This is a genomic window from Bacillus sp. SRB3LM (assembly GCF_015712745.1).
GTDB classification, from domain to species: Bacteria; Bacillota; Bacilli; order Bacillales; family Bacillaceae_G; genus Bacillus_A; species Bacillus_A thuringiensis_K.
Genome location: NZ_VWVQ01000008.1, coordinates 229736 through 287131, shown reverse-complemented (window position 1 = coordinate 287131; position 57396 = coordinate 229736). Strand labels below are relative to the sequence as shown.

Sequence of the window (57396 nt, the reverse complement as noted above, 5' to 3'; positions counted from 1 at the left end):
ACTTAGTATGAAATTTGAAGATGTATTAAATGAAGATGGGACTGTTAAAGAGTTTTATACTCTTCCTGTGAAAGATGAAAAATTTAAACAAGATATTTATTTAAATACAAAAGTAAAAAAAGCGCTTTTAGATTACGTACAATCTATTGGCGTTAAAAGAGAAAATTACGTATTTCAATCTAATAAAACGCCAAATTCAATTACGCGCCAACAAGCGTATCGTGTAATTCATAATGCTGCAGAAGCAGTTGGAGTTGTTGGTAAGATTGGAACAAATTCAATGCGAAAAACGTTTGGATTTCATGCGTACAAAAGAGGGATAGCGATTGCGTTATTGCAAAAACATTTCCATCACGCGACTCCATCAGAGACGCTAAAGTATTTAGGTATCTCAAAGGATGAGCCCTTTAAAACGGAGATTGATGTCGATTTATAAAAGCCGTAACTAAAAAAATTAGGAGGCGGAAAATATGAATATTAGAGAGAGTGAACTGCCGGGTATTGGATGTAAGTTTGAAGTGATTACAAAAGGTAATGAAAAGATGGTTATCGTTATTCATGATGATGGCCGAAGAGAAATGTACCATTTTGATGCTGATCATGAGGAGAGTATTTCAAGCGTCTCTCTTCGTGATTCCGAAGCGAGACAAATTGCAGCTATATTGGGCGGAATGGTATATAGACCACAAGCTTTAGATACAATTGAAATGGCTTTTGAAGGATTATCAATTGAGTGGTTTAAGGTGGAAAATAATGCACCAGTCGTACAAAAAACAATTGGTAGTTTACATGTCCGAAACACATATAACGTAACGATTATTGCCATTTTGAAAAAAAATATGAAGAAGTTCTTTAATCCAGGTCCAGATTCTATCATTGAAGCTGGTGATATGCTCGTATTATCAGGCGAGAGACATGAAGTAAAAAGAATTATTAATGAGTTGCTTTCAGTAGGAGGGGATTCATAATCGATGGATACTTTAATCTTTGAAGTTGGAACTGCGTTAGTATTAGTCGCTTTTGCAGCTATTCTCGCTGCAAAGTTAAAGTTCTCGATTATTCCGTTTCTCATAATACTCGGCATGCTAGTGGGTCCCCATGCCCCGGATTTAGGGCTTATCGATTTAAGATTTATTGAAAGTGGAGAAGTTATTTCCTTCCTCGGCCGCGTTGGCGTCATATTCCTCCTATTTTACTTAGGTTTAGAATTCTCAATTAAAAAATTAATTAAATCAGGAAAATCAATTGCTTTTGGGGGAACTGTTCATATATCGCTTAATTTTATATTAGGTTTACTTTACGGATATATAATGGGTTTCCCCTTATTAGAAACATTAATTATTGCTGGGATTATAACAATTTCATCGAGTGCGATTGTTGCGAAAGTAATTGTTGATTTAAGAAGATCTGGTAATAAAGAGACGGAGCTAATTTTAGGAATCATTATGTTTGATGATATCTTTTTAGCGGTATATTTATCAGTCGTTTCAGGATTAGTACTCGGAGGGGCAACGTCATTTGTAGGTGCTCTTACATCTATTTTAATCGCAGTAGGGTATATGCTACTATTCTTTGTAGTTGCTAGAAAAGCTACACGATTTTTAAATAAAATGTTAGATATTTCGTCCAATGAAATTTTTATTATCGTAATATTTGCTATTTTGTTCTTTGTAGCAGGATTTTCAGAAACGATTCATGTTGCCGAGGCGATTGGAGCATTATTATTGGGGCTCGTCTTTTCTGAAACAGAGCATAGTGATCGAATTGAACAGCTTGTTGTTCCGTTTCGTGATTTCTTTGGAGCTATATTCTTTTTCAGCTTCGGTTTAAGTATAGACCCATTTTCACTTGGAGGAGCAGTGTGGTTGGCATTAGGAGCAGTTTTCATTACTCTTATCGGTAATTTTACTGCTGGAATGGTTGCGGGGCGTAAAGCTGGGTTATCGCATAAGGCTTCTACGAATATCGGTTTAACACTTGTATCACGCGGAGAATTTTCTATTATCGTCGCGAATATTGGAATTGCGGGTGGCTTAATGGCAGCGATTAAACCGTTCTCAGCTTTGTATGTTTTAATATTAGCATCGTTAGGACCTTTGTTAACGAAAGAATCTGGGAGAATATATTCCTTACTAGATAAAATATTTAAATGGAGCGCTAAAGAAAGTGCGAAGCGAGAAAAAGAAGTTGGATAGTATAAATAAGGGAGACTGCATGAACTTCATGCAGTCTCCCTTATTTATATATTGTTACTGATGTCGTTTTTTGTCGGTAAGTCGATATATTCTGATAATCGCTGATATAATCCAAGAAGCAACCAATATAATTTCATTTACCGACACTCCATTATCTGAATTTCATCAACTATTAATCAGTTGCCTTCCTATTTAAAAACGACTACAATTTTACTGTTATATATATGAACGAAAAAAATAGAATAGGAGGGGAAACTATGCCAAGGAAAGTATGGCTATTAGTAGCTGGGATGATTATTAATGTCACGGGTGCTTCTTTTTTATGGCCTTTTAATACAATTTATTTGCATGATCACTTAGGAAAATCTTTATCTGTGGCCGGAATGGTATTAATGATTAACTCGCTTACTGGTGTAATCGGAAACTTGCTCGGCGGTGTTTTATTTGATAAATGGGGCGGTTATAAATCAACTTTAGTAGGGATTGTGATTACACTTGTATCAATTTTAGGTCTAGTGTTCTTCCACGGTTGGCCTTTATACGTTGTGTGGCTAGCGTTAATCGGCTTCGGTTCTGGAATGGTCTTCCCATCGATGTATGCGATGGTCGGTACAGTTTGGCCAGAGGGCGGAAGACGAGCATTTAATGCGATGTATGTTGGACAAAACGTTGGTATTGCGATTGGAACAGCGTGTGGTGGATTAGTTGCTTCGTATCGTTTTGATTATATTTTCTTAGCGAACTTTATTTTATACTTTGTTTTCTTCTTAATTGCTTTTATTGGATTCCGTGGTATGGAAGACAAGAAGGAGCCAGGAGTACAAAAAGAAGTCGAAACGAAAAAAGGTTGGTCACTTACACCTGGATTTAAAGCACTTCTTATCGTGTGTGTAGCATATGCTTTATGCTGGGTTACATACGTACAGTGGCAAGGTGCAATTGCAACACATATGCAAGAATTAAACATTAGTCTTCGTCATTATAGTTTATTATGGACGATAAACGGAGCAATGATCGTTTGTGCGCAACCACTTGTTAGTATGCTAATTCGCTGGATGAAGCGTTCTTTAAAACAGCAAATTATGATTGGGATTTTCATTTTTGCGGCGTCATTCATTGTGTTAAGCCAAGCGCAGCAATTTACGATGTTCCTCGTTGCGATGGTAACATTAACAATTGGTGAGTTATTTGTATGGCCTGCGGTTCCAACGATTGCAAATATACTTGCACCAAAAGATAAATTAGGTTTTTATCAAGGGGTTGTAAATAGTGCGGCGACTGTAGGGAAAATGTTCGGGCCGGTCGTTGGCGGAGCAATTGTGGATTTATACAATATGGAAGTATTGTTTATAGCAATCATGGTAATGCTTGTAATAGCGCTTATAGCAACGAGCATTTATGATAAACGAGTAAAAGTAGAAGAAACAGTTGAAGAAAAAATTGCAGTTTAGTTTGACGGAACATGTAACATGTTTTAGAATATATTTAAATAAAACAACCTTTAGAACAAGGGAGATAGCTCGGCTGTCTTAAGATGAATTCGTTAGTTATTAAGAGTAACGATTAACCGAGAAGTCCTCGCTTTAAGTAAGCTCTTAAGAGATACTAGGTGAAGGATAGTTCACTTAACTTATATGTGTAATAACAGTGAGAAGGAGTAGTAGTAATAGAAGCTGGTTTAGAGAGTTGACGGTCGGTGCAAGTCAATCCACGTTTCGTTATGAACTCGCCTTTGAGTTGCAGTTGTGAAACTAATAGTAGCAATTGCCGTTAATCCACGTTACGGATCTAAGCGAATGTATATTTGTACATTAATTTAGGGTGGTACCGCGGGAATCTATAACCTCTCGTCCCTTTCTAGGGATGAGAGGTTTTTTGTATTTTGGGCGGTGAAAATAAATAGAATTTCAAGGAGGGTATCTCATGAGCTTTAATCATCAAGAAATTGAGAAGAAGTGGCAAGGGTACTGGGAAGAGAATAAAACATTCCGTACGCCAGATGAGACAGAAAAACCAAAATTTTATGCACTAGATATGTTCCCATATCCATCAGGTGCAGGCCTACACGTAGGACATCCAGAAGGTTATACAGCGACAGATATTTTATCTCGTATGAAGCGTATGCAAGGATATAATGTTCTTCATCCAATGGGATGGGATGCATTCGGTCTTCCAGCAGAGCAATATGCACTTGATACTGGAAACAGCCCAGCTGAATTTACAGAGCATAATATTAATACGTTCCGTAACCAAATTAAATCATTAGGTTTCTCTTACGATTGGGACCGTGAAGTAAATACAACAGATCCAAACTATTACAAGTGGACACAATGGATTTTCCTAAAACTATTTGAAAAAGGCTTAGCTTACGTTGATGAAGTACCTGTAAACTGGTGCCCAGCACTTGGTACAGTACTTGCAAACGAAGAGATCATTGACGGTAAGAGTGAGCGCGGTGGACATCCAGTTGAGCGTCGTCCGATGAGACAGTGGATGTTAAAAATTACAGCTTACGGAGATCGTCTATTAGAAGATCTAGATGAGCTTGATTGGCCTGAAAGCTTAAAAGATATGCAACGTAACTGGATCGGTCGCTCTGAAGGTGCAGAAGTACATTTCAACATCGACGGTACAGATGAGAAGTTCACAGTTTTCACAACACGCCCTGATACACTATTTGGAGCAACATACTGTGTACTTGCTCCGGAACATGCACTTGTTGCAGAAATTACAACAGCAGAACAAAAAGAAGCGGTAGAAGCTTACATTAACGCTGTAAAAATGAAGAGTGACCTAGAGCGTACAGAACTTGCGAAAGAGAAAACTGGTGTATTCACTGGTGCTTACGCAGTTAACCCAGTAAACGGTGAGAAATTACCAATCTGGATCGCTGACTACGTTCTTGCAACTTACGGAACAGGTGCTGTAATGGCAGTTCCAGCTCATGATGAGCGTGACTATGAATTCGCATCAGTATTCAATCTTCCAATGAAGGAAGTTGTAAAAGGCGGAGACATTACGAAAGAAGTGTACACAGGTGATGGTGCACACGTAAACTCAGCATTCCTTGATGGTTTAAATAAAGAAGAAGCAATCGCAAAAATGATTGAATGGCTTGAAGTAACAAGCGCAGGAAATCAAAAAGTAACGTACCGTCTACGTGACTGGTTATTCAGTCGTCAACGTTACTGGGGTGAGCCAATTCCAGTAATTCACTGGGAAGATGGCACAATGACAGCTGTGAAAGAAGAAGAATTACCATTAGTTCTTCCAAAAACAGAAAACATCCGTCCTTCAGGTACAGGTGAATCACCACTTGCTAACATTGATGAGTGGGTAAATGTTGTTGACCCTGAGACTGGTAAAAAAGGTCGTCGTGAAACAAATACAATGCCACAATGGGCTGGTAGCTGCTGGTATTACTTACGTTACATCGATCCAAACAATAGTGAAGCACTTGTAGATCCTGAAAAAGTAAAACAATGGCTTCCAGTTGATATTTATATCGGCGGAGCAGAACACGCTGTACTTCACTTACTATATGCTCGTTTCTGGCACAAAGTATTATACGACATCGGTGTAGTTCCAACGAAAGAGCCGTTCCAACAATTATTCAACCAAGGTATGATTCTAGGTGAAAACAACGAGAAAATGAGTAAATCAAAAGGTAACGTTGTAAACCCTGATGATATCGTAGCAAGCCACGGTGCAGATACACTTCGTCTATACGAAATGTTCATGGGACCATTAGATGCTTCAATCGCTTGGTCTGAAAATGGCCTTGATGGAGCTCGTCGTTTCCTAGACCGTGTATGGCGTTTATTCGTTCAAGAGAACGGTGAATTAAGTGAGAAAATTACGGATGCACCAAATAAAGAGCTTGAAAAAGCTTACCACCAAACAGTGAAGAAAGTAACAGAAGACTATGCAGAGCTTCGCTTTAACACAGCGATTTCTCAAATGATGGTATTCATCAACGATGCATACAAAGCTGAAACACTTCCGAAAGAATATGTAGAAGGTTTCGTAAAAATGATTGCACCAGTTGCACCTCACATCGGGGAAGAGCTATGGAGCAGACTTGGATACAATGAAACAATCACATATGCAAGCTGGCCAACATTTGATGAGTCTAAACTTGTAGAAGATGAAGTTGAAATCGTTGTTCAAGTCATGGGCAAAGTTCGCGCGAAACTAACAATGAGTAAAGACGCATCAAAAGAAGAAATGGAACAACTTGCACTTGAAGCAATTCAAGACCAAATTGAAGGGAAAACAGTTCGTAAAGTAATTGTTGTTCCTGGAAAACTTGTTAACGTTGTTGCAAACTAATTAACGCTAAATAAAAGCTCAGAGCATTTAGGCTCTGAGCTTTTTTGTGTAGAAAATCATCTCTGGATTAGATTAGTCTAAGTTTTTAATTATTCCATTACGTACAAATAAAAGAGCGGAATTCCCATACAGACAAACACCTATTTTTCTATAGGAAATATGATAAAAAAGGTAGGCTAAATTGAGTAGAAGAGGTGAAAGGAATGAAAGGGATGGACAATAATGCACCACATGGCTTCTTCGGAGGTGGATCGGGTAGTTATGAACAAATGATGTTAATGGGAGGAGCTGACCAACAAGGATACGGTGGAATTCCGAGCTGGATGGGTGGAGGCTCGGGCGGATTTCCAACATCGGTAGCTGGCATGCAAACTGGAATGCCTACATCAATGGGAGGCTTTTCGACAGCAGGGGTTGGAATGCCTACAGTAACAGGAAGCTTCCCAACATCAGTAGCTGGCGTACAGACAGGATTTCCAGTAGGAGCACCAACTACATTTCCTTCTTTCGTTGGAGGAGTGCAGACAGGATTTCCGGTACCAGGAATAGGTGTTGTAGCTGGAGGAATAGGTGGGTATCCGCAAGTTGTTCACGGTCATCATGGACATCACCACCATCAAGGCCATCATGGACACCATCATCACCAAGGTCAACACGGTCATCATGGACACCATCATCACCAAGGTCAACACGGCCATCATGGACACCATCATCACCAAGATCAACACGGTCATCATGGACACCATCATCACCAAGGTCAACACGGCCATCATGGACATCATCATCAAGGCCAACACGGTCACCATGGACATCATCATCAAGGCCAACACGGTCACCATGGACACCACCATCATCAAGGTCAACACGGCCACCATGGTCATCAACAACAAGTACATCACCACGGTCACCACCACATTCATCCGCAAGCTGTTCTTTATCAAATGCACCAAGGCCAACAAGGTCAGCACGGCCACCATGGTCAGCACGGCCATCAAGGTCACCACGGTCATCAAGGTCAGCACGGCCAACACGGTCAACAGCACCAACAATACCAACAGTATCAACAACAATTTTCTCCTTGGACAGGAGGAATTGGAGCAGGAGGAGCAGGGGCAGCGGCAGGAGCGGCTAGCATTAGTGGAGCAGCAGGGCACGCTGGACACGTGGGTCATTAATGAATTCCAGAAAAAAAGACATAATAAAAAACTGCTAGGAAATTCTAGCAGTTTTTTTCAGCTTCTTGGCGCTGACGTTCGATTTCAGCACGAAGTTGTGGTTCTGGTGCTTGCCAGCCTTCTGGTTTTAGAATTTTGCCGTCGCCTTCACGGAATCGAGGTTTTCCATCAGGGAATAGTTTTGCCATGTTTGCGTTATTTACAATTTCGAATCCTTTATCAGGACGTACACCCATTTCGGCAAACGTTCCGAATGCAAAGTAAATAAGGTCAATTAGTGCATCATATTGATCTTCAACAGTCGTTGCTTCCAGAAATTCTTCTAGCTCTTCTTGCATAAAACTTGCACGGATTTTTGCACGTTCTTCTGTTAGTTTTGTTGGAGTATTTGTCACAGGGTGTCCGAACTCTTTATGCATTTTTGCAACAAGTTCGTATCCTTTATCTAGACCTTTTTCGTTTGTCATGTTGTTTCATCCTTTCTCGCTTTGTCCGAATTTCATTGTAACATAGGGTGATTATGAAATGAAAAGGGACTGTTCAAAAGTTTCATCTTTTAGTTAAGATAGGGAAAGATTATATTGACTAAACGACAAAACATAAACCAATTAATAAAAGAAAGCCATCCCGGAATACTTTTGGGACGGCCCTGCTCGTTATTTTTCTTCTTTTATTAAAATGGATAAAATAAGGTCGATGCCAAACATACCGACGAGCAACATTGGTATAACGACAAGTAAATAACGTGTGAAGGAAACATTTTTTAAATATGTATGAGCAAATAAAAAGACGGTGAGAAATAAAATACCATTTAAAATAGGCTTTACTAATTTTTTAGACATAAGCTCCCCCATAAATATCTTCTCTCTATTTGATAATAAAAAACTCCTCTCTCCGTTGTATCATGCTGGAGAGAGGAGTTCAATCATTTCTCATTCAATTACACCAGAATTTGTAATATCTACGGTGTATTTTATAGTAACTGGAACATCTTTGTACATTTGTTTCCACTTTTCTAATTTAAATGGGCGATAATGTTGCTTATATTTAGCTCCTAGCCCGAGAGGATCTACATCTAAAGATTTAAACTGCTTAATTAATTTCTTACCTTGTGTCTCCAATTGTTTTTGAACGACCTTCTCAATCTTTTTTGTGTTCTTAGCATTCTCTAAGTTAATTTGTTTCGATACTTCTTGAATACGGGCATCAAGCTTCACATGAATGGAAAAGGAGGGCTTTCCGTTTTTTATTTTTATATCGTATGTTGGAACAGAACGAATATTGTTAATCATTACGTACCCAGGATCTGCTTTAAATTCATGTGAATCTAACTTATGCTCTTCTAACAGTCCTTTAAATATAAACATATCTGTTTCCGCGATTTTACCAACGTATTTATCCTTTTTAAAAAGACCAATTCCCGTGATTTTTATTTTATCATCATGTTTCTTTAAAATTGGAATATAGTAGTCTTGCCCTACTTGATAATAACGGAATGCTCCTACATGCAGATTATCTGTTGGTAAAGGACCGGTCTCCATATTATGTTCTAGCATTTTTTTTATATAAATCGCAACGTTGGATGAAGTCGTGTACTTTCCTTTTAAAAGTTCAGTACCATTACCTTCAAGTAAAGCAACATATAAGGCATTACCAATGTTTACATCGCGAATTAATGTATCGAAGGAAGCAACCATTCCTTTCTTAGCGATTCGGGTGGTAAATAGAGCAACCCGCATTTGCCCACTAGCAAATGGTTGAGAAGACTCTAAAGATGTGTCAGCTTTTACTTGTTTTACCGCATTTGCTGTTCCTTCAAAAACTTGAACTTTGTTCCCTTTTTGCTGAATAGGACAAACAAATGTTACCTTTATTTTATTATCTTTTGCTACATCGAAGACAGTTCCTTGGATAAGGTGTACGTCATCAATAATATTTTTTTGTAAACATCCAGTTAGACTAAAGAGTGTTATACAAGAGATAAGTATTAATTTATTTTTGATTTTTTCCATTTTCTTTTCACCCACACAATAATAAATAGAATTGGGATGTATACATAAATGAGCCAAAAGCTTCCTTTTGATGCATTACTAATAAAATTATTAATATCGTGTCTGTTTATTAAAAGTTGTGAAACAATGAGGGTGATAATGATAAAAGCGATTAAAACACCTCTTTGTTTTACACGGAATATTTCGTGAGTTGCTCTCATTGACGCCCATAAAGGGAGGATAAAACTTGAAATAATAACGAGTGCATAGCCTGAAATTGCAATATATTCTAATCTTTCTATAAATGGTAATTGAATAACTTGGGTCATAGAAAGTTGGGCCCATATCGTTTTTAATAATTGTTTTTCACTAAAAAACGAAAAGGCTAAAAGGGTGCTAAATAAATATAGAAGGTTTGAGAATAGTGCCCCATATTGAGCAAATTTATGAGATTGTTTAGGGTTTTTCACAAATGGATAAACCATGAGGTAAATCTCAAAACCAGTCATACTGTAGATTGACAGTTGAGCAGATTTTAAAATATCTGAAAAAGAATGTGTGAAAATGGGTAATAAATTCTCCCAATGTGAGTATTTCAAAACGAATAAGCTTAGAAATAAATACCCTAGTGTACCACCAACAGAGATGACGCAAATGCCAGTAATGACACGAAATCCAGAAGAAATGATGTAATAGCTAACTAGGCACAAAAAAAGTGTTAACATAAAGGTGGAGGCAGTTGGGAACATCCATACTTGAATAATTTCAACATACGTTCGAATAACCGAAATACTGACGATTAAAAAATAAGCTGCAAAGATGATATTAAAGACGTTCCCTATCCACTTTCCAAAGGTTTGTCGTTGTAAATCAATTAAATTTCCGTTTGTTTCTTTTAATAAAAAATACATCATCCATATAAGAATCTGGATACAGATTCCTGTGATTAGAACGCCTATCCATCCGTCGTATCCAGCGGCTTTTGCGGTGATTCGAGCGAATCCGAGAACGCCAGCACCAAACTGTGCACCGTGAATTAAGAAGAAAACAAAGATAGGAGATATTTGATATTTTTCTTGAACTTTACTCATCAATGCACCTCATTCCTTAATCATCAAAGTCTGATCTATGTTTTGTTGAAATTCCTTTTGCTGATTTTTTTACATGTTGTGGCCTCGCTTGTACATCCCTTGTATCAATCATTGTTAAGGGAAAACGAATCCAAGAATCTTTAACAGATTGTTGTCTTGTTGGATAAAACAAAGCGTATGGCTTACGTAAGGAAGTAAGTCTAAATAGATGAGTAAATAAAAAGATAAATCCAAGAGAAATCCCGAAAAGTCCTCCTATTTCTGCAAATATGAGAAACGGAAAGCGTAGTAACCGAACAGCGTTCCCCATTTTATAAATAGGTGTAATAAAGGAAGCAAGTGCTGATAAGGCAACGATAATTAATAAAATATTACTCGTTAAACCAGCTTGTACAGATGCTTGCCCAATTACGATACCGCCTACAATACCAAGTGTTTGACCGACCTTCATTGGTAACCTTGCACCAGCTTCTCTTAACAAATCGATAACTAATTCCAAAAAAAGTGCTTCAATTAGAGGTGGGAATGGGACTTGCGCTCTAGATAAAATTAATGTTTCCAGCAAATCACTTGGAATGAGTTCATAATGATAATTTAAAACAGCAACATATAATGGAGCTGCACAAATTGAGAAAAGAACAGCGATAAGGCGTAAAACTCTTGAAAATGTTGCATATAGCCAAGAGACATTATAATCTTCTGGTGAAATAAAGAAATCGAAATATGATACAGGAGTTAATAGAACGTTCGGTGAACCGTCGACAAAGATAGCGATTTTTCCATCAATTAGTGCTTTTGTAACTCTATCATTGCGTTCTGTATTGATATAGAGTGGGAAAATTGATTTTTCACCCGTTAATTCTTGTAAGTAAGCACTATCATTAATTTGATCATATTCAAGAGCGCGTAATGATTCCTCTAGAAACTCTACATTCTCTTTTTCAGCAAGATTATCTAAATACATCATGACAACCTTTGTTTTTGAAAATTCGCCGACAATTATTTCTTTTGTTTGTAAATCTAAAACAGGAAGACGTTTTCGAACTAAATTAATATTTGTATCAATATCCTCTACAAAACCTTCTTGAGGACCGATAACAGTCGATTCGTTTAAAGGAGGGCTTGGTGCCCGATACGTATCAATTGCAATGTTTGCAAGGAGACACTTTTGATTTTGCTGATTCAATTGAATAATTGCATGCCCCTTTAAAACCATATCCTCAATTTTTTGTAGGTCATTCGTAATTGTAATCCCGCTCATCGGAATATGTTCTTTTAGTTCTTCTAGTGAAGCGTTAGGTCGTTCTAAAAGAGTAGGCATTAAGTACTTTTGTAATTTCTCTCCATCAAGCGAAGGTCGATAGTAAGAAATCCAATAAGGCATCGTTTCATCGTCAGATGTATGGTAATTAACAAAATCACTAGACTTTTTGAGCTTTTCTATTAAATCTTGTAGAGAATGAATACGGTCTTTTTCTGGTTTTGTAAAATCATAAATACTATTACTTCCAGAGCTTTGCTGTTTATCTTGATTCGAATCATCTTGTTTAGAGCGTTGCTGTTTATCCTGAGCTGAGTCGTTTTGCTTAGAATCTTGCTGTTTATCCTGGTTGGATTCATCTTGTTTAGAGCTTTGTTGTTTATCCTGAATTGATTCGTCTTGTTTAGAGCTTTGTTGTTTATCCTGATTCGATTCGTCTTGTTTAGAGTTTTGTTGTTTATCTTGATTCGAGTCATCTTGTTTAGAGCTTTGTTGTTTATCCTGATTCGATTCGTCTTGTTTAGAGCTTTGTTGCTTACCCTGAATTGATTCGTCTTGTTTAGAGCTTTGTTGTTTACCTTGATTCGAGTCATCTTGTTTAGAGCTTTGTTGTTTACCTTGATTCGAGTCATCTTGTTTAGAGCTTTGTTGTTTATCTTGATTCGAGTCATCTTGTTTAGAGCTTTGTTGCTTATCCTGAGCAGAGTCGCCCTGTTTAGAATTTTGCTGTTTGTCTTGAGAAGATTCCTTATGTTCCTCTTTTTTTTGTTCTCCATTGTTATCTTTATTATGTTTCATACTTCTAGTCTGTTCTTTGTTATCATCATCTTGATTGTTAGGTTGTTGCTCCGAATTATCTGTTTCGTTTTTTTCTGTCGTATTTGATTTTTTTTTCTTACGTAACCAATTCCAAATCATATGTACGCCCTCTTTAATCTTGTAATATAGTGCTATTTTGTGGCTAATTTTGTATATTATTCATTTATTTATGAAAAGAAGAAGGAGATTAGTTTGCATGGAAAAAAATCTTTAGTAAGCAGTTCATACTATAACGGAGAGAGGAAGAGTCTGTGCAAATTGTAAAAAAGGAGAAGTTTGTGTTAAAAGAGTTTACGTTTGAAAATGGCAGAGAAATTCCTATTCAAATGGGATACGAGACATATGGCACTTTAAATAGAGAAAGGTCAAATGTGATTTTGGTTTGTCATTATTTTAGTGCAACAAGTCATGCGGCAGGAAAATATACAGTGCATGATGAGGAGTCTGGTTGGTGGGATGGGCTCATTGGACCTGGAAAAGCAATTGATACAAATAAATATTTTGTTATATGTGCAGATAATCTTTGTAATGTGCAGGTGAGAAATCCATATGTGATTACAACAGGACCGAAATCAATTAATCCAGAAACTGGAGAAGAATATGCTATGGATTTTCCGGTTTTTACATTTCTTGATGTAGCTCGTATGCAATATGAGTTAATAAAAGGTATGGGAATTTCAAGGATACACGCTGTAATTGGACCGTCGGCGGGGGGAATGATTGCACAACAATGGGCGGTTCACTATCCACATATGGTAGAGCGGATGATTGGCGTTATTACGAACCCACAAAATCCAATTATTACGTCAGTAAACGTAGCGCAAAATGCGATTGAAGCAATTCGGCTGGATCCAAGTTGGAAAGATGGAAAATATGGAGAAGAGCAGCCGATAAAGGGGCTTCATTTAGCAAATAGAATGATGTTTATGAACGCGTTTGATGAGCATTTTTATGAAATGGCATTTCCTCGTAACAGTATAGAGGTAGAACCTTATGAAAAGTTTTCTACATTAACATCATTTGAAAAAGAGATAAATAAAGCGACATATACAAGTATAGAGTTAGTAGATGCAAATTCATGGATGTATACTGCGAAGGCAGTTTTATTGCATGATATTGCACATGGGTTTTCTTCACTAGAAGAATCTCTTTCTAACATAGAAGCGAATGTACTTATGATTCCGTGTAAACAAGATTTGCTTCAGCCCTCTCGTTACAACTATAAAATGGTAGATATTTTGCAAAAACAAGGGAAGTATGCGGAAGTGTATGAGATAGAAAGTATAAATGGACATATGGCGGGAGCATTTGATATTCATTTATTTGAAAAGAAAGTTTATGAATTTTTAAATCGGAGAGTATCTAGTTTTGCTTAGAAGACAAATGATGGGGAAAAGGTGCAATGTTTGTAGTAGGCACCTTTTTTTACATGATTTGTAGACGGAAAATATATGTAGCGATTGCTATACCGAAAAACGCTATGCTAAGCAATAGAAATAAGAATGACATTTCTTGTGGTGATTTTATTTTTTTATTATTTTTCATACTAAGAGTAATAATTGCAGCGATTAAGAAAATGATGCCCATTATGAAAAGGGAAAGTGTCATTTTCATTGGCTCCTTTCATAAAACAAGTATATTGAGGATACAATGCAAGAGTTATGTTTGTAAAGAATAAGTTTTGCGAGAAAATTGAGAAATAGTTTTTCGATTCTTTGCGTTCTTTCTTTTGCGTGCTAAAATTGGTAGAGAATGTTTGTGAAAAAGAAACTAAAGGTTTTATTGTATATAAGGAGGAACTACATATGACAGAAGTTAAAACAATTACTACAGAAGAGGTACAAGAGCGTTTAGAAAATGGAGAAACGTTATTTTTAGTAGACGTAAGAGAAGATGAAGAAGTAGCGGCAGGAAAGATTCCAGAAGCTGTACATATTAAAATGGGCGATATCCCACATAAAGTAGATTTCTTTAATAAAGAGAATGAATATATCTTTATTTGTCGTTCAGGAATGCGCAGTGAAAATGTATGTCATTATTTAAATGAGCAAGGATTTAAAACAGTGAACATGGTTGGCGGTATGCTTCAATATGAAGGTGAAACGAAATAGTTAATAGCTAAAAACTTGAAACGAGTCTGTTTCAAGTTTTTTTCTTTTGCATACAGTATAAAAAAGGAGGAGGGGGAAATGGGGATTAATTTGCGTAAAGTAAAAATTATTAATAATACAGGAGCTGTTAATGTCGGCGACTGTTATGATATCTCGCCTTTAGCTGTAGCAAAAGTATATGCAGGTGCTGGAGGGTCGAGTGCGGCTATTTTTTTAAATGGGAAAAGACAGCCAGAAGCGGTCATTAGAACATCAGTGTTTCTTCCGCCATTAGCAACGAGTACACGTACATTAGGTTCATAGATGAAAGGTAGAGTGTAATTATGCCTGCTCATATAAAAGAGTTTGTTATTGTGAATAATACTGGAAATATATTTACCGGTGATAATTTGAGTGATACTTCATTTACTGCTTCGAAATCATACAGTGGTTCAATGGGGTGCACTTGGATTGATGTTGTTACAGTAATAGGGACGGAGACGAAGCTTTGTTTACAGCCGGGTGATTCGGTGACGACAACATATACAAGAGGCACTCCTGCTGGTACTGTAACAGGAACAAACATGGGGCAAAGTGCAAATGTTTCGAGTATAGCACAAGCTGTCCCTAATACAGATAATTTTGATTCGACTGCTGGACTCCCCTAAAATCATAGAGGGAGTTTTTGTTTATAAGAAGAGTTTATATAGCATAAAAATAGGAGTAATTGTTTGAAAAGTAGTATTGGAGGCCTTTTTGAAAAATACAATTCAAATAGAAGGTGGGTTTTTATCCCGCATTAACGGGCAGTAAGACCCTCCTACAAAATATGTTTCACCTTATATGAAACATATTTTGTAGTTGTATTTTTTGGGAGGTGGTGGGAGTAGTGGAAGGAAATGATGAAAATCAAAAAATACAGAGGTTGATAAATTCTAATTTTAAGTTATCCTCAGATCTTGTCGGCCCTACTTTCCCTCCAGTACCGACTGGAATGACAGGGACAACGGGAAGTACCGGGGCCACAGGAGTCACGGGTCCAACTGGGGATACAGGGGTAACAGGAGCAACCGGAGAAACGGGTTCAACGGGAAGTACGGGAACAACAGGAGTTAGTACAACTGCAACGTATGCGTTTGCGAATAATACATCAGGAAGTCTTATTTCTGTTTTGTTAAGTGGTACGAATATTCCTTTACCAAACAATCAAAATATTGGACCAGGAATAACCTTTAGTGGTGGGAATACTGTATTTACAGTTGCGAATGCAGGAAACTATTATATAGCTTATACAATTAATTTAACGGCGGGATTACTTGTAAGTTCTCGTATAACTGTAAATGGCAGTCCGCTTGCGGGAACGATAAACGCCCCGACAGTGGCTACTGGCTCATTTAGTGCAACAATAATTGCTAACTTGCCTGCTGGAGCTGCTATTAGTCTGCAATTGTTTGGATTAGTTGCAATAGCTACATTATCTACGGCAACACCAGGAGCTACTTTAACGATTATTAGATTAAGTTAATAAGCAGAAAACCTTGAAACTTTTATGTTTCAAGGTTTTTTTATCTTTGTATTTGTAAGTAAACCTCGTTAACCAGGTGGAGTGGATCCCCTCTAATTATTTAAAGTTTCACTTTATTCACTTGAGCAAAAACATCGCAGTTCGAAAATATATTATAATAGAATGAAAAGAAAGAAATTTGGCAGAAAGGGAGGGTGGCGATGCAGGAGATGGTTAAAGATTTTTTTAGACGCCCACTTCAAGATTTACGTATATCTGTCATTGATCGTTGCAATTTTAGATGTACATATTGTATGCCAGCGGAAATATTTGGGCCAGATTATGCTTTTTTGAAAGATGAGTTTTTACTAACTTTTGATGAAATTGAGCGTTTGGCAAAATTATTTATTAGCATCGGTGTACGGAAAATTAGACTTACTGGCGGTGAGCCACTGCTTCGTAAAGATTTAACAAAACTTATTGCACGTCTTGTGAAAATTGATGGGCTAATAGATATAGGGTTAACGACAAATGCTATCCATTTAACGAAACAAGCGAAGGCATTAAAAGAAGCTGGATTACATAGAGTGAATGTTAGTTTAGATGCGATAGATGACGACATATTTAGGAATATTAATGGTCGAAATATTAATACAAAACCTGTGATTAAGGGAATTATAACAGCTAAAGAGGCGGGGCTGGCAGTAAAGGTAAATATGGTTGTGAAAAAAGGGATGAACGATCATCAAATACTTCCGATGGCTGCGTATTTTAAAGAGCAAGGAATCACGCTTAGGTTTATTGAGTTTATGGATGTTGGTAGTACAAATGGGTGGAATTTTGATCAAGTCGTTACAAAACGAGAATTGATTGAGATGATTCATAAGGTGTATCCGCTTGAGCCAGCTGAAGCACATTACTTTGGTGAAGTTGCGAAGCGATATCGATACGTTGGAACAAATGTTGAAGTTGGTTTTATTACATCTGTTTCTGAGTCATTTTGTTCCTCTTGTACGAGGGCGAGAATTTCGGCAGATGGAAAGTTTTATACGTGCTTATTTGCGACAGAGGGTTTGGATGTAAGAGAACTTCTTAGAGGAGATTTTTCGGATGAGGAGTTATTAAGTGTTATACAAGATGTATGGATGAATAGAAAAGATAGGTATTCGGATGAACGGACAGAAGAAAGTGCAAAAAATCGTCCGAAAATCGAAATGTCTTATATAGGAGGATAAGAAAGGGGGCTATCGTATGCAGGAGCGATATTCAAGACAAATATTATTTTCTGGTGTTGGAGAAGAAGGACAGAAAAAAATAAGAGAGAAGCATGTGCTTATTATTGGTGCTGGTGCTCTCGGTGCGGCAAATGCAGAAGCGATTGTTAGAGCAGGTGTTGGAAAAGTAACGATTGCTGATCGTGATTATGTAGAATGGAGTAATTTACAAAGACAACAACTATATACAGAAGAAGATGCAAAACAGTATAAACCAAAGGCGGTAGCGGCAGCAGAGCATTTAAAAGCGATTAATTCTGAGGTGGAAATAAATCCTGCTGTGACGGATGTAACGGTGCAAGAAATGGAAGAGTTAGTACGTGATGTAGATTTAATATTAGATGCGACAGATAATTTTGAAACGCGTCTTCTTATTAATGATATTTCACAAAAGTATAATATTCCGTGGATATATGGTGGGTGCGTTGGAAGCTACGGAGTAACGTATACAATTTTACCAGGGAAAACACCGTGTTTTCGCTGTTTAATGGAGCATCCGGCGAGCGGAGCAACCTGTGACACAGCTGGTATTATACAACCGGCAGTACAATTAGTAGTTGCGCATCAAACTACGGAAGCGCTGAAAATATTAGTAGAAGATTACGGGGCGCTTCGTGAAACGATGTTATCGTTCGATCTTTGGAATAATCAACAGATGGCATTTAAAGTGAATAGGCAGAAAAAAGATTCTTGTTTATCTTGCGGAAGGTTACGTACATATCCAAGTTTAACATTTGAAGCACAAACGAAAACAGAAGTGTTATGTGGGCGAAATACAGTGCAAATTCGTCCAGGTGTGCGGAAGAATTTTAATTTAGAAGAAATTAAAAAGCGCTTACAAAGAAGCGTAGAGATAAAGGCGACACCTTATTTATTATCGTTTCCGGTAGAAGAATATCGTTTTGTTTTATTTACAGATGGCAGAGCGTTCATTCATGGGACGAATGATATAAATGTAGCGAAAAGTTTATATGCAAGATATATAGGTTGAACCTAAAGGAAATCCTTTAGGTTCAACGGAGAAAGGATTATGAATTTCTCGTATAATCTCCATTTTTTCCACCTGTTTTTTCAAGTAAGTACGTTTCGCCGATAATCATACCTTTATCGACAGCTTTACACATATCATACACAGTAAGAGCGGTAGCCGAAGCAGCTGTTAAAGCTTCCATTTCAACACCGGTGCTACCTTCTGTTTTAACTTTTACTTCAATGAGTAAACGATATTGTTCTTCTGATTGTTTCCAATCGAAAGAAACGTCAACACCTTTTAATAGTAAAGGATGGCACATTGGGATAATATCAGAAGTACGTTTCGCAGCCATAATTCCTGCGATTTGCGCAACTGCTAATACGTCACCTTTCCCAATTTCATTGTGGGAGATTTTATCGTAAATTTCTTTCGTAACGACAATGCTAGAGCACGCAATTGCTGTTCGAACGGTTGCTTTTTTGTCGCTTATATCAACCATTTTTGCGCGTCCTTGGTCATTAAAGTGTGTGAATGAAGACATGGAATTCCTCCTTGAAGTAATTTCTATTTAATATATAAAGTTTAATCGAGATAAAAAAAATTGCAAATATGAGGTGAGAAACGATGGTAGAAAAACGAATTCCAATTCAAGTTGCTGAGGCAGTAGAACGGGTAATGAAATATGCAAAGCATGGTGAAGTAGAAGAAATTTCTATTACGGAAAGTTACGGGAGAATTCTTGGGGAGGTTGTTGTGTCTGATCATGACGTTCCTCATTTTGATCGTTCTCCTTACGATGGTTTCGCCATTCGAGCAGAAGATACGAAAGAAGCAACTCAAGAGAATCCAGTTGAATTTGAAGTAATAGGAGAAATCGGGGCGGGTTCTGTTTTTTTAGAAGAAGTAGGCGCTTTTGAAGCGGTTCGTATTATGACAGGAGCAGCTATTCCAGAAGATTGCAATGCAGTCGTAATGCTAGAGCTGACAGAAGGGTTTGAGAAGAACGGGAAAACATATATGAAGTTAAAACGCTCTTTTAATAACGGTGACAATGTGTCGATTAAAGGAGAAGATATTAAACAAAATCAAGTTCTCGTTAAGAAAGGTGTTGCAATTAACCCTGGAGTTGCGGCCCTACTAGCAACGTTTGGATATAGTACTGTGAAAGTTATAAAACAGCCTATTGTCGGTATTGTAACGACAGGAAGTGAATTATTAGAAGTACATGAGCCTTTAGAACCGGGGAAAATTAGAAATAGTAACTCGTATATGATCGCAGCTCAAATTATGAAAGCTGGCGGGAAAGTTCGTTATTATGGTAAACTCGCGGATGAGTTAGATGCATGTTTTACAGCTGTTCAATCAGCGATGGATGAGGTCGACATTTTAATTACAACAGGTGGTGTATCAGTAGGAGATTATGACTACTTACCAGCTATTTATGAAAGGTTACAGGCGAATGTACTCTTTAATAAGATAGCCATGAGGCCCGGAAGTGTAACGACAGTAGCTGAAGTTGATGGAAAGTTACTCTTCGGTTTATCAGGAAATCCGTCTGCTTGTTATGTAGGCTTTGAATTATTTGTGCATCCAATTATAAAAACGTATTTGTATGCGAAGGAACCTCACGTATATAGAGCGGTTGCTATTTTACAAAAAGATTTTCCAAAGCCAAATCCATTTACTCGTTTCGTAAGAGCGAACGTAACAATTGTGAACGGGGCGTTACAAGCGATGCCGGTTGGTTTAGATAAATCGAGTGCGGTATCTTCACTTGCAGATGCGAATGCTTTTATCGTGTTACCTGGAGGAACGAGAGGATTTGAGACCGGAATGAAAGTGTCCGTATTATTGTTAGAGCACTCTGAGGGATGTGATTGGCCATGGGCAAAGCCCCTTCAATCTTACAAATAGTAGGATATCAAAATAGCGGAAAAACGACACTTGTAGAGAAAATTGTGCATGCAGTAGCTGAAAGTGAAATGAAAGTTGCTACAATTAAACATCACGGGCACGGAGGCTTTCCAGAAGTAGCGCAAAAAGATAGCGAAAGACACCGTAAAGCTGGTGCTGTGGTAAGTAGTGTAGAAGGTGCTGGATTGCTTTCACTTTCTTCACTAAGAAAGAAATGGTCTTTGCAAGAAATTATTCGCTTATATGAGTTTTTTGAAGTGGATACAATTTTAATAGAGGGCTATAAAAAAGAGAATTACTCGAAAGTAGTGTTACTTCGTTCTGCGGAAGACGTTGAGATTTTACATAAAGTAGAAAATATAGTGGCGGTTATTACGTGGTATGATGTTCCGGCAAATATACGAGAAGAATATAAAGTATTTCATATAACAGAAGAAGAGCTGTACATAGACTGGTTTTTACAAACGGTTAGGAGTGCGAAATGATAAAGACATATTATGAAGTAATTGACACAGAAATCTCGATTGAAGAGGTAACGAAGAAAGTAATTCGACGTGAATGCGGTGCTGTTACAACATTTATTGGAACGGTTAGAGAGTTTACGAAAGGGCGTCGTACATTATACTTAGAGTATGTTGCTTATAAGACGATGGCAGAAAAGATGCTAGAGAAAATTGGCCTGGAAGTGAACGAGAAATGGCCAGGTACATATGTTGCCATTACACATCGCATCGGTACGTTGCAAATTTCTGATATAGCGGTTGTTGTTGCTGTTTCAACACCACACCGTAAAGCGGCTTATGAAGCGAACGAATATATTATGGAACGCATAAAACAAATTGTTCCGATTTGGAAAAAGGAGTTTTGGGAAGATGGTGACTCATGGATTGGTGATCAACTAGAAAAAACACCATATCCGGCGGGAGAGCCTGGGAAGGAGCTATAAGTATGATTCGAGTATTGTTATTTGCGCACTTGCAAGAAGAAGCAGGGGCAAGTGAATTACAAATAGAGAAAGAAAATATTACAGTTGCACAGTTAAAAGATGTTGTTGCGAACGAATATAATGTACCAGTTTCAGAGCCAATTATGGTTGCGATTAATGAAGAATACGCAAATGAAGATGACAGAGTCCAATCTGGTGATGTTGTTGCACTAATTCCACCAGTGAGTGGTGGTTAATATTGGATTCATTAAAACGACTTTCCTACATAGGGAAAGTCGTTTTTTTATGGCAGTTTTGAGAACACTAATCTATAGAACAAGGAGGGAACTATGAAAAAAATATGTGTAGTTATCACAATGCTATGTGTGGCCTTTTTCTCTTCTCCAATTGATTCTTTCGCGAAAGAATCAAGAGAACAGCTTTTAGAGAGTGCATTATCAAATAGGTACTATTCAGTTATTAGACAAGTGACAGAAGACCAATATGAATGTGCTTCAGTTATAAATATAAAACGTCTCGGCAAGAAAGGTGAGTTCGTTCCTAGATATGAAGTGACGCTACAATTTCTTACATTTCAAGGAGCGCATAATCCGCCGAATGACAAAGTTACGCTTACTTTGGAAGATCGTTTAGATCACGTAAAGATAAAGAAAGTGGAGCGAGAAAAGAATGTTTCTGGCGCTATTGTAGAAAAAGTTTGTGAACGGGAAAAAGAAAAAATAAAAGCTCACTCTAACGACTTAGAGTGATAACCTATGGCGTTTAGTAAAGAAAGGTAATGAGTGATGGATATATTTTTAGCGATTTTACCAGCTATATTTTGGGGAAGTATTGTGTTATTTAACGTAAAACTGGGCGGGGGACCGTATAGTCAAACGCTCGGAACAACGTTTGGAGCACTTATTTTCTCAATTGTTGTTTATATTTTTATGAAGCCAGTATTAACACCTACCGTTATTGGAGTTGGAGTTGTGTCAGGTTTATTTTGGGCGCTTGGTCAGGCGAATCAATTGAAAAGTATTGATTTAATGGGTGTTTCGAGGACGATGCCAATTTCAACAGGACTTCAATTAGTCGCGACGACTTTATTTGGCGTTATAGTATTTCATGAATGGTCCACGACAATATCGGTCGTCCTTGGGATTCTAGCACTCGTTTGTATTATTATCGGTGTTATTTTAACATCGCTTCAAAGTGAAGAAGAAAAAAATGCAGAGCAAGCAGCAAACTTTAAAAGAGGTATCGTAATTTTATTAATTTCAACAGTCGGTTATTTAGTTTACGTAGTAGTGATTAGGTTATTTAACGTAGATGGTTGGTCGGCTTTGTTGCCACAAGCAGTTGGTATGGTGTTAGGTGGGATTTTGCTTACCTTTAAACATCATCCATTTAATAAATATGCAATTCGAAATATTATTCCAGGATTAATTTGGGCAGCTGGAAATATGTTTTTATTCATTTCGCAGCCGCGAGTTGGAGTCGCAACAAGTTTCTCGCTATCGCAAATGGGGATTATTATTTCCACGCTTGGTGGGATTCTTATATTAGGTGAAAAGAAAACGAAACGTCAATTAACGGGTATCGTTGTCGGTATCGTTTTTATTATCGCAGCCGGAATTATGTTAGGTATAGCCAAAAGTTAAAGGAGGTATGGAAATGTATAGTGATTTAGCAGGGAAAGTTGTCGTTATTACAGGATCAGCAACTGGTCTCGGAAGAGCGATGGGAGTGAGGTTTGCTAAGGAAAAAGCGAAAGTGGTTATTAATTATCGCTCACGAGAATCAGAAGCGAATGATGTGTTAGAAGAAATTAAAAAGGTGGGCGGCGAAGCGATTGCTGTAAAAGGTGATGTAACCGTCGAATCAGATGTTGTGAATCTCATTCAATCTGCTGTGAAAGAGTTTGGTACGCTTGACGTTATGATTAATAATGCAGGGATAGAAAACGCGGTACCGTCGCATGAAATGCCGCTTGAAGATTGGAATAGGGTAATTAATACAAATTTAACAGGTGCTTTTTTAGGAAGTCGTGAAGCGATTAAATATTTTGTAGAACATGATATTAAAGGGTCTGTCATTAATATGTCTAGTGTTCATGAGAAAATTCCGTGGCCACTATTTGTACACTATGCAGCAAGTAAGGGTGGCATTAAACTGATGACAGAAACGTTAGCGATGGAATATGCGCCAAAAGGTATTCGAGTAAATAATATTGGACCAGGTGCAATTAATACGCCAATTAATGCCGAAAAGTTTGCTAATCCTAAAAAGCGGGCTGACGTAGAAAGTATGATACCGATGGGCTATATTGGAAAACCTGAAGAAATTGCAGCAGTAGCAACTTGGCTTGCTTCTTCAGAGGCGAGTTATGTAACGGGAATTACGCTATTTGCAGATGGTGGAATGACGTTATATCCATCGTTTCAAGCTGGGCGTGGGTAATATAAAAGGACGAAGAGATAAAACTCTTCGTCCTTTTTTACAAAAAAAATAGCGGCCAGCTATTTTAAATTTAGTGATTAATTGTATCTTGAAGATATTCTGTTGCTTGATGTTCAGAAACATTTTGTACGAGTGCAACTTCACTAATCATCATTTTTCGAGCGTTATCTAGCATTTGTTTTTCGCTCGCATTTAAAGTTCTCTCTTTATTGCGGCGAAGTAAATCACGAACAACTTCTGCACTATCTAGCAGATTGCCGTTTTTCATTTTTTCCATATTCATTGTATATCTTTGTTTCCATGAGAGTGATGGGTCTGACTCCCCGTTTTGAAATTCAAGAAGTATATCATCTAACGTACCTCGATCAACGATATAACGAATACCTGATTTTTTTAATTGATCCATCGGAAGCATTACTTGCATATCTTTACTAATGATGCGTATCACACAATATTGACGTGAAGTACCTAATATTTCTTTCTCTTCAATTGCTTCGATGATTCCTGCACCGTGCATTGGATAAACGATTTTATCACCAATTTGAAACAAATCATCCACCTCCATATGTGGTAACCACTTTTAATGATAGCATACGTATGTAAAAATGTCAAATTTTATATAATAACATAATATTTATATTCGAGTCAATAATGTAAAGCGCTTTTTTTTTAGATCTTATTTATCCCGCATTAACGGGCAGCCCGATTGGTGAGGGCTGATAATCAGTGGGGGATGAACAAAACCCCCCCACTGATTAAAGTTTCACTTTATAGTGATTTTTTTAGAAAAATAGTACAGGTGAGAAAGAAGGCATATCCACTTATTTTTAAGCATAAAATGTAAAAGCGCTAATACAATATACCTAAATCCGTTCTTTGCAAAGGAGGGAGAGAAGGTGGGGCGCACAATAAAAATTGATATTACAAATAAAGTTGTAGCTAAATTTAGACCAAATTATTTGGAATTATATACGAGTAAATTTATGATAGGTAAGTTTTATGTCTATACTGAAGATAAAAAATATGTGTTAGAAGACGGATATATATATGAGAATGGAAAGTTTTATCGCATCATAGATACGCACCGTGGCAATAATCAAGCGGCGGAGGGCTGCGATCTAGGATGGTGTTAACATGATTCGTGTGAAAGTGTTTGATGAAAGTCACGAAAAAGACTTAGAAGACGCTGTGAATGTGTTTTTGAAAAAGATTGATGATAGCAACTTTGTAGATATTAAGTACCAAGTCGGTGTTTCTATTAACGATGACGAAAACCAAATTTATTGTTTTTCAGCAATGATCGTTTATAAAGCATAAAAAAGAGCTGGATGAGCCAGCTCTTTTTTATGCTTTATGTTGGGACAACATGTGTCGGTAATACGTTCATAATAGATTGGGTTGTGCCTAATTTCTTTGTCGTTAAAAGAGGCTCCCCTGTCTCATGATTTTGGGCATCTTTACACATACCAAGGTGATAACGATCACCTAAAAATGGATCAATATAAAAACCATTTTTGAATACTTTATCATTCGGATGTTTTTCATGGTGAATATCAGAGCAGTTAATGCAATAGAACATAGCGTTCAACCCCTTTTTATTTTGTTTGAAAAAAGTGAGTCGGTAGTCATTTCGCTCCTAAGGAAATGTTGAGGAGAAGAGAAATAACTACCTACTCAAATGGTGGGCATATTCCTTCTGATTTTTCATATCCCGCGTAGTGTCCCTGAGGGAAGGAGGAGAGACGAAATACGCATGATATACGTAAGGCGCTTCTTTCAAGATGAATGATGGAGTTTCATGTTGAGAGAAGTTTTTATTTTTTGTTGCCTTTGTGAGTATATTATGAGGAAATGTGCAGAGGGTGTTTGTCCTGTTGAAAAAATGTTGAGAATTTCTCAACAGTAAAAAAGAATTAGCGTTGACATGAAACTAAAAGGTGTTATATTATCTAAATGAAACCAAAAGGTGTTATATTTGAGTGCTGAATAAAGGAGAATGAAAATGGAACAACAAAATACATTAACTGATATTAAACAAACGATCGTTTTTAACGCGTCTATTCAAAAAGTATGGAATGTAGTATCGACTGCAGAGGGGATTGCATCATGGTTTATGCCAAATGATTTCGAATTAAAGGTAGGACATGAATTTCATGTGCAATCACCATTTGGGCCATCACCATGTAAAGTGCTAGAAATTGATGAGCCAAACCACCTATCTTTCTCATGGGATACAGATGGCTGGGTTGTTTCATTTAATTTGAAAGACCTAGGAGATAATAAAACAGAATTTACATTAATTCACGGCGGCTGGAAACATCCTGATGAAATTCTTCCGAAAGCGAATGCGAAGAGCTCTATTATTCGCGATAGAATGAGCGGCGGCTGGGTAGCGATTGTAAATGAAAAACTGAAAAAGGTTGTCGAAGGCTAAGTGTCCTCATCAGCAGCAAAATATGATGTATTTCAAGCAATTGCTGACCCAACCCGCCGAGAAGTAATACGGTTATTAAGTGATAAAGAGTTACCGATTTCCAAAATAACGGATCACTTTCCTATGAGTCGTACTGCGGTTGTAAAACACCTTCATATTCTTTCAGAAGCGAATTTAGTAAGCGGAAGAAAGAGCGGAAGAGAGAAGATATATCGTTTGCATCCAGAACCATTAGAAGAATTACAACAGTGGCTCTCGTATTATGAACGTTTTTGGGATAATAAATTATCCATGCTGAAACATATTGTGGAGAATGAAGAGTAAAAAGAGGATGACCGAAATGGTCATCCTCTTTATTATTGCTCATTTGTTTGTGTAGCGGGCTTTAATAAAAGCCAAGCGATAATTAATGTACATACTGCTAATACGAAAGTGCTCATATAAATGACGTGTACACTTGCTGCTAATGCGGATTGTGATTCAGTTGCTACACTTGCTGTAGCCCCGCCGTGTCCGCCAGATACAAGATCAAGGTTTTTAATGCCACGTGCGTGAATCATCGTATTGAAGATTGTTCCAAAGATTGCAGCACCTAACGTTTGACTAAATGTGTTAATAAATGTGTTTAAACCAACGGCTGTTCCGCGTGTATGAGCTGGTACAGCTGCTTGAATTGTTACCATGTAAATCGGTGTCACAAGCCCCATTCCTAAGCCAAATAATCCGACTGCTACATAAATAAGGAACGATGGTGAATGTGTTGATAATGTAAATAATAAGAACGTAGCGACTGATAAAATGCTAGCTCCAAGTAAAATGATTTGTTTCGTTTTTAATTTGCCTACTAAGTTACCAGAGAAGATAGCACCAAATGTCCACATAACAGGAATTGGCATTAAAATAAGTCCGGCTTCCGTTGCATTTTTTCCTAATACACCTTGGCTCCAAATTGGAAGGTACATTGTAATACTAATAATCATTGCGCCAGCAATAAGCGTTAATATGTTTATTGTAGATAATGTACGGTTAGAGAAAAGTGCTAGCGGAATTAATGGTTCCGGAGATTTTTTCTCGATGAATAAGAAAATAATGAATGAAACGACGGCGAAGATTAATAGGCCAATAATTGTTATGTCTCCCCAGTTTTGCTTACTGCTACCTGTTAATAATGCGTATAGTAGAGCGATCGTACTTAATGAGAAGACTGTTGCACCAAGATAGTCGATATGGTGTTTAGCGGGCTTAATAGATTCTTTGTAGTAAATGGCAATCATTAAGCAAGCGATAATGCCGAATGGAACGTTTAAGAAGAAAATATAACGCCAAGATAGGGAGTCAACTAAAAATCCACCTACTAACGGTCCGATAACACCAGATACACCCCAAACGGCACTCATCCAGCCCTGTGCTTTCGCGCGGTCTTTCGCTTCGCTATATAAGTCTCCAATAATTGTCATTGTAATCGGCATAACAGCACCAGCACCGATACCTTGAAGAGCGCGGAAGAAAATTAATTGTTCCATCGATGTAACGACTCCGCAAAGTGCAGAACCGACTAAAAAGATTGTAGCTCCGATAAGTAAAACTTTTTTACGGCCAAACAAATCAGCAAGCTTTCCGTATATTGGAGTCGAAACAGCTGTTGCAAGCATATAAATTGCATATACCCAACTAACAAGTTCGACGCCTGACAAATCACTCGTTATACGAGGGATTGCTGTACTAACAATCGTTCCTTCTACTGCAGAAAGAAACGTCATTAGCATTAAAGACATCATGACTTTTTTTCTCATACGTTTTCCCCTTACCCTTTTTCAAATATTCAACAATATAAAATATAAAGGTACTAAGGTATATAAAGCAACAAAAAAGCAATGGGAAGTTAAGGGGAGGGGATGTTTGTCGTTTTTTGTCGGTAAGTCGATATATTTGAAAAATCGCTGATATAAGTAGCAGAATCGCTGATATATTTGAAAAATCGCCTATATAAGTAGTAGAATCGCTGATATATTTACAGAATCGCCGATATAATTTCATGTACTTAAAAAAGAAACAGGAATCCCTGTTTCTCGGTTTAATATTGCATTTTCGCGTTTTCTCCAGCTGTTGTTCCGGCAATTCTACCAGTAACAAGAGCAGATGTAATATTATAGCCACCAGTATAACCGTGAATATCAAGAACTTCCCCACAGAAATATAAGCCGTTCGTGAATTTAGAAGACATTTCTTTCGGATTAATTTCTTTAACGGATACACCGCCGCCAGTCACGAATGCTTTTTCAATTGACTGCGTACCATTTACATTCACAGTAAATTCTTTAAAGTCTTTCACAAGTGCACGAATCTTTTCGTGAGAAACTTGTCCAGCTTGTTCGCTGCCATCAATTTCATTTTTTTCTAATAAGAATAGGAAGTAACGCTCAGGTACATAACCTTTTAACACGTTTTTAATTCCTTTTTTCGGATCTTCTTTCATTTGTTTCAGCATGCGTTGGAATAGTTGTTCACTATTTTCGTCTGGCAATGCATCGATACTCATTTGAATGGTATTTGTTTTGAACTTTTTCAGTGCTTTCACGACGAATTGACTACAGCGAAGTGCAGCAGGACCAGATAGGCCGAAATGAGTGAAGAGCATGTCCATTTTGTGAGAAATAATAGTTTTTCCTTTCGGGTTTAATACGCTTAAGTTTACATCGCGTAAAGCTAGACCTTGTAAGGAGCGATCAAGAATAAATGGTTCGTTTGAAAGGATTGGTACTTCTGTTGGGAATAATTCTGTAATTGTATGCCCGGCTTTTTTAGCCCAAGCATATCCGTCTCCAGTAGATCCAGTTTGAGGAACAGATTTTCCACCAACAGCGATAACGACGTGATTTGTTTCTAACACTTCGCCAGTTTGTAGTACAACTGCTTTCGTTTGACCATTCTCATATTCAATCGTTTCAACGGGTGTATTCGTACGGATTTTTACACCTAAGTCTTTTAATCGTGTTAAAAGTGCGTCTACTACCGATTGTGCTTTATTTGATACAGGGAACATGCGACCATGATCTTCTTCTTTCAGTTTTACACCGAGATTTTCGAAGAATGTAATAATATCTTCATTATTGAAAATAGAAAAAGCGCTGTATAAGAAGCGGCCATTTCCTGGTATATGTTTAACGATCTCATCAAGTGGTAGACGGTTCGTTACGTTACAACGGCCGCCACCTGAAATTGCAAGTTTACGCCCTAGTTTATTTCCTTTATCAAGAAGTAAGACGCTTGCGCCTTCTTCTGCAGCACCGATTGCAGCCATTAGCCCAGAAGGACCGCCGCCGATGACAATAACATCATAATGCATAATATATCGACCTCATTTTCTACATTTCCTGCCTAAAAGAATAGCATGTTTTCCCTTAAAAGAAAAATAGAGTGAAGTACTGCTTAATGAGAGAATTGTGGTACAATACAAAAGTTAGAGTTCAGTACTATCCTGCCATTTGTAGGTGATAAGACTAAAACCTCAAGATTTAGGAGAAGTAAATAGGGAGTTTGTTAGCCTGTAAATGCTCGAATGGTTCAACTAATAAGGAGTAGGAGAGAAGTCTCCAACTAATTATAGTTTCACTTTATGTAGATGTAGGAGGATTTTTGTATGTCCGATTCGAAATTTCTGCGCGGAACGCTTATTGTTACGCTAGGGACATTTTTAGTAAAGTTCTTAGGCATGATTTACGTCTTTCCGTTTCATGCATTAGTAGGAACAGAAGGCGGAACGCTCTATACATATGGATACATTCCATATACGATCTTTTTAAGTATCGCAACGGCAGGTGTGCCACTTGCTGTTTCAAAATTTGTTTCCAAATATAATGCGCTTGGCGATTATAAAACGAGCCGGAGAATGTTCCGCTCGGGAATGGTTATGATGATAGTAACAGGAGTTCTTTCGTTCCTAGTACTGTACATGACGGCGCCATTGTTTGCAGAAGCGATGCTTGGTAAACAAAGTATACACAATAATGTAGGAGAAGTTACGACGATCATTCGTCTTGTAAGTTTCGCACTTATTGTTGTACCAGCAGCGAGTTTAATTCGTGGTTATTTCCAAGGTCACCAGTCTATGGGACCAACTACCGTTTCACAAATTATTGAACAAATTATTCGTATCGTCTTTTTATTAGCAGGTAGTTTTATCGTTATTAAAGTACTTGGCGGTACAGTTGCAACAGCAGTTGGAGTAGCGACATTTGCTGCGTTCGTTTCAGCGGTTGGAGCACTCGGAGTGTTAATTTGGTACTGGTTAAAACGTAAAAAATATTTGGATCAATATTTAATTGAACAAACTGTACCAGAGTCAACAGTAAGCACCGTTCAATTGTTTAAAGAATTATTTGCATATGCGATTCCTTACGTTGTAATTGGGTTAACAATTCCTTTATATCAACAAATTGATACATTGACATTTAACTCAATTATGCAGGCGATTGGTCAAGGTGATATCGCAGAGCGAGCCCTCGGTATTTTCACAATGTGGACGCATAAGTTAATTATGATTCCTGTATCACTTGCGACAGCGTTTAGTTTAACGCTTGTACCAGCAATTACAAAATCATTTACTGAAAAACAATACCGCTATTTGAAATTACAAATTACACAAACATTCCAGGCGAATATGTTTTTAACATTGCCAGCAGTTGTCGGTATTTCTTCACTGGCATATCCAATTTATACTGCGTTTTACGATTCAGATCCACTAGGTGGACAAGTATTAATGTGGTATGCACCAGTTGCGTTGTTATTCGCTTTATTTACAGTAACAGCGGCAATCCTGCAAGGTATTAACCAGCAGAAGCATGCGATTATTGCGCTTATAATGGGCGTTATTTTGAAATTTGTATGTAACGTAATCTTTATTCGTTATTTCGGTACAGTAGGAGCAATTCTAGCGACAGCAGTTGGTTTCTTAGCTTCTGTTTGGTACACAAATCAACAAATTAAAAAATACGCACACTATTCATTCGGTGTTGTATATAAAAGAACATTCCAAATTGCAGTACTGACACTTATAATGGTCGTTACTGTAAAACTATCACAATGGATTCTATCCTTCATGATTTCGCCTGATGGCCGTATTGGTGCTCTTATAACAGTTGCGATTTGTGCAGGTATTGGCGGTTTTGTTTATGGATTGTTAGCAATTCGCACAGGAGTACTTGAAAGAGTATTTGGCGGAGAAGCATTAGATAAAATTCAACGTAAACTTGGTAGTAGATTTAAAATAAAGTTGAAATCAAGAGGGGCGTAATTACGTCCCCTTTTCTATGATAAATAAAGAAGGTGAAAAACGTGAGATTAGATAAATTATTAGCGAATATGGGATATGGAAGTAGAAAAGAAGTAAAGAAATTATTGAAAGATGGCGTTGTGAAAATTGATGGAACGCCAGTAAAAGATGCAAAAGTTCATGTAAATGTAGAAGAGCAAGAAGTTATGATTCACGGTGAAGTTGTGGAATACAAAGAGTTTGTTTACTTAATGATGCATAAACCACAAGGTGTTATTTCAGCGACGGAAGATGATAATCATGAAACAGTAATAGATTTATTAGAATTAGAAGATGCTATCTTTGATCCGTTCCCAGTTGGACGACTTGATATCGATACGGAAGGTTTCTTATTGATAACAAATGATGGGAAGTTATCGCATCAATTATTATCTCCGAAAAAGCATGTGCCGAAAAAATATTATGCACACGTTGCAGGAGTAGTAACAGAAGAGGATGTAAAAGAGTTTGCTAAAGGTGTTATTTTAGACGATGGCTATGAAACAAAGCCAGGTGCACTTACAATATTGAAAAGCGATGATATTTCTGAAATTGAGCTTGTGATTACGGAAGGGAAATTCCATCAAGTGAAGCGTATGTTTGAAGCGGTAGGGAAAAAAGTAGTCTACCTAAAGAGAACAGAGATGGGTCCGTTAGTATTAGATGAGGAACTAGAACTTGGACAATACCGAGAGCTAACAGATGAAGAAGTAGAAATGTTAAAAACATATCAAGTAGATACTGAAAAGTAGTACCTTTATAGGCGCAGAAAAGACCCCTTTCTAATTATTAGAAAGGGGTATGTATTTATTTACCATACAATTATTTTTCGTTATGAGGTCATTCTCACTTTCTTTCCTGTTGTTGTCCACTTACCGCGGCAAGGGCTATACACGAGTTCATTAAACTGCAACACATTTAGATCACGTTGTATCGTTCGCGGTGTGATCCCGAACTCATCTACAAGGTCTTTCGTCGTTACCGTTCCGTTTTCATTGATGTACATATAAATTGATTTAATGCGTGTTAGCATACGAGTAGTTGTAGGTTTCAAGAGAAAACCACTCCTCTACTAGTTTTTTTGACCCCATTCAGGAAAGAAGGTCGTTACTACCATTGTACTCTACATGATAAAATTCATGCTTTAATCTACTTAAATTTTACAGAAATTTAACAAATATTCATATAGAAAAATATTGGTAGTTGACATTGTATATATGGTCAGTCAACTAACACATAAAATTCTACGTAAAACGCCAAATTCCTGCAAATTTTTTTAGAAAAATAAAAGAAAAACTAATGAGAAATATCTGAAATATTACAATTGTTCGGTATTTGATTTTCGTGTATGGCATAAGAGATTTCGGTTTGTTATGATGAAAGAAACAATATAGTGAAGGATGGATGCGTGATGTCAGCAATTAATTGGACAGAAGAAGTTGCAAAACGAAAAGATGATTTAATTCGTGATACACAACAATTTTTACAAATTAAAAGTGTATGGGAAGAAGAGTCAGCGAAAGAGGGCGCACCATTCGGTGAAGGTGTAGAAAAAGCTTTATCTTTCATGTTACATAAAGGAGAAAATGAAGGTTTTACTTCTAAAAATTTAGAAGGATATGCAGGTCATCTTGAAATGGGACAAGGAGAAGAGTTAGTAGGTATTCTTTGTCACGTTGACGTTGTACCAGAAGGAGATGGCTGGACAACTCCTGCATATAGTGCAGATATTCGCGACGGAAAGATTTTTGCGCGTGGTGCAATTGACGATAAAGGTCCAACGATGGCAGCATATTATGCGATGAAAATTGTGAAAGAATTAGACTTACCTCTTTCAAAACGTGTTCGTATGATTATAGGAACAGATGAGGAAAGCAATTGGAAATGTGTAGATCACTACTTTGAAAATGAAGAAATGCCAACGATTGGTTTTGCACCAGATGCAGACTTTCCAATTATTAATGCAGAAAAAGGAATTTCTGATATACAAGTTGTGCAAAATGGTAGTGAAGAGAAAAAAGGTACATATGAACTTGTTTCATTTGATTCAGGGCGCCGTTTAAATATGGTCCCTGATTTTGCAGAAGCGGTTATTACAGGAGAAGATGTAAATGCACTTACAGTAGCATATGAAGAGTATTTACAAACTGCTAAAAAAATAGGGAAATCGACTATAGAAGGAAATACAGTGAAGTTGCAAATAGAAGGAATTTCAGCGCACGGATCTACTCCTGAAAAAGGAGAAAATGCAGGTTTATTATTAGCAAACTTCTTAACTACAGTTTCACTTGATGGAAAAGCAACTGCATTTGCGACATTTGCAACAGAAACATTTACTGGTGATATTTTTGGTGAAAAAGCTACTATTGCTTATAAAGATGAAATTAGCGGTCCGTTAACAGTGAATGTCGGTCGCATTTCTTATACGAAAGAAAACGGTGGTAACTTAGGGCTAAACGTACGTTACCCAGTTACAACTAACTTTGAAGAAACAATTGTGAAGTTGAAAGAATATGTTGGTACGCATGGTTTTGAAGTGGCTGACTATTCTAATTCTCGCCCACATCACGTCGATAAAAATCACGTATTAATCCGTACGTTACAACGTGTGTATGAAGAACAAACGGGTGAAAAACCAGAACTATTAGCAATCGGCGGCGGTACTTATGCTCGTTCATTAAAAGCTGGTGTGGCATTTGGTCCGCTGTTCCCTGGAAAAGAAGAACTTGCGCATCAAAAAGATGAGTATATCGAAATTGAAGACTTATTAAAAGCAACAGCAATTTACGCGCAAGCAATTCATGAATTAGCGAAGTAATGGATATATAAATAATGTCCGCTCTCTATTTTGGAGAGCGGCTTCTTTTTACCTGAATGAGATAAGAAAGAAAAGCAACAATAGAAAGAAGGAGAAGATGTACATGGAACTGCATTATTTTGTCGCAATTACGTTACCGAATCATATAAAAGAAATGCTGTCTAACTATAAAGAGGACATGCAAGAGGAATTGCAATTTCGTTCATGGGTACATAAAGAAGACTATCATATTACCCTTTCATTTTTAGGGAGTGCAACGGAGGAACAGTTAGAGGGAATAAAGAATGGATTACAAACAATTGCAGAAACAAAAGAACTATCGTTCACGTTACAAGGTTTTTCAACGTTTGGTAGGGAAGATCAGCCCCGTATTTTTTGGGCGAAGGTAAGTGAAAATCACGATTTGTTTCAGTTGCAAAAGCAAATACATGCCATTTGTGAAGAAAATGGATTTTCTCTAGAAACACGCCCGTATCACCCGCATATTACCGTTGCTCGTAAATGGATAGGAGAAGAAAAGTTCGATTTAGAACTTATAAAAGAAGTGCCTAAAATATCATTTCAAGCAGATACAATTACTTTATACGAATCCCACGTGAAAGAAACCCCGAAGTATAAATCGATTGCTGAAATAAAATTACAAAAATAGAATGTTGAAAACGTTTTTTATGCAGGTGAATATACTATAGAGAAGAATGGAGTTACTGTATAGAGTCTTGTTGATAAGAAAAGTCTTATCATTTGCAGCTCATTTTATCTCGCCTAATTGGTGAAGGCTAATAATAAGTGAGGATCGAAAAGTTTTCTCGCTCATTAAAGTTTCACTTTATTTTAACTTTGAGAATGATGGTGATTTTTTTATGTTGAAAGTAAAACGTCCATTTGATGCCTATTTAGATGAAATGAATAAAATTACAATTTTGCTCCCACATGCGTATGGAACAAGTCGGACATTTCGTTTGCAAGAAGGAAGTAATGTGAAAGATTTACCGATTGCTCATACTATTGCGCTTCCAGATGCAACGAAGTATGAGTGCTTTATAGAAGAGCCGCTAGATGTGGGGAAGTATTATACAGTACGAGATGAACGGAATGAAGAAACTGATTTACAAATAGGTGCTGTTATTCGAACGACAATTTTCGATGAAAAGTATTATTACGAAGGTACAGATTTAGGTGCTGTGTATCAAAAAGAAGAAACGACATTTAAAGTATGGGCCCCAACTGCAAGGCTTGCGAAAGTAAGAATTTATAAGAGTGATAAAGAATATATCGATCATGAAATGTACAGGGGAGAAAACGGAGTTTGGATTCAAACATTACAAGGTGATTTAGACGGAGCACGCTATACATTTCTTGTTTGTATTAATTTAATATGGAACGAAGCTGTGGATCCTTATGCAAAGTCGGTGACGGTAAACGGAAAACACGGTGTTGTTATCGATTTAGAAAAAACGAATGTAACAAGACGAGAGGGATTACCAACATTACAATCAATGACAGATGCCATATTGTATGAACTGCATATTCGTGATGCGACTATACATCAAAATAGTGGAGTAATTCAAAAGGGAACATATAAAGGATTGATGGAGGATGGAACAACAGGACGGAACGGGGCGTTAACAGGGTTGTCTCATATAAAAGATTTAGGTGTTACACATGTTGAACTATTACCTTTATATTGTTTCGGTGGTGTAGATGAGGCGAATCCTTCATCCGCCTATAATTGGGGATATAATCCATTATATTACAATGCACCAACAGGATTTTATGCTACAAACCCCTCTGATCCGTATAACAGGATAGTTGAGTGTAAACAACTAATCGAAACATTTCATGAACAAGGTATTAGGGTGATTATAGATGTTGTATATAATCATGTTTATGAAAGAGAGCTATCATCATTTGAGAAGCTTGTTCCAGGATATTATTTTCGTCATGGTGAAGATGGTATGCCTTCTAATGGGGCGGGAGTTGGAAATGATATAGCATCTGAACGGAAAATGATGAGGAAATTCATTGTAGAGTCTATTTTATATTGGCTTACTGAATACAATGTCGATGGATTCCGATTCGACTTAATGGGAATTTTAGATGTTGATACAATGAATATGATAGAAAAAGAAGTGCGAAACATAAAACGAGATGCTTTGTTATTAGGGGAAGGATGGGATTTACAAACACCGCTTCCTGCCAAAGAAAAAGCAACGTTAAATAATGCGAAGAAAATGCCACATATCGCGCAGTTTAATGATCAATTTCGTGATGGGATAAAAGGGAGTACATTTCATATAAATAAGCGTGGTTTTGCATTTGGTGGGCATGTAGACTGTAACCATTTGCAGTATATTGCAGCAGGAAGTCTTTTAAGTATGAAAGAAACGGGGCTGTTTCTAGAGCCGGCGCAAAGCATTAATTATGTAGAATGTCATGATAATATGACGATGTGGGATAAACTAGTGCGCAGTAATGAAGAATCAGAAGCGATTTTGAAAAAACGTCACCTGTTGGCGAGCGCGATGGTTATTCTTTCACAAGGCATTCCTTTCTTACACGCAGGGCAGGAGTTTTATCGTACGAAGAAAGGAAATGAAAATAGTTATAATGCAAATGATGAGATCAATCAATTAGATTGGGATCAAAAAGAGAAAGAGATAGAGACCGTTAACTATATAAAAGGTTTAATTGCGATTCGTAAAGAGCATGGGGCATTCCGATTACAAAACGCAGACCTTATAAAAAAACATATGACTTTTTTACAAACATCTACAGAAGTACTTGCATATCATCTAGAGCATGCAGAATCGTTTGGGCCGTGGAAAGAGATTGTCGTCTTATTTAATAGCTGTTTAGAAGCCAAAACTGTGCAGCTTCCGAAAGAAGCAACGTGGCATGTGTTAGTAAACGAAAACGAAGCGAAAATAGAGCCAATTTCTTCATTTAGAGGAAAGGAACTTAAGCTGGCTCCAATTAGCACGTATATATTGACGATAATGTGACAAATCGCTACTTGACGATGAGAATGTAATAAATGTAGAATTGACAAAGGTGACGATTTTGATAAGTTGTCATTCTATGACAGGTTTTGTAAAATAAAATAGAGGATTTTTGGCTTAGGCTAATTTTTCTTTTCATTTACAGTAAAATATATGAATCCACAACATATGTAGAAATGTTGCGGTTTTTCTTTTCATAACTATAAAAGATAAGGATTTGTTAACGGGTAATGAATATGGAATGGTTGGAACAATTATTAGGAAAAGAGTGGAGTCTTGTACCGGCTGGTGGAGTAACGGGCGATGCATATATTGCGCAAAATGGACAACAGAAGTTATTTTTAAAGCGGAATACATCGCCCTTTTTAGCGGTATTGTCAGCAGAAGGAATTGTTCCAAAATTACTTTGGACAAGAAGGGTAACGAATGGTGATGTAATTTCTGCTCAAAAATGGCTTCCGGGACAGAAGCTAGAGCCAGAGGATATGAAACTAGAACGTGTTGCGAAACTTTTGAAGAAAATACACTCCTCTAAAGCGCTTGTACAGATGATTCAAAGACTTGGGAAGCAGCCGCTTCACGCACAAGAGTTATTACAACAGCTGCAACTCGTTTTAAGAGGAGATATAAGGGATGATGAAACAATTCAGCAAGGCCTTCAATATTTAATGGATTCATTAAAAGCTATTGAATACAATGAATTCGTTGTATGCCATTGTGATGTAAACCATAACAACTGGCTATTGTCGGATGAAGATGAGTTGTTTTTAATTGATTGGGATGGAGCTGTAATTGCTGACCCAGCTCTAGACCTCGGTATGTTATTATATTGGTACATTCCGCGCCAGGAGTGGAGTGAGTGGCTCGGTTATTATGATATTGAAATGGATGAATCGCTGCTTAGGCGTATGAGATGGTATGTGATAGCACAAACGATTTTGTCTATTCAATGGCACACAACAAAAAAGCAGCAAGCAGAAGCTGAATATTGGCATCAATATTTACAGCAACTACTTGCTTCAGAATAATACTTAAGAAAAATTGTCCATTCCAGCAATCCACTGAGTAAGTTGTTCTTGATTATTGGAAATATGGTTGTCCAAATTAGAGGAAGATTTACCCGATTGACTATAAGAATATACATCGTTTAGCATTGCTTTAGCGTCACTACTTATATTATCGTTTGCGAGTAACGATTGAATGAGGCGCTCTAATTGCTCGCATTCTGAAACTGTCCCGCAACAATCACTTTGGTGGTTGACTAAAATATCTTTCAGCACTTCTAATTGATGTTGTTGATTAATTGGCATGAACGGATCATCCTTTCGATTGTTTTTCTCTTCAAATGTAAGAGAAAAAGCTGTTTCGTCATGGAATGTTTAATGCTGTATGTAGTTTTTATCAAAATGGTACATCTTATACTTGAAAGAAACGGACCGAGTGCTCGTACGTACTTGGTTTTTTGTTTGGTAGATTGATTAAAAAAGAAAGAAGGAATTATTCCTTTAAAATAGCTATGTAAAGAGAGGGAAACATCTATGCGTTTAAGACATAAACCGTATGCAATGGATCGAATTAATGAATATTCACATATCGTAATCGGAAACCCAGAGGAGCGCGCTGGTAGCTGGAAAGAAGTATTTGGAAACGAACAACCAATTCACATTGAAGTAGGTACAGGTCGTGGCCGCTTCATGTATGATATGGCAAAAGCGAATCCACATATTAATTATATTGGAATTGAAAAATTCACAAGTGTTGTTGTAGATGCACTTGATAAATTAATTGAAGAAGAATTACCAAACTTAAAGTTAATTAATAAAGATGCTGAAGATTTAACAGTTTTCTTTGCGAAAGGTGAAATTGATCGCGTTTATTTAAACTTCTCAGATCCATGGCCAAAGAAACGTCATACGAAGCGTCGTTTAACGTATAAAACATTTTTACGTAATTACGAAGAAGTATTAGTAGAAGGCGGAGAAATTCATTTCAAAACAGATAACCAAGGTCTATTTGAATATTCTCTTATGAGTATGGCTGAGTATGGTATGTTACTAACGTACTTAAGCTTAGATCTTCATAACAGCGACTTTGAAGGTAACATCATGACTGAATACGAAGAGAAATTCTCTAGTAAAGGTCATCGTATTTACCGAGTTGAAGCAAAATATCGTACAGAGCCTATGCAGTAATGCATAGGTTTTTTTACAGCTAAAATAATCAGAATTTTATGTTAAGATTAATTGAAAGGGGGATGTGTAATGGAACAGTTACAAATTGGAGATATAAAAGTAACGTGGTTAAAAGGCGGGAATACACATTTAGATGGAGGAGCAATGTTTGGTGTTGTGCCGAAAGTACTTTGGTCACGTAAATATAAACATAATGACACAAATCATATTTATTTACGAACAGATCCGTTACTTTTGCAAACGAAAGACGGAAATATGCTCATTGATTCCGGGATAGGAAACGGTAAGTTGAATGAGAAGATGAAACGAAATCAAGGTGTAACAGAAGAATCATCGGTTTATGAATCATTAGAAAAATTAGGATTAAAGCCTGAAGATATCGACTACGTCTTGATGACACATCTTCATTTTGATCATGCATCTGGTCTAACAAAATGGGAAGATGATCACCTTGTACCAGCATTTCCAAATGCGAAAGTTTACGTAAGTGAAACAGAATGGAATGAAATGAGGAATCCAAACATTAGATCACGTAATACATATTGGAAGGAAAATTGGGAGCCAATTGTAGATCAAGTTGTTACGTTCCAGCAAGAAATAGAAATTACAGATGAAATCAAGATGGCGCATACGGGTGGTCATAGTGATGGACATGCAGTTATCACTTTGGAGAGTCAAGGGGAGACGATGCTACACTTAGCAGATCTATTGCCGACGCACGCGCATCAAAATGTATTATGGGTAATGGCATACGATGATTATCCTATGACCTCGATTGAAAATAAGCAAAAGTGGATGAAGTATGGTGCTGAAAAAGATGCTTGGTTTACGTTTTATCATGACGCGTATTATCGCGCTGTGAAGTGGAATGAGGAAGGGCATATTGTAGAAAAGATAGAGAGAAAAACGAGTATAGAAGCATAGAAAGAGGAGGTTGTTCCATCATATTTATTGGAGCAGCTTCTTTTTTATTGTCGGGTTTTGTCGGTAAGTCGATATAATTGGGAAATCGCCGATATAATTGAGGAATCGCTGATATAAAACGAGTTGCGCCGATATATTCGAAAAATCGCTGATATAATTTTAATCAATAGCCGCAATTTCAAAAAAATAAGAGGTTCACCTAATGGGAACCCTCCTTTTTATGCTGCTATAACCTCTAAAACAGTACCTGTTTTAGCATCAACTAAAAATTCAAATCGTTCTTGTATATCATCTAACATTGTTGTAAGACCGCCGCGATAAACTTCATATGCGACATCATATTTTTCAAATGTCTCTGGAACCATATGTACCCAAGAGCCAGTAATTTCACCTTTATGACTTAATGCTTGTTTCACCATTTTCAATGCTTTTTCTGAAGAAATATGGGATTGTTCTTGTACTTTGTTTGCAACGAGATAACCAGCTGCGAACCCAACGCCAAGACCTGCTACTAAACCTTTCCAGCTCATATATTCACCTCAATTCTATAAAATAAAAATAGTGTACCGATAATAATTATAAAGCAAATACAGCCAAAAAAGAAGAAACTAGAAACATTTCGAAAATTTCGTTACAATAAAAGAGGTATTCTACTAAGGTTTGAAAGAAGGGGACTTCGTGAATAAAGAGACATTACAATTATTTCGTACGTTAACAGAATTACAAGGTGCATCAGGTTTTGAACATGATGTACGCCGTTTTATGAAACAAGAATTAAGCAAATATGCGGATGAAATTGTACAAGACGGTTTAGGTAGCGTATTTGGTCTGAAAAAAGGGGACGAAACTGGCCCGCGTGTTCTTGTAGCAGGTCATATGGATGAAGTAGGTTTCATGATTACGCAAATTACGAAAAACGGAATGCTTCGTTTTCAAACGTTAGGCGGATGGTGGAGTCAAGTTCTATTAGCACAGCGTGTACAAGTTATGACGAAGAATGGTCCTGTTATTGGGGTTGTTGGTTCTATTCCTCCTCATTTATTAAGTGACGCGCAACGTGCAAAACCGATGGATATAAAAAATATGTTAATTGATATAGGTGCAGATAGTTATGAAGATGCGATTGAAATTGGTGTAAAACCAGGACAACAAATCGTGCCGATTTGCCCATTCACGCCGATGGCAAACGAAAAGAAAATTATGGCGAAAGCTTGGGACAACCGTTACGGATGTGGCCTTGCAATCGAATTGTTAAAAGAATTAAAAGATGAAACATTACCAAACACATTATACTCTGGTGCTACTGTACAAGAAGAAGTAGGTCTCCGCGGAGCGCAAACAGCTGCCAATATGATTCAACCAGACATTTTTTATGCGCTTGATGCAAGTCCAGCAAACGATGCATCTGGTGACAAAACGCAGTTCGGTCAATTAGGAAAAGGTGCTCTTCTTCGTATTTATGATCGCACGATGGTAACACATAGAGGAATGCGCGAATTCATTTTAGATACAGCAGAAACAAACAACATTCCGTACCAATACTTTATTTCACAAGGTGGTACAGATGCGGGCCGTGTACATACAAGTAACTCTGGTATCCCATCAGCAGTAATTGGTGTTTGTGCACGCTACATCCATACACATGCTTCAATTTTACATGTTGATGATTATGCAGCGGCGAAAGAATTAATTACGAAGCTTGTAAGAACAACAGATAAAACGACGTTAGAGACAATTAAGAATAACGCGTAGAGAGAAGGGCTGAAGAGCCTTTCTTTTTTTGGCTTGAATAGATGACCCATCCATGTGTGGGAGCGGTCAGTGCCTAATTGGTGCTCGCATGATGTATTAAGACCCTGGATAGGAAAAGAGAGGAAGGCTGTTTTTGTATTCGAGGACGGTAATGGTGAGGAAATCCACCTTCTTTTTTAGGTTGAATAGGTGCCACGGTGATGTATGGTAGTGATTAATGTTTAATTTAAGTAGAACGAAATGATGAATTTTTATAGAGGTGGACGAAATGAAAGTAGTAGTTGGATCGAAGAATAAAACGAAGGTTGGGGCTGTGGAGAAGGTTTGGAAAGATGCTGAAATTACATCTCTTTCTGTTCCATCAGGAGTATCAGCTCAGCCTTTCTCAGATGAAGAGACGATGGAAGGAGCGATTAATAGAGCGAAGCGAGCGCTAGAGGAAGGAGAAGCTCCAATTGGTATTGGGCTAGAAGGCGGTGTAATGAAAACGGAGCACGGTTTATTTATGTGTAACTGGGGCGCGCTAGCAACAAGTGATGGGAAAGTATTTGTGGCCGGAGGAGCGCGTATTACGTTACCAGACGATTTTTTAGCACCTCTTGAAGATGGTAAAGAATTAAGCGAAGTGATGGAAGAGTTTGTGCAGCGAAAAGATATTCGTAGTCACGAAGGTGCGATTGGTATTTTTACAGATGATTATGTCGACCGCACGGAATTATTTGTACACGTTGTTAAGTTGTTAGTTGGGCAATATAAGTATGACAAAAAGCAAGCATAAACCTTGCACCGTGCGCGATGTATGGTAGTATAAAAGAAAGATTATAACATGAAAAATGCACTCGTTAGAGGAGGAAATATAGATGAAGTCATTAGAAAGCATGGAGCAATTCCAAGATTTAAAAAATGAAGAGAATGTAGTCTTTATGTTCTCAGCAGAATGGTGCCCAGACTGCCGCTTTGTAGATCCATTTATGCCAGAAGTAGAAGAGAAATATAGTGATTTCTCATTTTACTATGTAGATCGCGATGAGTTTATTGATCTATGTGTAAAATTAGACGTATTTGGCATTCCGAGCTTTGTAGCGTACAATAAAGGTGAAGAAACTGGTCGCTATGTAAACAAAGATCGTAAAACACAAGAACAAATCGAAGAGTTTATTGAAGGTTTAAAATAAGGCAATTTGCCAATTGAATTGTAAAACAACCTCTACCTTCGCGGGGGAGGTTATTTTTTTGGAAGGGAGGAAAAAGAGATGAAGATGACAAGTAAAAAGATGAAAGATGAGTTAATAAAGAAATTATCTCGCCCAGAATGGGACTTTCAGTATGATAGTGAGAAAGAAGTTTTACGTATTGAACAAAAAGACTCCAAAAAAGGTATTAACGTATCGCTTCCAGGAGTTGTGGCAAAATGGGAAGTGAACAAAGAAAAGGCAATTGAAGAAGTTGCTTATTACGTACAAGAAGCGCTAATTGCGATGCATAAAGAAGAAAATAGCGGAGCGAAAATTTTACCTGTTATTCGCTCTACTTCTTTCCCGAAACAAGCAGAAGAAGGAAATCCGTTTATTATGACGGATCATACGGCGGAAACACGTATTTACTATGCGTTAGATTCGAATAAAACGTATCGACTAATTGATGAGCGTCTATTACAAAAATTAGAACTTACAGAACAGCAAGTGCGTGAAATGGCATTATTCAACGCACGCTCGTTAGGTTATGAATTTAAACAAGACACAGTAGCGGGTAATACATTCTACTTTTTAAACACAAATGATGGGTATGACGCGACTCGTATTTTAAACGAATCGTTACTACAATCGATGCGTGAAAAGATTTCTGGTGACATGGTTGTTGCTGTTCCTCACCAAGATGTATTAATTATTGCTGATATCGTCAACGAAATCGGTTATGATATTATTGCACAAATGACAATGAAATTTTTTGCCGAAGGGCATGTTCCGATTACATCACTTTCATTCGTATATGAAGATGGAGAATTTGAACCAATCTTTATTTTAGCGAAAAATCGGAAGAAGACAGATGGAAAAGAGAAAGGATGAACGAAGTGAACGTTTTTTACAACCTTGAAGGAATTGGTGACACTTTAATTGTTGCCTTACAAGATATTACTTTAGAGAACCGTACTTTTGATCGCAAAGGAGATGTTGCACGCGTATACGATCGTGAAAGCAACGAGACAGCAGGATTCAACATCTTTAATGCATCTTCTTACTTAGAAGTAAAAGAAACAGGAAACCTTACATTAACGAAAGAGCTTGTAGAGAAAATCAACGAAATTTTAGCGAAGAATGGCTTTGAAGAAACAGTAGAAGCAGATCTTTCTCCGAAATTTGTTGTAGGCTATGTAGCTGAAAAAGAAAAGCATCCAAATGCTGATAAGCTAAACATCTGTAAAGTAGAAATCGGTACAGAAACATTACAAATCGTATGTGGCGCACCAAACGTTGATGCAGGACAAAAAGTTGTCGTTGCAAAAATTGGTGCTGTAATGCCAAGCGGTATGTTAATTAAACCAGCAGAACTTCGCGGTGTTCCTTCTTCTGGAATGATCTGCTCTGCACGTGAATTAGAGCTTCCAGATGCTCCACAAGAAAAAGGTATTCTTGTATTAGAAGATAGCTTTGAAGTTGGACAAGAGTTTAAATTTTAATTGATATAAGAAAAGAGAGGTTGTCCTTTTGGACAACCTCTCTTTTTTTGCGTTCTTTGTCGGTAAATCGAAATTCGTGTTGAATCGTTGATATATTGAGAGTTGTGATAGATATATTTAAAAAAATCGTTAATATGATAAGGATGTCACCTTTTTTCTTAAAATCTATATTGTATTTTATAAACAAACTAGTTAAAATTTAGAAAAATAGAAGGGGATAGACGTATGAAACAACAACTAAAAATCGCAGAACTTCTAAAACGAATTGAAACTTCAAAACAGCAAGATGTTGAGCTAGGTACTTATGAAATATATGTGTTTAGTGAAAGTGAATTAGAAAAAGGACAAATCGGTTATCGATATGATAAACATAAAAATTCATTAATAAGTGAAGAAAACGGAAAGTGGCAAGAAGGATGGATTACAATTGGATATGAAACGGATATGGGCGATCCAGTTTTCGTAAATATAGATGATGACGCTTATCCGGTTTATACTGCAGAACGTGGTACAGAAAAATGGCAGCCAGTTTATATTGGAAATATGGATGAGATTATAGGGCAATTATAAGAAAAACTTTGAATCCGGTGCAAAGTGATGGGAGAGAAGTATGAAGTATATAAAAATAATGAGCATGATTGCATTCATTGGAATATATATGGCCGGTTGTTCACAAGAGCAGCCGAAAAAAGAAACTACATCTTCTATACAAGAGAAAAACAAAGATACCAAAGAAGACGCACCGGTAGAAAAGCAGCAAGAACAAGAAAAGAATGAAGAGTCACAAGCAAATCAAACGAATGAGCAAGTAGAACATAAGCAAGAGGAAGTATCATCTGAGGAAAAGAAAGAAGAAACTACGCCAGTACAGCCAACTGAGCAACCAGTGCAAAATAATGAACAAAAAGTAGAGAGTAATGAAAAACAAGAGAAGTTTCTCGTCGTTATTGATCCAGGGCATCAACAAAAAGCGAATTTAAATTTAGAGCCGATTGGACCAGGGGCAACAACGCAAAAATATAAAGTGACAGACGGTACAACAGGTGTTGTGACGAAAAAGAGAGAGGCTGTACTTGTATTAGAAATGGCTTTTTTATTAAAAGAAAAGCTTGAAGCAAAAGGGATACAAGTATTAATGACGAGAACATCACAAGACGTTGATATAAGTAATAAAGAACGGGCGACATTCGCAAATAATCATAAGGCTAATTTATTTTTACGTCTTCATGCAGATGGTTCTGAAAATCCGAATCAAAGTGGATTTGCTGTATTAACGCCGGCAGAAGGAAGTCCGTATACGAAAGAGATTTATGCTGAAAGTCTTCAAATCTCTCAAACGATTGTAAATAAAATGAGAGAGAACCAGCAAGTAAAAGTAAATGAAATTAAATTTCGGGATGATCTTTCTGGATTTAATTGGGCAAAGGTTCCTGGTGTGTTATTAGAACTTGGGTTTATGTCAAACCATGAAGAAGATAAAAAATTATCTGACCCGCAGTATGTAAATTCTTTATTGCAAAGTGTAACGGATAGTATAGATGTATATCGGAAGAGTAAAGCTTAAGCGCAGTCTTACATGAAAGGCTGCGTTTTTCTATATGAAACACTCGTAAATTAGAATATTGTGGATAAATATGACATGCTTAATTTTACCTGCACTTTTTGCCGAATGCTGATACAATAAAGGATGTTACTATTTAGTAGAAAGAGTGGTAAGCATGTTAGATTGGATGAAAAAGCTGTTTAACAAAGAGGAAGAACAAACAGCGATGAATAAAGAAGTACCAAAGCAAATTGAAAGTCAGCCGAAAATTCCTCGTGTAAACCACTACACTGAAGCAAGAGAAGCACAAATGGCAAGTAGGAATGCAGGTAAATGCCGTTTTCCTTTAGTACCGGATAATGGGTTCGATGAAGAGGATGAAAGCGAAGTAAATCGCTTCGAAGAACAACCTGTTCAAGGAGTAACATATGAAGAACCGACTGCCCAAAGAGGAATAAAGGTGGAAAGAAGCAGACGACCGTATGTGGAAAAGGTAGTTTCTACATATGAAGAGCCGGAAGTGCAATATGAACCGGTGCGGGAGTCTGTCGTTAAAAAGGCATCTGTACCTTCGCAAGAGAGTAACCGTAGACCATTTCGTCCAACAGAAATGATTTCGCCAATTTATGGATATAATCGTCCTTCAGTAGAGAAAAAGAAAGAAAAGCAGGAGGAAGTAAAGGAAAGAGAAGACCTTGAAATATCTGTAGAGGGTAAATCAGTCGTTGATGCATGGTTAGAGAAAAAAGGATATACATTATCTGATTTCTCGGAAGGACAAGCACCAACTTCTTCTAGTCATAGAGCTGCTAACCAGCATGGAGAGCAACAATATGAAGAGAATAAAAAGGAAGAAAAGTCAGTAGTTGATCAATGGCTAGAGAAAAACGGTTATGAAATTGAACGCCAAGTGCCTTTAGTAGAAGAAAAAGAAGTGATTCAAGAAATGAGTACACCGCAGGAAGTTTCAGCGGATGAATTACTTCATAAAACAGTAGCTGAGCAGATGGAAAGTGCTAAGCTAGAAAAAGATGTAGTGGTGTTAAACGAAAACAATCTACAAGAAGAATTAGTAGCTTCTAAAGTAGAGCACGAGGATACAATATTATCAGAAGAAATTAAACGTAATACAGAAATAAAACAACCTACTATTGAAGTAGAAAAGCAAGCTCCAGAAGAATCAGTGATTGTCAAAGCAGAAGAAAAACTTGAAGAAACAATCATTGTGGAAATACCAGAAGAAGTGTCAAAAGTAGAAGTAATTGCAGAAACGGAAGAGTCAGAAGAAGCTGAAGTAGTTATGGAAACAGAGGCACCTGAAGAAGTGGAAGTAATTGCGGAAACAGAAGAGTCAGAAGAAGCTGAAGTAGTTATGGAAACAGAGGCACCTGAAGAAGTAGAAGTAATTGCAGAAACGGAAGAGCTTGAAGAAGTAGTTATGGAAACAGAGGCACCTGAAGAAGTGGAAGTAATTGCGGAAGCGGAAGAAACAGAAGAAGTGGAAGTAATTGCGGAAACGGAAGAAACAGAGGAAGTGGAAGTAATTGCGGAAGCAGAAGAGTCAGAAGAAGCTGAAGTAATTACAGAAGCAGAAGAGTCAGAAGAAGTAGAAGTGATTGCAGAAATAAACGCGCCTGTAGTAGAGACATTTGTAGCACTTGAGGACATTCAGCAAGAAGATGAAGCAATTGAACAAAAGAATGAATTCATACATGTTGCTGAGGCTGATGAACAAACGAAGAAAGATGTTCAAAGCTTTGCGGATGTTTTAATTGCAGAAGAACAACCAGTTGCAGAGGAAGCACGGATTGCAGAAGAACAGCCAACTGTCGAGGAAACACCGGTCGTAGAAGAACAACCAGTTGTACAAAAAGAAGAACCAAAACGTGAGAAAAAGCGTCATGTACCATTTAATGTTGTTATGTTGAAACAAGATAGAACACGATTAATGGAAAGACATGCAGCTAGAGCAAATGCAATGCAGCCTTCTGCTAATGTACGAGTAGAGAATAAGCCAGTACAACAAGAGGTAGCAGAACCACAAGTGGAAGAACGCCCAGTGCAGCAAGTAGTAGCAGAGCCACAAATGGAAGAACGCCCAGTGCAACAAGAGGTAGCAGAACCACAAGTGGAAGAGCAACCAGTGCAGCAAGTAGTAGCAGAGCCACAAATGGAAGAACAATCAATACAGCAAGTAGTGGTAGAGCAAGTACAAAAGCCAATTTCAAGTACGGAAGTACAAGAGAAAGCATATGTTGTAAATCAAAGAGAGAACGATATGCGAAATGTATTGCATACACCACCGACATATACTGTTCCACCATTAGCGCTGTTGTCGATTCCACAGCAATCAGCGTTAGATAATACAGAATGGTTAGAGGAGCAGAAAGAATTATTAGATACAACGTTTAATAATTTTCACGTTGGAGCACATGTTATTAATGTATCGCAAGGGCCAGCGGTAACTCGTTTTGAAGTACAGCCAGACCCAGGTGTGAAAGTAAATAAAATTACAAACTTAAGTGATGATATTAAGTTAAGTTTAGCTGCGAAAGATATTCGTATTGAAGCGCCGATTCCAGGGAAGAGTGCAATTGGAATTGAAGTTCCAAATAAAGAAAGTAAGCCGGTATTTCTTCGCGAAATTTTAAGAAGTCCTGTATTCACAAAGAGTGAATCACCGCTTACTGTTGCGCTTGGACTTGATATTTCAGGGGATCCAATTGTAACGGATATTCGAAAAATGCCACATGGACTTATTGCGGGTGCAACCGGTTCTGGTAAAAGTGTGTGTATTAACGCCATTTTAACGAGCATTTTATATAAAGCGAAACCACATGAAGTGAAGTTAATGTTAATCGATCCGAAGATGGTTGAGCTTGCACCATACAATTCTGTTCCGCATCTTGTAGCACCTGTTATTACGGATGTAAAAGCAGCAACAGCTGCATTAAAATGGGCAGTTGAGGAAATGGAACGCCGTTATGAATTGTTTGCACACGCAGGTGCTCGTGATTTAACTCGCTACAATACGATTGTAAGTGAGCGAGAAATTCCAGGAGAGACATTACCTTATATCGTTATTGTCATTGACGAGTTAGCGGATTTAATGATGGTAGCACCTGGTGATGTTGAGGAAGCGATTTGTCGCATTGCGCAAAAAGCACGTGCTTGTGGTATTCATTTATTAGTAGCGACGCAGCGTCCATCTGTAGATGTTATTACAGGTTTAATTAAGTCAAACATTCCAACGCGTATTGCGTTTACTGTATCATCTCAAGTTGATTCGCGTACGATTATTGATATTGGGGGCGCGGAGAAATTACTTGGCCGTGGTGATATGTTATTCTTAGGGAACGGTACATCTAAGCCAGTTCGTGTACAAGGTGTATATGTATCGGATGATGAGATTGAAAAAACAGTTGATCATGTGAAAAAGCAAATGAAGCCGAATTACTTATTTAAGCAAGAGGATTTATTAGCGAAAACAGAACAAGCTGAGTCAGAAGACGAATTGTTCCTTGATGCATGTCAATTTGTTGTAGAACAAGGGGGAGCGTCCACATCTTCTGTACAGCGAAAATTCCGCATCGGTTATAATCGCGCGGCACGTCTCATTGAAGAGATGGAATCGCAAGGGATTATTTCTGAAGGTAGAGGAACGAAACCGAGAGATGTCCTTATTTCTGAGGATGAATTTGCCGCTATGCAGGAAACAAATGTATAGTAAAAGGTTTTGCTGTATACTAAGAGAAAATGTTGGATAGTAAAGTAGGGAGTAAAGAGACATGAAAGAAATTGAATTAAAATTAAAAGGTGAAATAAATAGACTAACAAATAAAACATTTAAATTTGACGAACGTGTTGGAGAAGGTTGGTTCTCTGCCGTTTACTTTTTAAAAACTAGAGAAATCATCGAAGAATTTCGCCCGAAAAGTGTTGTAACGATGCAATTTTTCCAAAAGGAAAATGCAGTTCTTTGCGGAACGGATGAAGTAATTGCATTGCTACAAACATTCGCTAAAAATCCTGAGGAACTTGAAATTAACTCTTTAAAAGATGGCGATAAAATTAGTCCATTTGAAACAGTGTTAACAATTCATGGTCCTTATGAAAATTTCGGATTTTTAGAAGGTGTCATTGATGGGATTTTAGCTCGTCGTACATCGGTTGCGACAAACGTATATAACGTTGTCCAAGCTGCGCGTAGCGTAGATAAAGAAAAACCAGTTATTTTCATGGGAGATCGTGACGATCATTATACACAACAAGCTGGTGACGGTTATGCAGCATACATCGGAGGTATGAGCGCACAAGCGACGCATGCGATGAATGAATGGTGGGGCAAAAGTGGTATGGGGACGATGCCTCACGCATTAATTCAAATGTTTAATGGTGATGTTGTAGAAGCTGCAAAAGCATATCATAAGAAATTCCCAGAAGATGAATTAGTTGTATTAATTGATTACAACAATGATGTCATTACAGATGCACTTCGCGTAGCGCGTGAATTTGGATCAACATTAAAAGGTGTACGTGTAGATACGTCCCGCACGATGATTGATCAATACTTCATTCGCCACCCAGAAGTACTTGGAACATTCGATCCACGTGGTGTAAACCCATCGCTTGTATTCGCACTTCGTAAAGCACTTGATGAAGAAGGATTCCAGCATGTAGACATCGTTGTAACTGGTGGATTTGATGAGAAGCGTATTCGTGAATTTGAAGCTCAAAACGTACCTGTTGACATATACGGGGTAGGAAGTAGCTTATTAAAAATGAATATTGGCTTTACTGGTGATAACGTAGAATTAAATGGAAAACCAGAAGCGAAAGCTGGTCGTAAATATCGTCCAAACCCACGTTTAGAGCGTGTTCAATTAGAAAAAAGAGAAGAGATGTAAAAGAGAGAAAAACTGATAGGTGATTGACCCTATCAGTTTTTCTGTTATCATAGTATAGCGGCTTCTTTTTTGCTATAATGGACTTGTTATAGACATATAAAGAAGTACGTACGAGTTTATCCTGATAAGTGAAGGGAAAGAATAACTTCACTACATCAAAAATGTATGATGATTACCAAAATAAGAAAAGATTCATATACTGTCTTATAGATAGGCCGTTGTATTAGTTCGAAATGTTGGAGGTTCTTTAAGATGACAGTTTACCATTTTGTAGGAATTAAAGGAACAGGAATGAGTTCATTAGCGCAAATTCTTCATGATATGAAGCATACTGTTCAAGGGTCTGATTATGAAAAGCGTTTCTTTACACAAACAGCGTTGGAAAAGCGTAGTATCTCGATCCTTCCTTTTGATAAGAATAATGTAGAAGAAGGACAAGTGATTATTGCAGGAAATGCATTTCCTGATACGCATGAAGAAATCGTAGCAGCAAAAGAATTAAACATCCCAGTCCATCGTTACCATCATTTCTTAGGTGACCTGATGAACCAATACACAAGTGTTGCTGTAACTGGTGCACATGGAAAAACATCAACAACTGGTTTGTTAGCCCATGTAATGCAAGGTGCACACCCTACATCTTACCTTATTGGAGATGGAACAGGGCATGGGGTAGAAAATAGTAAGTATTTTGTATTTGAAGCTTGTGAGTATCGTCGTCATTTCTTGTCTTATAATCCAGACTATGCAATTATGACGAATATTGATTTTGATCATCCAGATTATTTTGCAGACATCAATGATGTATTCAGTGCATTCCAAGAGATGGCATTGCAAGTGAAAAAAGGCATTATTGCATGTGGAGATGATGAAGAACTTCAAAAAATTCAAGCGAAAGTACCTGTTATTTTCTATGGATTTGGAGAAGATAATGATTTCCAAGCACGCAACATCCAAAAGAGAACAGATGGCACGATATTCGATGTATTCGTTCGTAACACGTACTATGATACGTTCAAAATTACAGGATACGGCAATCACAGCGTATTAAATGCGTTAGCAGTAATCGCGCTTTGCCATTATGAAAATGTTGATGTAGAAGCAGTAAAACATCAATTAACAACTTTTGAAGGCGTAAAACGTCGTTTTAATGAAAAGCCGATGGGAGAGCAAGTAATCATCGATGACTATGCACACCATCCGACAGAGATTAATGCAACGATTGAAGCTGCTCGTCAAAAACATCCAGAGCGTGAAATTGTCGCTGTATTCCAGCCACACACATTCTCACGTACAGAAAAGTTCTTAGATGAGTTCGCAGAAAGCCTAAGCAAAGCTGACCAAGTATATTTATGTGATATTTTCGGATCAGCACGTGAAAACAAAGGTGAATTAACAATTGAAGATCTGCAAAAGCGTATTGACGGTGCAGAACTAATTACAGATACAACAACGGATGTATTAAAGAAACATAAAAACGGCGTTCTAATTTTCATGGGCGCAGGTGACATCCAAAAATTCGAAGCAGCTTATGTAAAAGAAGTTCAAGTTGCAGAGAAGTAATAGGAAAGACGCATAGCTTGGCTGTGCGTCTTTTTTTGTTGTCGTGGTTGTGTATTAATGTTGAAACGTCGATATATATGGAGTTGTGTTCGATATATTTCAAAAATCGTTGATATATTGGTACGCGTTTTGAAATGTAAGTGTTAGAATAATAAGAAAACTAAAAAGGGGACTAAAAAACATGTTCACACTCCGAGTAGATGACGAAATCGAACTACAATTATTAGAAAAACATCATAAAGAGGAATTATATCAATTATTAGATCAAAACCGTAATCATTTACGGAAATGGCTCCCTTGGGTAGATGGGACAAAATCTGCTGATGCTTATGATGAGATTTTTCCGATGTGGTTAAAGAAGTTTGCAGAGGGAGATGGTTTTGAAAGTGGCATACGTTACAAAGGAAAGCTCGTTGGGATGGTAGGTATTCATCCAGTGAGCTGGGGGAAGAAAGCGACGAGTCTTGGGTATTATCTTGCAGAAGATGCTGGCGGGAAAGGTATTATGACGCGTAGCGTAAAGGCTGTACTTCACTATGCATTTGAAAATTTAAAGATGAATAAAATTGAAATTCGTTGCGGTGTTGGAAATGCGAAGAGTCGCGCAATTCCAGAGCGTTTAGGATTTAAGTTAGATGGTATTTTACGAGATGAAGAATGGCTATATGATCATTTTCATGATATCGCTGTATATAGTTTACTAGCTTCAGAATGGAAAGAGATTCGATGAACGAGAAGATTCGTATTGTTCCATATGAAGGTACGTTTCAAGAGGAAATAGTAGATCTTATCGTTCATATTCAGCAAAAAGAGTATAATGTTCCCATTACGAAAGAAGAGCAACCTGATTTACTTGAAATAGAAACGTTCTATCAAAAGGATCACGGAAACTTTTGGGTAGCACTTTATGATGGTAAAGTAGTTGGAACAGTAGCTTTATTAGATATTGAGAATCATCAAGTAGCGCTAAGAAAAATGTTCGTGAAGAAAGAGTTTCGTGGAAAAGAATGGGACGCATCATATATGTTGCTTCAAACAGCAATTTCATGGGCTGAGGATAAAAAGTTGAAAGATATTTATTTAGGAACAACAGTAAAATTTTTAGCGGCACATCGTTTTTATGAAAAGAATGGTTTTCAAAGTGTGAGTATAGATGAGTTGCCGAAAAACTTTCCGGTGCTACAAGTAGATAAGAAATTTTATAGGTACATTGTGTAAAAGGTCATTTAGAAATGGCCTTTTTCTATGAACCAAAATGGAAATAGTGGTATAATTTGGATTAGGGGGTGTAGGTATGAACTTTCCAATTCAAAGAAGTAAGTCAGTAGTCATTTTCGTTTGTCTTACGTTAGCTTTTATGTGTATATATCCAATTGTCATGCTTTTCACTAATAGAGCGCATTGGATGTCAGCGTTGATTGGGATGGGTTTATGCTTCCTTGTAAATGTACCACTCGTTTGGGAAGTATTTATTAAAAAACATAAAGTAGAAAATGGTGTATTAAAGTACGGCATTTTAAATGACGATATCGTATTGAAAGAGATAAGAATCATTCGTCAAGTTGGGAAATACCTTGAAATTACGACGAATGCATACAAAGTACATATGGTTGCGATGCCGCAAAATATGAATGAATTTTTGGCGCTTATCGAGAAAGAAAATCCACATGTGAAAATAGAAATGGTAGAGAAGAAATAAAAAAAAGCTCGGAGAAAATTCCGAGCGTTTTTATTATTATTTTAAGTTCTCTGGGTTTAAAGCTTCTAATTCAGGTACAACGAAGCGTCCGTCTTTACGGATTAGTACGTCGTCGAAGTAAATTTCGCCACCGCCGTATTCAGGGCGCTGGATGCATACTAAATCCCAGTGAATGTTCGAGTTGTTGCCGTTCCATGCATCGTCGTAAGCTTGTCCAGGAGTGAAGTGGAAGCTGCCATCGATTTTTTCATCGAATAGGATGTCTCCCATTGGATGTAAGATGTATGGGTTTACGCCGATTGCGAACTCACCAACGTAGCGTGCACCTTCGTCTGTATCGAAGATTTTGTTAATGCGCTCTGTATCGTTTGCAGTTGCTTCAACGATTTGACCATTCTCAAACTTAAGTTGTACATTTTCAAATGTATAACCGTTGTAAGGAGATGGTGTGTTGTAAGAAACTGTACCGTTAACAGAATCACGAACTGGTGCAGAGTATACTTCACCGTCTGGAATGTTTAAATGACCTGAGCATTTAATTGCTGGAATGTCTTTAATAGAGAATGTTAAGTCAGTTCCGGGACCAGTTAAACGAACTTTATCTGTTTTATTCATTAATGTAACAAGGCTATCCATCGCCTTATCCATTTTACCGTAGTCTAAGTTACAAACTTCGAAGTAGAAGTCTTCGAAAGCTTCTGTACTCATTTTAGCAAGCTGTGCCATAGAAGCATTTGGGTAGCGAAGAACAACCCAGCGCGTTTTCGGAACGCGAATGTCTCTATGAACTTTTTTACCAACTGTTTGGCCATGAACTTTCATACGCTCACTTGGAACGTCAGCTTGTTCATTAATATTATCGCCAGAGCGAAGGCCGATATAAGCGTCCATGTCTTTCATTACGCTTGCTTCATATGCAGCGATTTGTTCGAAATGTTCTTCAGTAGCACCCATTAATAAAGAGCGATCTACTTGATGATCTTTTAAAGAGACGAATGGGAAACCACCAGCTGCATATGCTTCTTTTACAAGTGCAGTTACAAGTTCTTTTTGTAAGCCAAAGTTTTCAATTAATACTTTTTCACCTTTTTGTAAGCGGATAGAGTAGTTAATTAAATTGTATGCTAACTTTTCAATACGTGGATCTTTCATATGTAAAGCCTCCCTACTAATTATGTATCCTCTCCTATTGTAACCTACTTAGTGGAATTTGTTGAATGATTTATGTTACAGTTAACGAATAAGTATGAAAATTCTAATGATGAGATAGGGATTAGAATGAAACGGAAAATGATTGTATAATAGGGGAAAGTATGAAAAAGATAAAGGAAGTGATGAAATGCAAGTTCTTTTATATGTAAGTGCGGCTATTATCGCGGTTGCTTTCGCAGTATTAGTAGTGTATGTATGCAGAACGTTGTTATCGGTTCAGAAGACGTTAGAAAACGTTGCAAGCACGTTAGAAGGTTTAGAAAAACAAATGCAAGGAATTAGCGTAGAGACAGAGCAATTATTACATAAGACGAATGCGTTAGCTGATGATATTCAACAGAAGTCACAGTCATTAAATAAAGTGGTAGCGGGTGTAGATGGGATTGGAACGACAATCCAATCTTTAAATACGAAGCTTCGTAATGTATCAGACTCTGTAACGGATGAAATTGAAAATAACGCTGATAAAGTAGCGCAAGTTGTACAGTGGAGCAGTGCGGCGATTGAAGTATACAATCATTACCGTGCGTCGAGACAAGAGAAGAAGGTTGAAAAAGAAGAGCGTAAATTAGAAAGAATTGAGAAAAAAGCTGAAAAGAAAGAGAAGCGCTCTAGATTTCGTATGAGAGGTGAATCGTGATGAATATGACAAAACTTGAAACAATTGAAGAGCTTGAAGTCTTAGTAGAAAAGAATGAGCCGTATGTTCTTTTTAAACATAGTACGACATACCCGATTAGTCACGGTGCATACACAGAATTTCAAGCGTATTGCAGTGAAGAAAGAGCGGTACCAGCGTATTACTTATACGTACAAGACGCGAGAGATGTGTCGAATCGTGTTGCAGAACAGTACAGCATTAAACATGAATCTCCGCAAGTGTTATACATAAAAGATGGGATCGTAGTATGGAATACGTCTCATTGGAACATTAAAAAAGACGCTTTAGAAGAGAATATTAAGTAAAAAGAAGCAAGCTAAAGGTGCTTGCTTCTTTTTTTTGTTTTTGTTGAAATATATTTAATGGTACACTGTTATTAGTTCAAATTAAATAACTAGATTGTTGAAAGTAGGTTTTAAGTAATGAAGAAAATGGCATTATCCTTCGCGGTCGTAAGTTTATTACTGGGAGCTTGTAGTAACGATAGTAATACGATTAGTAAGAAGGATGAAGTTATACAAAAAGATACAAAAGAAAAAAGTATGATTCCGAGAACTGCTGTTTCTAAAGATTATTATAGAACTGTTATTCCTTTAAAAGAACAAAAGGTTATTAATACAGCTAATATAAAAACAAATTCTAAATTAGATTTAGCAGAGTATGAAAATGGTTTAATAAATATTGCAACGCAACAATT

Annotated in this window: 62 protein-coding genes, 1 pseudogene and 1 other annotated feature (2 of these 64 only partly in view); of the genes and pseudogenes, 48 read left to right on the top strand and 15 right to left on the bottom strand. The window is 37.3% G+C overall.

Annotation, left to right across the window (positions count from 1 at the left end; all coding sequences use genetic code 11):
* The 6 genes from F3I02_RS08380 to F3I02_RS08355 all read left to right on the top strand — a co-directional run.
* Nucleotides 1–436: the 3' portion of a tyrosine-type recombinase/integrase gene (locus F3I02_RS08380; RefSeq protein ID WP_000454232.1), read on the top strand. Its footprint begins 131 nt before the window's first position; the window shows 436 of its 567 coding nt (coding positions 132–567); its start codon lies off the left edge, out of view; the stop codon is at nt 434–436.
* A 34-nt stretch (nt 437–470) separates the two neighbouring features.
* Nucleotides 471–968, top strand: coding sequence for a cation:proton antiporter regulatory subunit (locus tag F3I02_RS08375; RefSeq protein WP_001026053.1), 498 nt, complete (start codon nt 471–473; stop codon nt 966–968).
* 3 nt (nt 969–971) lie between these two features.
* Nucleotides 972–2195 (top strand): cation:proton antiporter, encoded by a 1224-nt coding sequence (locus F3I02_RS08370; protein ID WP_074594065.1) that lies wholly within the window; start codon nt 972–974, stop codon nt 2193–2195.
* Nucleotides 2196–2452: 257 nt separating this feature from the next.
* Entirely contained in the window at nt 2453–3646 is a 1194-nt protein-coding gene (locus F3I02_RS08365; protein WP_001137560.1) for an MDR family MFS transporter, read from the top strand.
* A gap of 187 nt (nt 3647–3833) precedes the next feature.
* Nucleotides 3834–4053, top strand: a binding site (T-box leader).
* A 65-nt stretch (nt 4054–4118) separates the two neighbouring features.
* A complete protein-coding gene (gene leuS, locus F3I02_RS08360) occupies nt 4119–6527 on the top strand; it encodes a leucine--tRNA ligase (protein ID WP_000009467.1) in 2409 nt (802 codons plus the stop codon).
* 203 nt (nt 6528–6730) lie between these two features.
* Nucleotides 6731–7702: a hypothetical protein gene (locus F3I02_RS08355; protein WP_196477822.1), complete on the top strand. Its 972-nt coding sequence runs from the start codon at nt 6731–6733 to the stop codon at nt 7700–7702.
* A 44-nt stretch (nt 7703–7746) separates the two neighbouring features.
* Here F3I02_RS08355 and F3I02_RS08350 read toward each other — a convergent pair whose 3' ends face one another.
* From F3I02_RS08350 to F3I02_RS08330, 5 genes are all read right to left on the bottom strand, one after another.
* Nucleotides 7747–8169 (bottom strand): pyrophosphohydrolase domain-containing protein, encoded by a 423-nt coding sequence (locus tag F3I02_RS08350; RefSeq protein WP_000180559.1) that lies wholly within the window; start codon nt 8167–8169, stop codon nt 7747–7749.
* A gap of 189 nt (nt 8170–8358) precedes the next feature.
* Entirely contained in the window at nt 8359–8544 is a 186-nt protein-coding gene (locus tag F3I02_RS08345) for a hypothetical protein (protein WP_000038786.1), read from the bottom strand.
* Nucleotides 8545–8634: 90 nt separating this feature from the next.
* Nucleotides 8635–9714, bottom strand: a complete 1080-nt coding sequence (locus F3I02_RS08340) for a Ger(x)C family spore germination protein (protein ID WP_196477821.1) — start codon at nt 9712–9714, stop codon at nt 8635–8637.
* The gene (locus F3I02_RS08335; RefSeq protein WP_196477820.1) at nt 9690–10784 is read right to left on the bottom strand and encodes a spore germination protein; all 1095 of its coding nucleotides are present in this window, start codon (nt 10782–10784) and stop codon (nt 9690–9692) included. Before F3I02_RS08335 ends, F3I02_RS08340 begins: the two co-directional genes overlap by 25 nt.
* Before the next feature lie 16 nt (nt 10785–10800).
* Nucleotides 10801–12963 (bottom strand): spore germination protein, encoded by a 2163-nt coding sequence (locus F3I02_RS08330; protein WP_196477819.1) that lies wholly within the window; start codon nt 12961–12963, stop codon nt 10801–10803.
* A 152-nt stretch (nt 12964–13115) separates the two neighbouring features.
* Here F3I02_RS08330 and F3I02_RS08325 point away from each other — a divergent pair, with 152 nt between their 5' ends.
* Nucleotides 13116–14240, top strand: coding sequence for a homoserine O-acetyltransferase family protein (locus tag F3I02_RS08325; RefSeq protein WP_001167617.1), 1125 nt, complete (start codon nt 13116–13118; stop codon nt 14238–14240).
* 49 nt (nt 14241–14289) lie between these two features.
* Here the strand turns inward: F3I02_RS08325 and F3I02_RS08320 are convergent, their stop codons facing one another.
* The gene (locus tag F3I02_RS08320) at nt 14290–14472 is read right to left on the bottom strand and encodes a hypothetical protein (RefSeq protein ID WP_000175903.1); all 183 of its coding nucleotides are present in this window, start codon (nt 14470–14472) and stop codon (nt 14290–14292) included.
* Between the two features lie 197 nt (nt 14473–14669).
* Between F3I02_RS08320 and F3I02_RS08315 the strand changes: the two genes are divergently transcribed.
* From F3I02_RS08315 to F3I02_RS08290, 6 genes and pseudogenes are all read left to right on the top strand, one after another.
* Nucleotides 14670–14975 carry a rhodanese-like domain-containing protein gene (locus F3I02_RS08315; RefSeq protein ID WP_000141207.1) on the top strand — a complete coding sequence of 102 codons (306 nt, stop codon included), beginning with the start codon at nt 14670–14672 and terminating at the stop codon, nt 14973–14975.
* Nucleotides 14976–15053: 78 nt separating this feature from the next.
* Nucleotides 15054–15278 (top strand): spore germination protein, encoded by a 225-nt coding sequence (locus tag F3I02_RS08310; RefSeq protein WP_000512463.1) that lies wholly within the window; start codon nt 15054–15056, stop codon nt 15276–15278.
* 20 nt (nt 15279–15298) lie between these two features.
* The gene (locus F3I02_RS08305; RefSeq protein WP_001110851.1) at nt 15299–15622 is read left to right on the top strand and encodes a hypothetical protein; all 324 of its coding nucleotides are present in this window, start codon (nt 15299–15301) and stop codon (nt 15620–15622) included.
* A gap of 323 nt (nt 15623–15945) precedes the next feature.
* Nucleotides 15946–16479 (top strand): annotated as a pseudogene (locus tag F3I02_RS33795) (BclA C-terminal domain-containing protein); the annotation flags it as partial.
* Between the two features lie 200 nt (nt 16480–16679).
* Nucleotides 16680–17693, top strand: a complete 1014-nt coding sequence (gene moaA, locus F3I02_RS08295) for a GTP 3',8-cyclase MoaA (protein WP_074594923.1) — start codon at nt 16680–16682, stop codon at nt 17691–17693.
* 16 nt (nt 17694–17709) lie between these two features.
* Complete coding sequence (locus F3I02_RS08290) at nt 17710–18723, top strand: molybdopterin-synthase adenylyltransferase MoeB (RefSeq protein WP_001158082.1); 1014 nt, start codon at nt 17710–17712, stop codon at nt 18721–18723.
* Between the two features lie 37 nt (nt 18724–18760).
* Here the strand turns inward: F3I02_RS08290 and moaC are convergent, their stop codons facing one another.
* On the bottom strand, nt 18761–19246 hold the full coding sequence (gene moaC / locus F3I02_RS08285) for a cyclic pyranopterin monophosphate synthase MoaC (protein ID WP_074594925.1): 486 nt from the start codon (nt 19244–19246) through the stop codon (nt 18761–18763).
* An 83-nt stretch (nt 19247–19329) separates the two neighbouring features.
* On the opposite strand from moaC, the gene F3I02_RS08280 reads away from it, so the two are divergent.
* The 7 genes from F3I02_RS08280 to F3I02_RS08250 all read left to right on the top strand — a co-directional run bounded on the left by F3I02_RS08280 (nt 19330) and on the right by F3I02_RS08250 (nt 24007).
* Complete coding sequence (locus F3I02_RS08280; RefSeq protein ID WP_196477818.1) at nt 19330–20619, top strand: molybdopterin molybdotransferase MoeA; 1290 nt, start codon at nt 19330–19332, stop codon at nt 20617–20619.
* Nucleotides 20589–21104 (top strand): molybdopterin-guanine dinucleotide biosynthesis protein B, encoded by a 516-nt coding sequence (gene mobB, locus F3I02_RS08275; protein ID WP_000513626.1) that lies wholly within the window; start codon nt 20589–20591, stop codon nt 21102–21104. The genes F3I02_RS08280 and mobB overlap by 31 nt, the downstream gene beginning before the upstream one ends.
* Nucleotides 21101–21565, top strand: a complete 465-nt coding sequence (gene moaE, locus F3I02_RS08270; protein WP_196477817.1) for a molybdopterin synthase catalytic subunit MoaE — start codon at nt 21101–21103, stop codon at nt 21563–21565. Before mobB ends, moaE begins: the two co-directional genes overlap by 4 nt.
* A gap of 2 nt (nt 21566–21567) precedes the next feature.
* Nucleotides 21568–21801 (top strand): molybdopterin converting factor subunit 1, encoded by a 234-nt coding sequence (gene moaD, locus F3I02_RS08265; protein ID WP_000621768.1) that lies wholly within the window; start codon nt 21568–21570, stop codon nt 21799–21801.
* 93 nt (nt 21802–21894) lie between these two features.
* The gene (locus tag F3I02_RS08260; protein WP_000717676.1) at nt 21895–22314 is read left to right on the top strand and encodes a DUF3888 domain-containing protein; all 420 of its coding nucleotides are present in this window, start codon (nt 21895–21897) and stop codon (nt 22312–22314) included.
* A gap of 36 nt (nt 22315–22350) precedes the next feature.
* On the top strand, nt 22351–23208 hold the full coding sequence (gene glcU, locus F3I02_RS08255; protein WP_000350861.1) for a glucose uptake protein GlcU: 858 nt from the start codon (nt 22351–22353) through the stop codon (nt 23206–23208).
* 13 nt (nt 23209–23221) lie between these two features.
* Complete coding sequence (locus tag F3I02_RS08250) at nt 23222–24007, top strand: glucose 1-dehydrogenase (protein WP_000286678.1); 786 nt, start codon at nt 23222–23224, stop codon at nt 24005–24007.
* A 70-nt stretch (nt 24008–24077) separates the two neighbouring features.
* On the opposite strand, the gene F3I02_RS08245 is transcribed toward F3I02_RS08250, so the two are convergent.
* Nucleotides 24078–24572: a CarD family transcriptional regulator gene (locus F3I02_RS08245; protein WP_000451441.1), complete on the bottom strand. Its 495-nt coding sequence runs from the start codon at nt 24570–24572 to the stop codon at nt 24078–24080.
* A 331-nt stretch (nt 24573–24903) separates the two neighbouring features.
* On the opposite strand from F3I02_RS08245, the gene F3I02_RS08240 reads away from it, so the two are divergent.
* Together F3I02_RS08240 and F3I02_RS08235 are read left to right on the top strand one after the other, a co-directional pair.
* Nucleotides 24904–25140, top strand: a complete 237-nt coding sequence (locus tag F3I02_RS08240) for a DUF2553 family protein (protein WP_000533804.1) — start codon at nt 24904–24906, stop codon at nt 25138–25140.
* A 1-nt stretch (nt 25141) separates the two neighbouring features.
* The gene (locus F3I02_RS08235; RefSeq protein WP_000621751.1) at nt 25142–25324 is read left to right on the top strand and encodes a sporulation protein Cse60; all 183 of its coding nucleotides are present in this window, start codon (nt 25142–25144) and stop codon (nt 25322–25324) included.
* Between the two features lie 34 nt (nt 25325–25358).
* Here F3I02_RS08235 and F3I02_RS08230 read toward each other — a convergent pair whose 3' ends face one another.
* Complete coding sequence (locus F3I02_RS08230; protein WP_000498989.1) at nt 25359–25586, bottom strand: DUF3973 domain-containing protein; 228 nt, start codon at nt 25584–25586, stop codon at nt 25359–25361.
* 423 nt (nt 25587–26009) lie between these two features.
* Between F3I02_RS08230 and F3I02_RS08225 the strand changes: the two genes are divergently transcribed.
* Nucleotides 26010–26441 carry an SRPBCC family protein gene (locus tag F3I02_RS08225; RefSeq protein WP_000437773.1) on the top strand — a complete coding sequence of 144 codons (432 nt, stop codon included), beginning with the start codon at nt 26010–26012 and terminating at the stop codon, nt 26439–26441.
* On the top strand, nt 26442–26765 hold the full coding sequence (locus F3I02_RS08220; RefSeq protein WP_000098837.1) for an ArsR/SmtB family transcription factor: 324 nt from the start codon (nt 26442–26444) through the stop codon (nt 26763–26765).
* 32 nt (nt 26766–26797) lie between these two features.
* Here F3I02_RS08220 and F3I02_RS08215 read toward each other — a convergent pair whose 3' ends face one another.
* A complete protein-coding gene (locus tag F3I02_RS08215) occupies nt 26798–28234 on the bottom strand; it encodes an MDR family MFS transporter (RefSeq protein WP_001228010.1) in 1437 nt (478 codons plus the stop codon).
* A gap of 281 nt (nt 28235–28515) precedes the next feature.
* Nucleotides 28516–29787 carry a BaiN/RdsA family NAD(P)/FAD-dependent oxidoreductase gene (locus F3I02_RS08210; protein WP_000558889.1) on the bottom strand — a complete coding sequence of 424 codons (1272 nt, stop codon included), beginning with the start codon at nt 29785–29787 and terminating at the stop codon, nt 28516–28518.
* A gap of 294 nt (nt 29788–30081) precedes the next feature.
* Here F3I02_RS08210 and F3I02_RS08205 point away from each other — a divergent pair, with 294 nt between their 5' ends.
* On the top strand, nt 30082–31734 hold the full coding sequence (locus F3I02_RS08205) for a putative polysaccharide biosynthesis protein (protein ID WP_001284031.1): 1653 nt from the start codon (nt 30082–30084) through the stop codon (nt 31732–31734).
* Between the two features lie 41 nt (nt 31735–31775).
* Complete coding sequence (locus F3I02_RS08200; RefSeq protein ID WP_001234947.1) at nt 31776–32504, top strand: pseudouridine synthase; 729 nt, start codon at nt 31776–31778, stop codon at nt 32502–32504.
* Nucleotides 32505–32584: 80 nt separating this feature from the next.
* Here F3I02_RS08200 and F3I02_RS08195 read toward each other — a convergent pair whose 3' ends face one another.
* Nucleotides 32585–32806 carry a DeoR family transcriptional regulator gene (locus F3I02_RS08195; protein ID WP_000805512.1) on the bottom strand — a complete coding sequence of 74 codons (222 nt, stop codon included), beginning with the start codon at nt 32804–32806 and terminating at the stop codon, nt 32585–32587.
* Between the two features lie 357 nt (nt 32807–33163).
* Between F3I02_RS08195 and pepV the strand changes: the two genes are divergently transcribed.
* From pepV to F3I02_RS08175, 4 genes are all read left to right on the top strand, one after another.
* Nucleotides 33164–34570 carry a dipeptidase PepV gene (pepV, locus tag F3I02_RS08190; protein ID WP_196477816.1) on the top strand — a complete coding sequence of 469 codons (1407 nt, stop codon included), beginning with the start codon at nt 33164–33166 and terminating at the stop codon, nt 34568–34570.
* Between the two features lie 103 nt (nt 34571–34673).
* Nucleotides 34674–35219: an RNA 2',3'-cyclic phosphodiesterase gene (thpR, locus tag F3I02_RS08185; protein ID WP_000418983.1), complete on the top strand. Its 546-nt coding sequence runs from the start codon at nt 34674–34676 to the stop codon at nt 35217–35219.
* A gap of 211 nt (nt 35220–35430) precedes the next feature.
* Nucleotides 35431–37572, top strand: a complete 2142-nt coding sequence (gene pulA, locus F3I02_RS08180) for a type I pullulanase (protein WP_196477815.1) — start codon at nt 35431–35433, stop codon at nt 37570–37572.
* Between the two features lie 227 nt (nt 37573–37799).
* Entirely contained in the window at nt 37800–38597 is a 798-nt protein-coding gene (locus tag F3I02_RS08175) for a phosphotransferase family protein (protein WP_001986674.1), read from the top strand.
* A gap of 3 nt (nt 38598–38600) precedes the next feature.
* On the opposite strand, the gene F3I02_RS08170 is transcribed toward F3I02_RS08175, so the two are convergent.
* Nucleotides 38601–38879, bottom strand: a complete 279-nt coding sequence (locus F3I02_RS08170) for a YtzH-like family protein (RefSeq protein ID WP_001122234.1) — start codon at nt 38877–38879, stop codon at nt 38601–38603.
* 228 nt (nt 38880–39107) lie between these two features.
* On the opposite strand from F3I02_RS08170, the gene trmB reads away from it, so the two are divergent.
* Together trmB and F3I02_RS08160 are read left to right on the top strand one after the other, a co-directional pair.
* Nucleotides 39108–39761, top strand: coding sequence for a tRNA (guanosine(46)-N7)-methyltransferase TrmB (gene trmB, locus F3I02_RS08165; RefSeq protein ID WP_001239385.1), 654 nt, complete (start codon nt 39108–39110; stop codon nt 39759–39761).
* A gap of 69 nt (nt 39762–39830) precedes the next feature.
* Nucleotides 39831–40685: a YtnP family quorum-quenching lactonase gene (locus tag F3I02_RS08160; protein ID WP_000436850.1), complete on the top strand. Its 855-nt coding sequence runs from the start codon at nt 39831–39833 to the stop codon at nt 40683–40685.
* 218 nt (nt 40686–40903) lie between these two features.
* Here F3I02_RS08160 and F3I02_RS08155 read toward each other — a convergent pair whose 3' ends face one another.
* Nucleotides 40904–41215, bottom strand: coding sequence for a PepSY domain-containing protein (locus F3I02_RS08155; RefSeq protein WP_000118541.1), 312 nt, complete (start codon nt 41213–41215; stop codon nt 40904–40906).
* Between the two features lie 148 nt (nt 41216–41363).
* On the opposite strand from F3I02_RS08155, the gene F3I02_RS08150 reads away from it, so the two are divergent.
* From F3I02_RS08150 to F3I02_RS08090, 13 genes are all read left to right on the top strand, one after another.
* Nucleotides 41364–42437 (top strand): M42 family metallopeptidase, encoded by a 1074-nt coding sequence (locus tag F3I02_RS08150; RefSeq protein ID WP_001031508.1) that lies wholly within the window; start codon nt 41364–41366, stop codon nt 42435–42437.
* A gap of 268 nt (nt 42438–42705) precedes the next feature.
* Nucleotides 42706–43215: a DUF84 family protein gene (locus tag F3I02_RS08145; protein ID WP_000869936.1), complete on the top strand. Its 510-nt coding sequence runs from the start codon at nt 42706–42708 to the stop codon at nt 43213–43215.
* An 82-nt stretch (nt 43216–43297) separates the two neighbouring features.
* On the top strand, nt 43298–43612 hold the full coding sequence (locus tag F3I02_RS08140; RefSeq protein ID WP_000838187.1) for a thioredoxin family protein: 315 nt from the start codon (nt 43298–43300) through the stop codon (nt 43610–43612).
* 78 nt (nt 43613–43690) lie between these two features.
* On the top strand, nt 43691–44503 hold the full coding sequence (locus F3I02_RS08135) for a DUF1444 domain-containing protein (protein WP_000784588.1): 813 nt from the start codon (nt 43691–43693) through the stop codon (nt 44501–44503).
* On the top strand, nt 44500–45114 hold the full coding sequence (gene ytpR / locus F3I02_RS08130; RefSeq protein ID WP_001006761.1) for a YtpR family tRNA-binding protein: 615 nt from the start codon (nt 44500–44502) through the stop codon (nt 45112–45114). The genes F3I02_RS08135 and ytpR overlap by 4 nt, the downstream gene beginning before the upstream one ends.
* 225 nt (nt 45115–45339) lie before the next feature.
* Nucleotides 45340–45684: a hypothetical protein gene (locus F3I02_RS08125; RefSeq protein WP_000813291.1), complete on the top strand. Its 345-nt coding sequence runs from the start codon at nt 45340–45342 to the stop codon at nt 45682–45684.
* Nucleotides 45685–45724: 40 nt separating this feature from the next.
* Entirely contained in the window at nt 45725–46678 is a 954-nt protein-coding gene (locus F3I02_RS08120; protein WP_196477814.1) for an N-acetylmuramoyl-L-alanine amidase, read from the top strand.
* Between the two features lie 154 nt (nt 46679–46832).
* Nucleotides 46833–50384 carry a DNA translocase FtsK gene (locus F3I02_RS08115; RefSeq protein ID WP_196477813.1) on the top strand — a complete coding sequence of 1184 codons (3552 nt, stop codon included), beginning with the start codon at nt 46833–46835 and terminating at the stop codon, nt 50382–50384.
* 61 nt (nt 50385–50445) lie between these two features.
* Nucleotides 50446–51564 (top strand): nicotinate phosphoribosyltransferase, encoded by a 1119-nt coding sequence (locus F3I02_RS08110; RefSeq protein ID WP_000658370.1) that lies wholly within the window; start codon nt 50446–50448, stop codon nt 51562–51564.
* Between the two features lie 252 nt (nt 51565–51816).
* A complete protein-coding gene (gene murC, locus F3I02_RS08105) occupies nt 51817–53127 on the top strand; it encodes a UDP-N-acetylmuramate--L-alanine ligase (RefSeq protein WP_000219467.1) in 1311 nt (436 codons plus the stop codon).
* Between the two features lie 181 nt (nt 53128–53308).
* Entirely contained in the window at nt 53309–53857 is a 549-nt protein-coding gene (locus F3I02_RS08100) for a GNAT family N-acetyltransferase (RefSeq protein WP_196477812.1), read from the top strand.
* A complete protein-coding gene (locus tag F3I02_RS08095; protein ID WP_046945891.1) occupies nt 53854–54345 on the top strand; it encodes a GNAT family N-acetyltransferase in 492 nt (163 codons plus the stop codon). The genes F3I02_RS08100 and F3I02_RS08095 overlap by 4 nt, the downstream gene beginning before the upstream one ends.
* A gap of 76 nt (nt 54346–54421) precedes the next feature.
* Nucleotides 54422–54826, top strand: coding sequence for a PH domain-containing protein (locus F3I02_RS08090; protein WP_001010624.1), 405 nt, complete (start codon nt 54422–54424; stop codon nt 54824–54826).
* Between the two features lie 36 nt (nt 54827–54862).
* Here the strand turns inward: F3I02_RS08090 and F3I02_RS08085 are convergent, their stop codons facing one another.
* Complete coding sequence (locus F3I02_RS08085) at nt 54863–55978, bottom strand: aminopeptidase (RefSeq protein ID WP_000654731.1); 1116 nt, start codon at nt 55976–55978, stop codon at nt 54863–54865.
* 187 nt (nt 55979–56165) lie between these two features.
* Here F3I02_RS08085 and F3I02_RS08080 point away from each other — a divergent pair, with 187 nt between their 5' ends.
* The 3 genes from F3I02_RS08080 to F3I02_RS08070 all read left to right on the top strand — a co-directional run.
* The gene (locus F3I02_RS08080; protein ID WP_001197720.1) at nt 56166–56678 is read left to right on the top strand and encodes a DUF948 domain-containing protein; all 513 of its coding nucleotides are present in this window, start codon (nt 56166–56168) and stop codon (nt 56676–56678) included.
* On the top strand, nt 56678–57004 hold the full coding sequence (gene ytxJ / locus F3I02_RS08075; RefSeq protein WP_196477811.1) for a bacillithiol system redox-active protein YtxJ: 327 nt from the start codon (nt 56678–56680) through the stop codon (nt 57002–57004). The genes F3I02_RS08080 and ytxJ overlap by 1 nt, the downstream gene beginning before the upstream one ends.
* Before the next feature lie 117 nt (nt 57005–57121).
* Nucleotides 57122–57396: the 5' portion of a CamS family sex pheromone protein gene (locus F3I02_RS08070; protein WP_000738000.1), read on the top strand. The gene runs 748 nt beyond the window's last position; the window shows 275 of its 1023 coding nt (coding positions 1–275); the start codon lies at nt 57122–57124; its stop codon lies beyond the right edge, outside the window.

Coding starts and splice junctions, on each gene's coding strand:
- F3I02_RS08375 (WP_001026053.1), top strand. CDS start 471: ATGAATATTAGAGAGAGTGAACTGCCGGGTATTGGATGTAAGTTTGAA.
- F3I02_RS08370 (WP_074594065.1), top strand. CDS start 972: ATGGATACTTTAATCTTTGAAGTTGGAACTGCGTTAGTATTAGTCGCT.
- F3I02_RS08365 (WP_001137560.1), top strand. CDS start 2,453: ATGCCAAGGAAAGTATGGCTATTAGTAGCTGGGATGATTATTAATGTC.
- leuS (WP_000009467.1), top strand. CDS start 4,119: ATGAGCTTTAATCATCAAGAAATTGAGAAGAAGTGGCAAGGGTACTGG.
- F3I02_RS08355 (WP_196477822.1), top strand. CDS start 6,731: ATGAAAGGGATGGACAATAATGCACCACATGGCTTCTTCGGAGGTGGA.
- F3I02_RS08350 (WP_000180559.1), bottom strand. CDS start 8,169: ATGACAAACGAAAAAGGTCTAGATAAAGGATACGAACTTGTTGCAAAA.
- F3I02_RS08345 (WP_000038786.1), bottom strand. CDS start 8,544: ATGTCTAAAAAATTAGTAAAGCCTATTTTAAATGGTATTTTATTTCTC.
- F3I02_RS08340 (WP_196477821.1), bottom strand. CDS start 9,714: ATGGAAAAAATCAAAAATAAATTAATACTTATCTCTTGTATAACACTC.
- F3I02_RS08335 (WP_196477820.1), bottom strand. CDS start 10,784: ATGAGTAAAGTTCAAGAAAAATATCAAATATCTCCTATCTTTGTTTTC.
- F3I02_RS08330 (WP_196477819.1), bottom strand. CDS start 12,963: ATGATTTGGAATTGGTTACGTAAGAAAAAAAAATCAAATACGACAGAA.
- F3I02_RS08320 (WP_000175903.1), bottom strand. CDS start 14,472: ATGACACTTTCCCTTTTCATAATGGGCATCATTTTCTTAATCGCTGCA.
- F3I02_RS08315 (WP_000141207.1), top strand. CDS start 14,670: ATGACAGAAGTTAAAACAATTACTACAGAAGAGGTACAAGAGCGTTTA.
- F3I02_RS08310 (WP_000512463.1), top strand. CDS start 15,054: ATGGGGATTAATTTGCGTAAAGTAAAAATTATTAATAATACAGGAGCT.
- F3I02_RS08305 (WP_001110851.1), top strand. CDS start 15,299: ATGCCTGCTCATATAAAAGAGTTTGTTATTGTGAATAATACTGGAAAT.
- moaA (WP_074594923.1), top strand. CDS start 16,680: ATGCAGGAGATGGTTAAAGATTTTTTTAGACGCCCACTTCAAGATTTA.
- F3I02_RS08290 (WP_001158082.1), top strand. CDS start 17,710: ATGCAGGAGCGATATTCAAGACAAATATTATTTTCTGGTGTTGGAGAA.
- moaC (WP_074594925.1), bottom strand. CDS start 19,246: ATGTCTTCATTCACACACTTTAATGACCAAGGACGCGCAAAAATGGTT.
- F3I02_RS08280 (WP_196477818.1), top strand. CDS start 19,330: ATGGTAGAAAAACGAATTCCAATTCAAGTTGCTGAGGCAGTAGAACGG.
- mobB (WP_000513626.1), top strand. CDS start 20,589: ATGGGCAAAGCCCCTTCAATCTTACAAATAGTAGGATATCAAAATAGC.
- moaE (WP_196477817.1), top strand. CDS start 21,101: ATGATAAAGACATATTATGAAGTAATTGACACAGAAATCTCGATTGAA.
- moaD (WP_000621768.1), top strand. CDS start 21,568: ATGATTCGAGTATTGTTATTTGCGCACTTGCAAGAAGAAGCAGGGGCA.
- F3I02_RS08260 (WP_000717676.1), top strand. CDS start 21,895: ATGAAAAAAATATGTGTAGTTATCACAATGCTATGTGTGGCCTTTTTC.
- glcU (WP_000350861.1), top strand. CDS start 22,351: ATGGATATATTTTTAGCGATTTTACCAGCTATATTTTGGGGAAGTATT.
- F3I02_RS08250 (WP_000286678.1), top strand. CDS start 23,222: ATGTATAGTGATTTAGCAGGGAAAGTTGTCGTTATTACAGGATCAGCA.
- F3I02_RS08245 (WP_000451441.1), bottom strand. CDS start 24,572: ATGGAGGTGGATGATTTGTTTCAAATTGGTGATAAAATCGTTTATCCA.
- F3I02_RS08235 (WP_000621751.1), top strand. CDS start 25,142: ATGATTCGTGTGAAAGTGTTTGATGAAAGTCACGAAAAAGACTTAGAA.
- F3I02_RS08230 (WP_000498989.1), bottom strand. CDS start 25,586: ATGTTCTATTGCATTAACTGCTCTGATATTCACCATGAAAAACATCCG.
- F3I02_RS08225 (WP_000437773.1), top strand. CDS start 26,010: ATGGAACAACAAAATACATTAACTGATATTAAACAAACGATCGTTTTT.
- F3I02_RS08215 (WP_001228010.1), bottom strand. CDS start 28,234: ATGAGAAAAAAAGTCATGATGTCTTTAATGCTAATGACGTTTCTTTCT.
- F3I02_RS08210 (WP_000558889.1), bottom strand. CDS start 29,787: ATGCATTATGATGTTATTGTCATCGGCGGCGGTCCTTCTGGGCTAATG.
- F3I02_RS08205 (WP_001284031.1), top strand. CDS start 30,082: ATGTCCGATTCGAAATTTCTGCGCGGAACGCTTATTGTTACGCTAGGG.
- pepV (WP_196477816.1), top strand. CDS start 33,164: ATGTCAGCAATTAATTGGACAGAAGAAGTTGCAAAACGAAAAGATGAT.
- thpR (WP_000418983.1), top strand. CDS start 34,674: ATGGAACTGCATTATTTTGTCGCAATTACGTTACCGAATCATATAAAA.
- pulA (WP_196477815.1), top strand. CDS start 35,431: ATGTTGAAAGTAAAACGTCCATTTGATGCCTATTTAGATGAAATGAAT.
- F3I02_RS08175 (WP_001986674.1), top strand. CDS start 37,800: ATGAATATGGAATGGTTGGAACAATTATTAGGAAAAGAGTGGAGTCTT.
- F3I02_RS08170 (WP_001122234.1), bottom strand. CDS start 38,879: ATGCCAATTAATCAACAACATCAATTAGAAGTGCTGAAAGATATTTTA.
- trmB (WP_001239385.1), top strand. CDS start 39,108: ATGCGTTTAAGACATAAACCGTATGCAATGGATCGAATTAATGAATAT.
- F3I02_RS08160 (WP_000436850.1), top strand. CDS start 39,831: ATGGAACAGTTACAAATTGGAGATATAAAAGTAACGTGGTTAAAAGGC.
- F3I02_RS08155 (WP_000118541.1), bottom strand. CDS start 41,215: ATGAGCTGGAAAGGTTTAGTAGCAGGTCTTGGCGTTGGGTTCGCAGCT.
- F3I02_RS08145 (WP_000869936.1), top strand. CDS start 42,706: ATGAAAGTAGTAGTTGGATCGAAGAATAAAACGAAGGTTGGGGCTGTG.
- F3I02_RS08140 (WP_000838187.1), top strand. CDS start 43,298: ATGAAGTCATTAGAAAGCATGGAGCAATTCCAAGATTTAAAAAATGAA.
- F3I02_RS08135 (WP_000784588.1), top strand. CDS start 43,691: ATGAAGATGACAAGTAAAAAGATGAAAGATGAGTTAATAAAGAAATTA.
- ytpR (WP_001006761.1), top strand. CDS start 44,500: ATGAACGAAGTGAACGTTTTTTACAACCTTGAAGGAATTGGTGACACT.
- F3I02_RS08125 (WP_000813291.1), top strand. CDS start 45,340: ATGAAACAACAACTAAAAATCGCAGAACTTCTAAAACGAATTGAAACT.
- F3I02_RS08120 (WP_196477814.1), top strand. CDS start 45,725: ATGAAGTATATAAAAATAATGAGCATGATTGCATTCATTGGAATATAT.
- F3I02_RS08115 (WP_196477813.1), top strand. CDS start 46,833: ATGTTAGATTGGATGAAAAAGCTGTTTAACAAAGAGGAAGAACAAACA.
- F3I02_RS08110 (WP_000658370.1), top strand. CDS start 50,446: ATGAAAGAAATTGAATTAAAATTAAAAGGTGAAATAAATAGACTAACA.
- murC (WP_000219467.1), top strand. CDS start 51,817: ATGACAGTTTACCATTTTGTAGGAATTAAAGGAACAGGAATGAGTTCA.
- F3I02_RS08100 (WP_196477812.1), top strand. CDS start 53,309: ATGTTCACACTCCGAGTAGATGACGAAATCGAACTACAATTATTAGAA.
- F3I02_RS08095 (WP_046945891.1), top strand. CDS start 53,854: ATGAACGAGAAGATTCGTATTGTTCCATATGAAGGTACGTTTCAAGAG.
- F3I02_RS08090 (WP_001010624.1), top strand. CDS start 54,422: ATGAACTTTCCAATTCAAAGAAGTAAGTCAGTAGTCATTTTCGTTTGT.
- F3I02_RS08085 (WP_000654731.1), bottom strand. CDS start 55,978: ATGAAAGATCCACGTATTGAAAAGTTAGCATACAATTTAATTAACTAC.
- F3I02_RS08080 (WP_001197720.1), top strand. CDS start 56,166: ATGCAAGTTCTTTTATATGTAAGTGCGGCTATTATCGCGGTTGCTTTC.
- ytxJ (WP_196477811.1), top strand. CDS start 56,678: ATGAATATGACAAAACTTGAAACAATTGAAGAGCTTGAAGTCTTAGTA.